Raw genomic sequence first — 57,009 nt, 5'->3', positions numbered from 1 at the left:
CGCAACCCCCCGCGGCAGCCACACCAGCATCAGCACAACCCCCGCGAGCAACACACCCCCACCCGTGCGGAACACCAGCGCATACCCCTCCGTCAGCGCCTCCGGCGAAACCCCACCCCCGGTCCGCGCCGCGGCGATCGTCGACATCACCGAGAGCCCGATCGAACCACCCATCGTGCGGGAGGTGTTGATCAGACCCGACACCAGACCGGCCTCCCCAGGCTCCGCCCCCGACGTGGCCAGCGCGGCGAGCGGCGTCGCGGACAGCCCGGCGCCGAGCATCATCAGGATGCCGGGGAACATGATCGCGGTGAGATACGCGCCGTCGGCGGTCATCGTGGACTGCCAGCCGAACCCGGCGGCGGCCACCAACGCCCCGAGCACGGCGACATTCCGCGCTCCCACAACGGGCATCAACCGCGGCGCGACCTTCGAGCCGAGGATCACCGCGAGCGAGCTGGGCACGAGCGCGAGTCCGGCGTCCAGCGGCGAGTAGCCGAGCACGTTCTGTGCGTACAGCGTCATGAAGAACCACATGCAGAACATCGCCGAGCCGCACAGGAACATCGCCACGTTCGCCGAGGACACCGACCTCAGCCGGAACAGCTTCAGCGGCATCAACGGCACCTTCGTCCGCGCCTCGACGAGCACGAACAGCCCGATCAGGACGGCCCCGGCGGCCAGTGGCACCAGGGTCGAGGCCGAGGCCCACCCCTCGGCCTCGGTCTGCACGATCCCGTACGCGAGGGTCGCGAGTCCGGCCGTCACCAGCAGGGCTCCCGGCAGGTCGATCCGCCGTCCGTCACCGGCCCGGCTCTCGACGAGCCAGAGCAGGGCACCGGCCAGCACCACCGCACCGATGGGCACGTTGATCAGCAGGACCCACCGCCACGACAGCCCGTCGACCAGGACCCCGCCGACGAGCCCGCCCGCCGCGCCGCCGCCCCCGCCGACCGCGGTCCAGGTCGCGATGGCCCGCGCGCGTGCCGCGCCCTCGGGCACGGCCGACGTCAGGATGGTCAGCGTCGAGGGCGCGAGCACCGCCGCCCCGAGGCCCTGCACGGCCCGCGCGGCCAGCAACTGCCAGCCCTCCTGGGCGAGCCCGCCCGCGAGCGAGGCCAGCGTGAACAGCGCGAGCCCGATCAGGAACATCCGCTTGCGGCCGTACAGGTCCCCGGCCCGCCCCCCGAGCAGCATGAACCCGGCGAAGGCGATCGTGTACGCGTTGACGACCCACTGGAGCCCGGGGGCGCTGAGCCCCAGGTCGGCCCGCATCGACGGCAACGCCGTATTGACCACGGACACATCGAGGACGACGAGGAACTGTCCCGCGCAGGCGAGTGCGACCACCAGCCAGGTGGGCGGCGCGGCACGACCGGACACGGGTATCTCTGCGGCGGTTCTGAGCGTGGGCATGGGTGTCATGCTCGCAGCGGTCCCGTGCCCCGTACATCGGAATTTCGCTGCACGATCCGTCCGCCGCAGGACCTAGGACCCCGGGCCGCCCTTTTCCCACCGCCCAGACCCGCTCGGAAGCCCCGCTCAGCCCCGCCCGGAAGCCCCGCTCAGCCCCGCCTCAGCAGGGTCACCACCGCCGCGCCTCCGAGCCCGATGTTGTGCGCGAGGCCCACGCGCGCGCCCGTCACCTGCCGGGCCGCCGCCTCGCCCCTCAACTGCCAGACCAGTTCGGCGACCTGGGCGATTCCGGTGGCTCCCAGGGGGTGCCCTTTCGAGATGAGTCCGCCCGAGGGGTTCACCACCCAACGGCCGCCGTACGTCGTCGCGCCCGACTCCACGAGCTTCCCGGACTCCCCCTCCTCGCACATGCCGAGCGCCTCGTACGTCAGGAGTTCGTTGACGGAGAAGCAGTCGTGGAGTTCCACGACGTCGACGTCCTCGATGCCGAGCCCGGCCCTCTCGTACACCTGCCGGGCGGCGGCCCGTGACATCGGCTGCCCGACGACGTCGATGCACGACCCGGACGCGAACGACTCCTCCGTGTCGGTGGTCATCGCCTGCGCGACGATCTCCACGGCCCGCTCCCCCAGCCCGTGCCGCTCCACGAACCGCTCCGAGACGACGACGGCCGCGGCGGCCCCGTCCGAGGTGGGCGAGCACTGGAGTTTGGTCAGCGGCGCGTGCACGGTACGCGCGGCGAGGATCTCGTCGACCGAGTAGACGTCCTGGAACTGCGCGTAGGGGTTGCTCGCCGAGTGCCGGTGGTTCTTGGCTCCCACGGCCGCGAGCTGCGCCTCGGTCGTGCCGTACTTCTCCATGTGCTCACGTGCCGCATCGCCGAAGATCTGGGCGGTGGGCGGAGTCATCTCGAAGCCGTGCCGCGCCGCCATCACGCCGTAATGACGCGCAACCGGTGACGTCTTGAAGTCACCGCCATCGGCCCCGCCCCCGAGCGCCCCCCGCGCCATCTTCTCGAACCCCACCGCCAGTACGCAGTCGCTCGCGCCGCCCTCCACTAACTGCCGGGCGAGCATCAGCGCGGTCGAGCCGGTCGCGCAGTTGTTGTTCACGTTGTAGACGGGCACTCCGCTCAGGCCGAGTTCGTACACCGCCCGTTGTCCGGCCGTGGAGGCCTGGAAGCAGTAGCCGACGGGCACCTGCTCCACGGCGTCGTACGAGATCCCGGCGTCGGCAAGGGCGCCCGTGCCCGCCTCCCGGACCATGTCCCAGTACTGCCAGTCCCGGGTCTCCGGCTTCTCGAACTTGGTCATGCCCACACCGACGACATACGCCTTCATGACTCTCCCCGGTCTTCCGCTGGCTCTTCCGCTCGCTGGTCCCTCGGCAGGCCGAGGATGCGCTCCGCGACCACGTTCAGCTGCACCTGCGTCGTCCCGCCGGCGATGGTCAGACACCGGCTGAGCAGGAATCCGTGCACGGCCCGCTCCCCGGCGCCCTCGCGCAACGCACCGGCCGGGCCGAGGAGTTCGAGTGCCAGCTCGGCGACCTTCTGCTGGTGCGCGGTCTGGACGAGCTTGCGTACGGAGGCACCGGCGCCCGGGTCGACGCCCGAGACCTGCCGCATGGTCGTACGCAGTCCGATGCAGCCCAGCGCGTGGGCCTCCGCGATCAGGGTGCCGACGCGTTCCCGCACGGCGTCGTCGAGGCCGGCGGAGCGGGCGACGATCGCTTCGAGGCCGGTACCGAAGGTCAACTGGTCGGCCATGTGGACGCGTTCGTTGCCGAGGGTGTTGCGCGCGACCCGCCAGCCGTCGTCGACCGAACCGACCACGGCGTCGGCGGGCAGCACGACGTCGTCGAAGTAGACCTCGTTGAAGAGCGATTCGCCGGTGATCTCCTTCAGGGGACGGATCTCGATGCCGTCCGTCTCCTTCATGTCGACGACGAAGTACGTGAGCCCCTTGTGCCTGGGCGCGTCCGGGTTCGTCCGGGCGAGGAGGATCCCGTAGTCCGCCCACTGGGCCGAACTCGTCCACACCTTCTGCCCGTTGACGCGCCAGCGCCCGTCCGCGGTCCGCTCGGCCCGGGTGCGGAGCGAGGCGAGGTCGGACCCGGCCCCGGGCTCCGAGAAGAGCTGGCACCACAGCACGTCCCCGCACAGCGTCGGCAGCAGATACCGCTCCTGCTGCTCGGAGGTTCCGTAGGCGATGAGCGACGGTACGACCCAGGTGGCGATCCCCAGATCGCCGACGCGCACTCCGGCGGCGGCCAGTTCCTCCTGCACGGCGAGCTGCTGGACGGGTCCTGCACCGAGTCCGTACGGCGGGGGCAGATGGGGTGCGGTGTATCCGGTGGGCGCCAACTCCCTTCGTACGGCTGCTGGTTCGAGGCCACGTACGCGTGCGATCACCGAGCGGGCCGCCACCCGGTGCCGCGCGGCCTCCGCCTCGGGAAGCTCCGTACGGAGCTCGCGTCTCGCCCCGTTCTCCGCCGCTCCGACCGCCCGAAGCAGATGCCCGCCGCCGAGCAACTGCCGTGCCACCAGGGCCCGTCGGAGGTAGAGATGCGCGTCGTGTTCCCAGGTGAAGCCGATGCCGCCCAGCACCTGGACGCAGTCCTTGGCGCAGGTGAGGGCCGCGTCGAGCGCGACACCGGCGGCGAGAGCGGTCACCAACTCCCGTACGTCGTCGGGTTCCTGTACCGCCCGGGCCGCGTCCCACGCCAGCGCAGCGGCCCGCTCTACGCGGACCAGCATGTCGGCGCACAGGTGCTTGATCCCCTGGAACTGCCCGATGGGCCGGCCGAACTGCTCCCGCACCTTCGCGTACTCGGCCGCGGTCTCCAGCGCCCACGCGGCGGTCCCGCACGCGTCGGCGGCGAACACGGCGGCGGCGAGGTCCCGCACCAGCGCCGAGTCGATGTCGAGGACGCGCTCGGGCGGGACGCGTACCGCCGTGGCCACCACCTCCGCGGTCGCGCGCGTCGGGTCGGCGCTCTCGTGGACGCGGACGGAGAGCTGCGAGGCGTCCACGGCCAGCCACAGCGTGCGCCCGCCCGGCGCCGAAGCCGAGACCGACAACGGCACCGACGCCGACGCCGGGACAGACACGGGCACCGACGCCGCCAGGATCAGCACGTCCGCGTCGCCGCCGGACAGTACGGGCGGAGCCGTCCCGTCGAGCACGTACCCGTACCCGTCCGCGTCGGCCACGGCGGTCAGCGTCCCGGTCCCGAGGGCGACCGCCCCGATCCGCTCGCCCCCGGCCATGTCCCGTACCAGCTCCTCGGCCGTGGCGCCCGCCCTCGCGAGCACCAGCGAGGCGAGCGCGTTCGCCACGTACGGCCCAGGGAGCGCCGCACGCGCGGCCTCCTCCAGTACGACGGCGAGGTCGAGCACCGTCCCGCCGCCGCCTCCGCACTCCTCCGGGAGGTGCACCGCGAGGAATCCCTGCGCGGCGAGCGCGTCCCAGTGGGCGGGGCGTCCGCCCTGGCCACCGGGTGCGTCGAGCAGCTTGCGCGTTTCCTCGGGTGGCACCGTCCGGGCGATCCAGCCGCGTACGGCCTCGGCCAGGTCCCGCTGTTCCCGCGTGATCCCGATCCCCATGCGGCGCAGACTAGAACACGTTCCAATCTGACGGAAGGTCAGATACCGACGGATCCACTTCCGGCCCGCTTCCGACTCACTGTCCTGTGCGCGTGAACCTTGCGAAGTCCAGGTCAACCTTGCGAGGGTCATTGCGGCGTCCGAGGTAACTCTGCGAGCCGGCCACCGTTAGGTCGGCATGGCCCAGAAGTTACGTGCCGTCGCTGGTGGGGTGACGGGTCCCCCGTTCGATGGTTTTGAGGTCGCGTACATCGATCCGGGCGGGTCGGAGTTGCGTCGTCCGCTGGCGGATGTGTGGGCGGTCCGGTTCGAGGACGCCGCGCCGGTACGCGAGTTCCACTCGTACAAGGGGCAGCGGCACCTGCCGGGGCTGTGGTGGTCGTCGACGGTCAGCAGGCATGTCGGCTACGAGTCCTGGCTGGAGCGCGATCACGTGATGCTCCTGGACTTCGACCCGTCGGTGGTCGGGGTGTCCTCGCAGCCGTTCTGGCTGTTCTGGACCTCGGAAAAGGGCAAGGGCATCTCCCATGCGCCGGACTACTTCGCTCGCCGGGACGACGGTGCGGCAGTCGTGATCGACTGCCGTCCGGCGGACCGGCGAAAGCCGAGGGACTGGGCGAAGTTCGAGGCAACGAAGGCGGCTTGTGATCTGCTGGGGTGGGAGTTCCGGCTGGTCGGGGCGCCGGATCAGATCGTCGTTGCGAATGTGCGCTGGCTGGCTGGATACCGGCATCCGCGGCACCACGTGGTGCCGGTCGGCTCCGTGCTGCTGGAGGTGTTCGCCGAGCCGCGGCCGTTGCTGGATGGGGCCTTCTCGGCCGGGGATCCCATCGCGGTGCTGCCGGTGCTGTTCCACCTGCTCTGGCGGCACGAACTGGCAATTGATATGTCGATCCCGCTGCATGCCTCGTCCGTCATGTCACCGGGGGTGCGGTGATGGTCCGTGGAAGCTCCTCGGTGCTGCGGCCGGGCGACTGGGTCACCTACGACGACGGTGACCACCAGGTGGTGGCCCTGTCCGGCACATCGGTGCGACTGCGCTCACAGGACGGCGCCGAGATGGTCGTGCTGGCCTCGCATCTGATGGCCGCACCCGACTTCTCGGTCACCGGCACACAGCCTCTGCCGGAACTCGAACCGCTCGGGTTGCTGAGTACGGTGCCAGAAGCGGCACTGGCCGCGGCTCGGGAGTGGGAACGTCACGTGCTGGAGGTCGAGACCGGTCTACCACCGAATGCGGAACCGGGCACTGCACCGCGCCCTGAGTACGACCCTGCTGCCCGTTCCCTGGCCGAGCGGGATGCCTCGAAGGCGGCTGAGCTCGGGGTGGGTGTCCGCACCGTCCAGGGCCGTCGATATGCCTACGCCCGGCAGGGCCTTTGGGGGCTGCTGGATCAGAGGGCAACACGGGCTTCGGAGGCGACGGGGCGGGCGGATGCCCGGCTGATCACGGCAGTCGAGGAAGCCATCGCGGCGGAGACGAACTCGTCGACCGGCACTCGTTCACGGTTGATCCGCCGGGCAGTCAAGGCGGTCGAAGCAGCCCACGGGCCTGGAGTGGTGCCGCTGCCGGGCCGGAGCACTTTCTACAAGCTCATCGACGCGCTATCCACGGGGCGGCACACCTTCGGCTCCGCGGTCACCCGGCGGCAGACCGCCAACCGTCCGCAAGGCCCGTTCACCCCGACGTTCGCGGCCCGGCCTGGAGAGCAAGTACAGATCGACTCCACCCCGCTGGACGTGATGGTGGTGCTGGACTCCGGGCAGACGGTCCGCGCGGATCTGACCATCGCCGTTGATGTTGCCACGCGCACGATCTGCGCGGCTGTGCTGCGGCCGGTGGGCACCAAAGCGGTGGATGCCTCGCTGTTGCTGGCGCGGATGCTGGTGCCCGAGCCGATGCGGCCGGGCTGGTCAGCCGCGCTACGGATGGCCGCCTCCCGAATGCCGCACATGCGACTGCTGAATGTGGACACCCGGATGGAACAGGCCGCCGCGAAGCCGGTGATCGTGCCGGACACCATCGTCATCGACGGCGGGAAAGTGTTCCTCTCGGACACCTTCACCCGGGCCTGCAACCGGCTGGGGGTCTCCGTTCAAAGATCGAGGCCCCGCACGCCGACCGACAAGGCGATCGTGGAGGCCACGTTCTCCGCGATCAACACGCTGTTCTGCCAACACGTCGCCGCCTACACAGGCCCCAATGTCTCCCGCCGCGGCGAGCGAGTGGAAGAACACGCGGTCTGGACAGTCTGCGAGCTCCAAGACCTCCTGGATGAATGGCTGCTGGCCGGGTGGCAGACCAGGCCGCATGACAGCCTCCGTGATCCCTACCGCCCCAAGAAGGCACTGTCACCGAACGACAAGTACGCCTCCCTGGTCACGGCCTGCGGCTATCTTCCGCTTGTGCTGCGGGGCGAGGACTACCTGGAACTGCTCCCGGTGGCTTGGAGAGCGGTCAACGACTACGGCATCCGCATCGGTTACCGCACCTACGACAGCACAGACCTGGGCCCCTGGCGGCGCCAGCACTCCGGAAACACCGCCAAACGCGGGCTCTGGGAGGTGCATTACGACCCCTACGACCTGTCCCAAGTGTTCGTACGCACCCGGCACGGCTGGATCATCGTTCCGTGGGTTCACCTGCCACTCGTCAACGCACCGTTCGCGGACTTCACCTGGCAGCACGCACGCCGCCTGGCCGCCGAGGCCGGACTGGACGACACCCACGAAGCCGCGGTTGCCCGCGTCCTGGACGAGCTCCTGACCCGGGCTGAGCACGGCCCGGACAAGCACACGGCCCGGGTGGCCGGCCGCACCCGGGCGGGAGCCGCCGCCCACCGGCCGCCTGCCCAAGAGACCGAGGCGGATCCGTCCGCACCCAATGACAGCCCGCAGCCAGCCGCGCCGGTCGTCCCGTTCGGCGTCTTCGATGCCCACGCAGAAGCCGAAAGGTGGCTATGAGCAGGTCCACCACGCACCGGAGCCCGGCACCCAACGAAGGCCAGGAGGCACCACCGGACAGCCCGTTGACGACAAAGGAAGGGTGGCGTCGCTTCGTCGAGCACGAGCCCGTGCCGCCGGTGCTCATGTCAGCTGGCGAACGGGCCGCGCTCAGTCCCCGGGAACGGCTGCGGGATGACGAACGGCGGCGGGACTACCACGCCGACCTCCCGCTGGTGAACACTCCGACGATCCGCAAGGTGATCGCCACCTCTCGGCTGCTGGTCCAGCTCAACCGCCGACAGTTCTCCGCCCGTCGGGGCGTCATCATCAGTGGCGCTTCCGGCACCGGGAAGACCACCGCACTGTCGCAGCTCGGACGCGCCCATGAGCTCGCCGCCCGCAGGCGCTTCCCTCGTGAACGCGGTCGGCTTCCGGTCCTCTATGCAACGGTCCCACCGGCAGCCACACCTCGGATGCTCGCGATGGAGTTCGCCCGCTTCTTCGGCCTCGACTTCCCCAGGCGGGCCAACATCACCGACGTCGTCAACTCCGTCTGCACCACCGCCGCACACACCAATGTCGACCTCGTCCTGATCGACGAACTCCACAACCTCAACCTCGCCACCCGCACCGGCGCCGAAGCCTCCGACCAACTGAAGTACTTTGCTGAGCGACTGCCTGCCACGTTCATCTATGCGGGCATCGACGTTGAAGATCAAGGACTGTTCGCGGGGACCCGCGGACGCCAGATCGCCGGGCGGTTCACCGTGATTCCCGCCAGCCCGTTCTCTTACACGCCCGGAGCGGACCGCGATGCCTGGCAGGCTCTCGTCGAGACCCTGGAGTCCATGCTCCGGCTGCGTCATCACCAGCCCGGGACGCTGGCGGGCATGGGCGAGTACCTCTACCACCGCACCGGCGGCATGATCGGCACCTTGTCCCAGCTGATCCGAGGGGCCGCGGTACTGGCTATGGAAGACAGCAGCGAACGCATCACGCAGGAACTCCTCGAAGCCGTCCCCATCGACTACGCCGCCGAACAGTCCGAACGACTCACGGCCCCCACGAAGTCCCGCAAACGCAGGAACCGCGCGGCCTGATGGCCTCGCTCCGACTCCCGTCCTCGGTGCCCCCCGCCCGGCATGAGGTCACCGCCTCCTACGTCGCCAGACTCGCCTGCCTGCACGGCATGGACTTCCATCTGCTCTGGGAACAGCTCACCCGACCCGTCGCACGGCGAACCACGGTCCGCACCATCGTGCCTGACAAGCTCTCGGCCGCCACCGGCCGCCCGCTACAGCACCTCGCCGGCGCACTCCCCGAGCTCCGCACTCCAGCCCCCGACTGGAAATTGTTCCGGCACGAACACCAGCCCGGCTGCCACCACTGCACCGCCCGCCATCCCGGTGGTCCCGTCGTCCAGTTACTGCCGCACCACCGCTACGTCTGCACCCGGCACCGGATCTGGATCGGCCCGCCCGACGTCACCGATCTCACCACCTCCCTCGACGCGCTCCCGGAAGTTGTTCACGCTCAACGGCGGCATCTGCGCATCCTCCAGCGCCACGGCTGGGCCATCACCTACGACGCTGTCCTCACCGCCATCCTCATCTGCGCCCAACTCTGGTCACTCCCAGAGACAGAGAATGGCGACGCATGGCATGACTGGATCCGCAGGGCCAACCTCCTCATCCCGCCGGGCACCTCCGAGTCGACGTTTTCGGTCTCGCGCCTCTGCGCTGCCGTCTATCCCGAAGCCGTCGCCCTGGCCTCGCTCCTCGCCTCCCCCTACTGGAGACAACAGGCCCAGGGCAGCCCCCGAGACCGCAACCACTTCGACGCCGAGGTCGCCCGGCTACTCCGGCACCCCAACTACCGGCGGCACCGCTACCACGACCCCATCAGCCATTGGGCCGACGTCAACTCCCGCAAGCCCCCGCTCGACCCCATCCGCGTCCACGGCGACAAGCGACCACCGCGCGCCCCGCATCTCCACCAACCGTCCCTGCACTCCGCCACCCGACGCGCACAGCAACGTCACGCCCGCACTTTCGATCCCGCCAACCGGGCTGGCGAAGCACTGATCATGCACCGCCATCTCGCCACTGTTTTCCGACGCGCCTGGTCCTCGTTCCGGACACCGTCTCTCCGCTCCCAACCCGTGGGAGGGCACTATGACTTCATCAACCACGGCCCAGTCGGATGACCTCACCCGGCGGCCCGAAGCTCGACGATTTCGCAACCTGAAGTTGGACGACCCGGAGCCAGCACGACCAGACGAAGGCTGCGAACTACAGGTCGCTCGCAGCCCCGCTCGCAACCCGAAGCTGGACGGGACACTCACTTCCGACCCACCCCTCCTCCACTTCTCCGTGTAATGAGAAAGTCAAGAATTCGTTAGCGGCTCGAAGCAACGGAATAGTTGCCTGGGCGCACGGGGTTCACTCTGCACCTACCCCGTTCCCGCCTCTGGAGGCAGCACGTAATGACCCGGACAACGACGGACCCGCGCACGCGAAGGCCCAGCGGCAGCGGAATCGTTCCGGTGCTGGCCTTCGCGGGCATCGTTGTCGCGGTGATGCAGACCCTGCTCGTGCCGGTCATCAAGGACCTGCCGGAGCTGCTGGGCACCTCGCCGAGCAACGCCACCTGGGTGATGACCTCGACCCTGCTCGCGGGCGCCGTGGCCACACCGATCATGGGGCGCCTCGGCGACCTGTTCGGCAAGCGGCGCATGCTGATCGCGAGCCTGGCCGTGATGGTCGTGGGCTCGCTGACAGCCGGCTTCACCAGTGAACTGCTCGTGATGATCGTCGGCCGTGCCCTTCAGGGCTTCGCGATGGGCGCCATCCCGCTCGGCATCGGCCTGATGCGCGACGAGCTGCCGCGCGAGAAGCTCGGCTCGGCGATGGCCCTGATGAGCTCCTCGATCGGCGTCGGCGGCGGTCTGGCCCTGCCGGTCGCCGCCCTGGTCGCACAGCACGCCGACTGGCACGCGCTGTTCTTCGGCTCCGCGGGCCTCGGCACCCTCTCCATCCTGCTCACCCTCGCCTTCGTACCGGAATCCCCGATGCGCGCCGAGGGCACCTTCGACGTCTGGGGCGCGCTCGGCCTCTCCGCCGGTCTCGTCCTCTTCCTCCTGCCGATCACCAAGGGCAGCGACTGGGGCTGGACGTCCGGCACCACGCTCGGCCTGTTCGGCGCGGCGGCCGTCGTCCTCCTCCTCTGGGGCGTGATGGAGCTGCGCGTGAAGGCTCCGCTGGTCGACCTGCGCACCACGGCCCGCCGTGCGGTGCTCTTCACCAACCTCGCCTCGATCATGGTCGGCGTCGCCTTCTACGCGGTCTCGCTCGTCCTGCCCCAGCTCCTCCAGTTGCCCACATCGACCGGTTACGGCCTCGGCCAGTCCATGGTCGTCGCGGGTCTGTGCGTGGCACCGCTCGGCCTGACGATGATGTTCACGGCGCCGGTGTACGCCCGTATCTCCGCCAAGTACGGCCCCAAGGTCACCCTGATGATCGGCATGCTGATCATCGCGGTCGGCTACGGCGCCGGCCTCGGCCTGATGAGCGCCGCCTGGCAGACCATCGTCATCGCCGTCGTCCTGGGCGCGGGCATCGGTCTCGCGTACTCCTCGCTGCCCGCACTGATCATCGGCGCCGTCCCGGCGTCGGAGACCGGCGCGGCGAACGGCCTCAACACGTTGATGCGCTCGATCGGTACGTCCGTGTCGAGTGCCGTGATCGGCATGGTCCTGGCGAACACCGCGAACCAGGTGGGTGGCGTGGCTGTTCCCACGATGCACGGCTTCCGGGTGTCCTTCCTGATCGCCACGGGTGCGGTGCTGCTGGGGCTGGTGTTCGCGGCGTTCCTGCCGGGGCGGCGGGCGGCGGCGAACGCGGAGAAGCCGCATCTCGTCGCGTCCAGCGAGGACGCCGAATACGGCGAGGGCTCGCCCGAACCGGTCCCGGCCGGCCAGACCGCTCCGGCCGGTTTCCGTGGCCGTGTCCTCACCGCCGACGGCCTTCCGGTCGCCCGGGCCAAGGTCACGCTGATCGACCGGCGGGGGCGGCAGGCGGGGGCGACGCTCTCCGCGGAGGACGGCGGCTATGCGCTCGCCGTGCCCACCGAGGGTGCGTATGTGCTGGCCGTCACGGCCGGGGGGCATGGTCCGCTCGCCTCGGGTGCCAGCCATCCCGGTGGGGTGCGGGCGGTCGAGGTGGATCTCGCGCTGCCGAGCGTCGTCCCCGCGTAGCGCTCCGCGGGAGCGCTAGGCGGTGCGGGCCGGATTGAGGCTGCGGGCCGGTGGGGGCCGGTCGCGCCCACGCGGCGGAGCCGCAGATCGACGCAGCCCCGCGCCCCTGAGGTCGGGGCTGCGCCCCTGCCCTCTCAGGGGGCCGGGGTGTGGTGTCACCATGGGGCGCCCGGACACCCGTACGACCTGGAGGAACCCCATGCCCGCCGCGCCCAAGCCGGAGATTCTCGCTGCCTTCGAGGGTGCCAAGGGGTTCATGCCCGTGGGTGAAGGGCTCGCGTTGTACGAGGCTGCCGTCGAGGCGGGGCGGCTGGGGCTGCCCCTGCTGGAGGTCGGCACGTACTGCGGGCGTTCCACGGTCCTGCTGGCCGGCGCGGCGCGTGAGGCCGGTGTCACGGCGGTCACCGTCGACCATCACCGCGGCAGCGAGGAGCAGCAGCCGGGCTGGGAGTACCACGACCCGGCGACGGTCGACCCGGAGCTCGGCGTCATGGACACGCTCCCGACCTTCCGCCGTACGCTCCACCGGGCGGGTCTGGAAGACCACGTGGTCGCCGTCGTCGGCCGCTCGCCGCAGACCGCCGCCTTCTGGAACTCCCCTCTCGGCCTCGTCTTCATCGACGGCGGCCACACCGACGAGCACGCGACGGGTGACTACGAGGGCTGGGCACCCCATGTCGCCGAGGGCGGGCTGCTGCTCATCCACGACGTGTTCCCCGACCCGGTGGACGAGTTCACCGGGCAGGCGCCGTATCGCGTGTACCTGCGGGCGCTGGAGTCGGGCGCGTTCACGGAGGTCTCGGCGACGGATTCGCTGCGGGTGCTGCGGCGGACGGGCACGGGGATCTGAGTGCGGGCACGGCCCGAGCCGGGACCACCGGCCCGAGCCGGGGCCACCCGCCGCCCAGGACCTGAAGTTCACCCACGCGACACCTGACCGCGGTCGCGATGCCCGGTCCGAGTCGGTTTCCATGGCACCCGAATTCACCATATGAAGATTGAAGTACCCTCCGCACGGGCGGAGTCGGGCGGCAGCGCGCCCAACGGCCGGGGAGAGACGGGGCGGGATGATCGGGACGGCGTTCCGGAGCGAGGACGTGCCTGCGGAGCACAGGTTCGACCACTGGCGTGAGCTGGTCCACCGGGCGATCGCACCGAGCGACATCACCAGTGACCACGCCACCGACTTCTGGGCGGAGCAGCGCCTGCTGGAGCTGGGGCCCGTGATGGTGTGGCCGACGTCGTTCCGGCCCTCGCGCTTCCTGCGCACCGAGAAGATGATCCGGCAGTGCGACCCCGAGATGTACCACTTGTCCCTGATACTGGGCGGCGGGATGGGGCTCGACCATGTCGGGCGGACCGACCTGTACGGCCCGCGCGACCTGTGGGTGACCGACACCTCCGAGCCGTACGACGTGCGACCGCCGGACGGCGGGGGCCGCCAACTGATCACGGGTGTGGCCGTGGACTTCCCCAAGTCACTGCTGCCCCTGTCGCCGGACCGGGTCCGGGAGCTGCTGGGCAGGCGGCTGTCGGGGCGGGAGGGGACCGGCTCGCTGCTGACGGAGTTCCTCATCGGCCTGGACCGGCAGTCCGCCTCCCTCCGGCCGTCCGACGCACCGCGCCTGGGAACGGTGCTGCTCGACCTGCTGTCGGCCTGGTTCGCCCACGTGCTCGACGTGGAGGACGCCCTGCCGCCGGAGACCCGCCACCGGGCCATGACCACGCGCATACGGGCGTTCATCCGGCAGAACGTGCGCGACCCGGGGCTCACACCGCCCGTGATCGCCGCCGCGCATCACATCTCCGTCAGCTATCTGCACCGGCTCTTCCAGGAACAGGCGCCGGGCGAGGACGAGGACGTCGACGGCGAGACGGTCGCGGCCTGGATCCGCCGGCTGCGGCTGGAGGGTGCCCGGCGCGACCTGGCGGACCCCGCGCTGCGCGCCGTCCCCATCCACACCATCGCCGCCCGCTGGGGCCTTCCTCGCGCCTCCGACTTCACCCGCGCCTTTCGCACCACGTACGGGCTCACGCCCAAGGAGTTCCGGCTCCAGGCGCTCTCCCCGCCGGAGCAGACGGAGTAGACGCAGAGCGCAGGAACTGTGGACTCATCCCTAACGACAGCCCCAGGAGTGACAGACATTCTGATGCGGGGGAAGGCTGCGCAGCCTCAGGAGGGGCGTCCCACGGGGGAGGGCGCCCCTCCTCTTTTCGAGTACCCGGAAAGAGACGAGAAGAAAGAGATGAGCAGTTGATGCGGAGCAGAGCGTCAGGAACGTCCAGGGTGCGAAGACGAGCCGTCGCCGCGGCGGCCGTCGCCCTGCTGAGCGCGCCTGTGCTGACGGGGTCCTCGCTGACCGGTACTGCGTCGGCGGCTGAGAGCGCCGAGACTGCCGGGACCACCGTGGCGGCCGAGACCGTCTCGGCGGCCGCGGCGGCCGAAGCGCCGGTGTACGCCCGGCTCTACAACCAGAAGACCGGCCAGTGCCTCGCCGTCCCCAGCGGCAGTACGACCAACGGCGTCGAGATGATCCAGTGGACCTGCAGCACCAGCGAGAGCCAGTACTGGGCATTCGAAGCCGTGCCGAACGGCTACCTGGTGCGCAACCTGGCGAGCGACAAGTGCCTGGCCATTCCCAGCGGCAGCCCCACGCCCGGCGTCACGCCCATCCAGTGGCCGTGCAGCGACGAGGGTGACGAGCAGGTCTGGACGCGCGAGAGTCTCGACCGGCTGAAGAACAAGAAGACCGGTCTCTGCCTGGCCATCCCCAACAGCTCCACGACCGACGGAGTCAAGGCCATTCAGTGGGGCTGCTCGGAGGAGAGTGTGGACCAGCAATGGCTCTGGTAGCGGAACAGCAGGCCTCGCGCCGGCCGCGGCCGGCACTCCTGGCGACGCTCCTCGCCCTTGTCGCCGCCGTCCTCGGGGCTCTTCTCATCGCCCCCGACCACGCGTCCGCCGAGGGAGTCTCCGGCGAGGTGACGGTCTACCGGAACGCGGTGACCGAGGGCGACGGCACGCGCACCCCCGACATCATCAGCACCAGTGCGAACAACGCGGTCGTCGCCTGGCGGGAGGGCACCACCGCCGCGGTGATCAGCAAGCCCGGCGCACGTGTCGTGGACCGGGGGTACATCCGGTACTCGTACACCACCGACGGCGGCGCGCACTGGAGCCGCCCGCAGACGCTGGCGCAGGAGACGAGCGAGTACGCCTGGCACTACGTCGTCCTGTACCAGTCGGGCAACGAGATCTTCGCGTACCTCGGCCGGACCTCCGCCGCCGCGAGCAACAACGGCCTGCCGATCAACGCCGTCGTCGCCAAGCGCAGCACCGACGAGGGGCACACCTGGCAGGACTTCACCGTCAATATGCCGCTCGACCTGGACACCACCGACAACACCGGCTCCGGCCTGGGGAACCTCGCCCTCGCCGGACGTCCGGTCCAACTGGCCGACGGAACGCACGTCATGCCGTACTGGGCGTCGGGCAGGCAGAACGGGGCCCTGTACTCCACGGACCTCGTGAACTGGACAGCGGGCACGCCCGCGGCCAACGCGACGGGCTATCTGGCCGGCGAACCGCAGCTCGTCGTCTCGCAGGACGACCCGAACAAGCTGGTCATGGTCGCCCGCAACACCCTCAACGGCGGAACCCAGAAGTACGCGCTGACGGCCACCAGCACCAACGGCGGCCGGTCCTGGACCTCCTTCGCCCTGGACACCAACGTGCCCGGGTACGACTCCAAGGTCTACTTCACCAAGGACAGCACCGGCCGGTACCTGACCATCTACAACACCGCCGACGACAAACTGGCGCTGAACTACAAGGTCAAGACCCCCGGCAACTCCTGGCGAGCGGCAAAGTTCTTCGCCGACGGCGCCGCGGAGACCACCAGCGACGGTGCCGGCTGGGACAGGTACCCGATGGCCGACGAGTACGCGCCCGGCAAGTTCTTCGTCGTCTGGGAGCACGACACCTCGCGCATCAAGGTGAACAAGCTCGACATCTCCGACACGTAGACATCCGCAGGACGGCCGTACGTGACAAGTGCGGGCCGGAGCCCCCGATCAGGGGCGCTCCGGCCCGCACGGCGTGGTCGTCGACACCGTCACGGGTGTGGTCGCCGGCAGCGCCACAGGCCTGGCCGTCGACACCGTCACCGGCGTGGCCCAGGGAAACCTGCGGACCCCGAGGGCGGCCCGTAAGGTGGCAGGCGTGTCGTACGTAGGTCCTGACTTCGAACCTCCCCGTCCCCCGCGCCACCCCCTGCGCGGCCCCCTGACCGTCGCCGTCGCCGCGCTCGTGCCGGGCGCGCTGGTGGGCTGGCTGGTGTGGCAGACGGTGGGTGACTCCGGCGGGGACGCACAGGCGTCGCCCTCGTCCTCCTCGTGGGGCAGGCCCGCCACTCCGGGCGCCTCGGACGACGGCAAGGAGCAGCCCGGCGACTCGGGCCGGACCGGCGACAGTGAGAAGCCCGGCGAGTCGCCCTCCGCGTCGGCCCCCGCCGCCTCCGGCCCGCTCAAGGGCAAGGTCGTCGTCATCGACCCCGGTCACAACCCCGGCAACTTCCAGCACACGTCCGAGATCAACCAGCAGGTGAACATCGGGACGAACTCGAAGGAGTGCGACACAACGGGTACGGCGACCAACGACGGTTACACCGAGGCGAAGTTCACCCTCGACGTCGCCCGCCGGATGCGCACCGTCCTGGAGAAGGAGGGCGCCACCGTGAAGTTCACGCAGGACGGCGACCGCTCCTGGGGCCCGTGCGTCGACGAGCGGGCCGAGATCGGCAACAAGGCCGACGCGGACGCCGTGGTGTCGATCCACGCGGACGGCGCGGGCGCAGGCAACCGCGGCTTCCACGTGATCCTGCCCGGCTCCGTACACTCCGGCGCGGCCGACACCCGGCCGATCGTCGCCTCGTCCCGCGAACTCGGCGAACGCGTCGCGGGCAGCTTCCTGCGCGTCACCGGCAGCGCCCCCTCCAACTACATCGGCGGCGGCACCGGTCTCGACGTCCGCAAGGACCTCGGCGGTCTCAATCTGTCAACGGTTCCGAAGGTCTTCATCGAGTGCGGCAACATGCGCGACAGCAAGGACGCCGCACAGCTGACCAGCAGCGCGTGGAGGCAGAAGGCGGCGCAAGGAATCTCTGAGGGAATCGTGAGTTTCCTGCACGGGTAGTGATCAGCGCACATATCCGTGCGGACACCCCTGTGGGCCTGACGATAGTGTCGTCTCTACGATGAGGGGCCACCCCCGCGCTTCGCACCGCGGCCTTACGGCGACATGGTGACAGCGACGCCTCCACCGATGACGAGACGACTGACGAAGGACCTGAAGTGAATATCCGCTCCCTCACTCGAGGCGACGGCGTGGTGATCGGAGCAGCGGTTCTGCTGTTGATCGCGTCGTTCCTCGACATTTACTCGATCGACGGGGCCGGCGACAGCGCCGACATTCCCAACGCCTGGGGAAGTGGCCCTCTCCTCCTGAGCGTCACCTTCGCCGGCCTCATCGGCGCCGCGCTGATCGTCGTCGCCCGCGGCCTGCCGCAGCTGCCGAAGGTCGCCGGTCTCGACCTCGGCCCATTCGGCATCGCCTTCACGGTGTTCGCCGCCTGGAGCGCGCTCGGCAACATCTTCGACCCGGCCGGCGGCTTCGACAACAACGGCGGTCTCACCAACTTCGGGGCGGGCACCGGTCTCATCCTCAGCCTGGTCGCCACGCTGGCCCTCGCCGGCGCCGCGGTCGCCACTCCCCTCGTGCCGGCCCTCAAGGGCCCCCTCCTCCCCGCCCCCAAGCCGGCCGCCCCGCAGCCGTACGGCGGTCAGCCGCAGGGTGGTTACGGCTACCCGGGCGCCGGTGCCCCGCAGCCCGGCCAGCCCTACGGCGGTCAGCCGCAGCCGGGTCAGCCCGGTCAGCCGTTCGGCACGCAGCCCCAGCCGCAGCAGGCGCAGGCCCCGCAGGCGCAGCCGCCCGCCGGGGACTTCTCGCCGTTCTGGTTCGCCGTGCCGGTGCCGCGTCCGCTGTTCGCGGAGGACGGTTCGCCGACGCCGATCGCCGAACTGGCGCCGGGCACCTGGTACCTGGCCGTCGAGCAGCGCGGCCCGAGCCTGGTGGCGCAGACGCAGGACGGCCGCCGCGGTGTTCTGCAGGACACGTCCGGGATCCAGCGCGGCTGACACACACCGTCGCGGGTTCCACCACGGCCCTCCACCCTCACGAGCTCTTCGGCGCTCTTCCGGGTGGGGGGCCGTTCGGCGTACAGTCGCCGGGACATCCGGCATCTGACGCATCGTCAGAAGTGGAGTGGTGTGCATGCGGCTCGGACTGGCTCTCGGTTACTGGGGACGCGGCCCCTCGGCGGACCATGTGCCTCTCGCCCAGGAGGCGGAGCGGCTCGGTTACGACTCCGTGTGGACCGCCGAGTCCTGGGGCTCCGACGTCTTCACACCGCTCACCTGGATCGCCGCGCAGACCTCAAGGATCAAGCTGGGTACGGCGATTGCGCAGATGGCCGCCCGCTCCCCCACCACGACCGCGATGCACGCGCTCACGCTCGACCATCTCTCGGGCGGGCGCGTGATACTCGGCCTCGGCCTGTCGGGTCCGCAGGTCGTCGAGGGCTGGTACGGGCGTCCGTTCCCCAAGTCGCCGCTCACCGCGACCCGGGAGTACGTCGATGTCGTACGCCAAGTCCTCAGGCGCGAGGCGCCCGTGGAGCTGGACGGGCGGTTCCACTCGCATCCGTACCGGGGCGAGGACGGCACGGGGATCGGCAAGGCGCTCAAGTCGATCACGCATCCCCTCCGCGCCGAACTGCCCATCCTGCTGGGCGCCGAGGGGCCGAAGAACATCGCGCAGACCGCCCGGATCGCGGACGGCTGGCTGCCGCTGTACTGGTCGCCGATGAGGACCGACGTGTACGAGGCCCCCCTCGAAGAGGCTCCCGAGGGCTTCCTCGTCGCGCCCATGGCCCGGGCCAAGGTCTGTGACGACGTCGCCGAGGGGCTGCTGCCCGTGAAGGCGATGCTCGGCTTCTACATCGGCGGCATGGGGCACGCGGCACGCAACTTCCACGCCGACCTGATGGCGCGGATGGGCTTCGAGGAGGAGGCCCGCCGTATCCAGGAGCTGTTCCTGGCGGGCCGTCGAGAGGAGGCCGTACTCGCCGTGCCCGACGCCTTCGCCGACGAGATCTCGCTGGTCGGCCCGCGCGAACGGATCGCGGAGCGGCTGGAGTTGTGGAGGAAGGGTCCGGTGACGGACCTGCTGGTGTTGTCACCAGATCCGCTCACCCTGCGCACACTCGCAGAGCTCAACTCCTAGTGTGTCCATGGGGACCGGCAACTCCCCGCCCGAGGGCCGCCGTCAGCGGAATATGGCGATCGCCTCCAGCGTGACCTCGCGGCTGTCCGACCGCCAGCCGGTCATCTTGCCCAGGCAACGCGCCTGGAAGGTCCCGTCGTTGATCCGCTCGCCCCGCAGACCGCCCGCCGCACAGGTGACGCGCACGTACGCGGGGTGCCCGGGATCCCCGTAGGGGGCGCGCAGCACGATCTCCTCGGCCGACTCCGACTCCACCAGGAAGCGGCCGCGGACCGAGACGAACTCCTCGATGTCGCTGAGCGCGAGGCCGCCGCGGCCGGCCTCGGGGCCGAGGGTCTCGGCGAGGGCGCGGTTCGGGGTGACCTCCCCGGAGCGCAGGTCGGCGTGGACGATGACATCGGCGCGCTCGAAGGCGTCCATGAGCATCCCGATCACGGAGATCGGCTCGCTCTTCTGGACGTAACTGCTGAACTTCTCCTGGCTGATGTCCCGGTTGGCCTTGACCGTCCACGGCAGCAGCCTGCCCCAAAGGCCCAGGCTGGTGTTGACGTTGGTCCGGTGCTCGACCGCCTGCTCCAGCGCCGCGCTGTAGTTGCCGATGCGGTAGAGGTCCATCACCGCCTTCTCATCGAGGTAGAAGCAGATGCTGTACGCGGACCGCTGCCCGAGCGCCCGCCGTCTTCGCTCCCGGACGTGCCGCGCCAGCACGACACCGAGCGTCACCAGACCGGCCGCGGTGACCAGCCACACCGTCATCCAGGGCCACCACACACCCCACCACTGCGCGTCAACGACAGCCACGGATCTCCTTGAACGCCTCGGAAAGGGATGAGCCCTGCGCGTCCACCATGCGCCCGCCCGTCTTCGTGGCCGCGCGCCGCAGTGCCCCGGCGTCGGCCTCCCCGAAGTGCACGGGGTAGGTGTGGACCGCGGCGCGGGTTCCGGCCGACCGCGCTTCGTAGCGGCGTACGAACTCCTCGTACGGGATACCGGAGTTGTTCTCGCCGTCCGTCATCAGGACGATGGAGACGGCCCGTTCGGGGTCATCGGCCACCACGGTCGAGGCCGTGCGGTAGCCGTGGTCGAGGGCGGTCCAGACGGCGGTCGCGTCGCCGTAGCCGCCGCGCGCGACGACGTCGGCGAGTGTCTTCAGGTCCTTCTGCCCGTCGACGGTGACGGTCCTCTCCTCCAGCACACGGCCGCCGAACCGTACGACGGTCAGCCGCTCGCCCTGGTAGAAGCGCGCGAACTTGCCCGTCGCCGAGGAGTCCGCGCCGCTGAGGTCGGCGAACGCCTCGCGCAGGGCCGTCATGCGCTCGCCGCGCATCGACCCGGAGAAGTCGAGCAGGAAGATCACCTGGTCGGGGACCCGCCGCCGGGGATCGCCGTAGTCGTCCAACAGCCGCTCGACGACGGCTGGTTGGTCGGGAAAGTAGAGGGCGTTGCCGATCGGGGCACGGAGTGGTCCGTCCCGGGCGACCGACGAACCGACCGGTCGCCGCAGGGTCGTCCGCATGATCTTCTCCTGTACGGAGTCCCGGTCGAGCCACTCCACGACCTTGTCGTACGCCGCCCGCCGGTCCGGGTCGTCCTGGTCGAGGAGCAGCAGGGGGAAGTCGGCGAGGACCATGCCGTCCTCGGGGCGGACGATCTCCAGCTTCTCCTTCAGCCGGCCACCGGCATTGAGGGCGAGCAGATCGGACTCGTACGTGATGAGAGCGTTGGCCGTGCCGGGGTGGTCGACGAAGTCGTCGAGCAGGTCGCGGGTGGAGTCGGCGGTGAGCTTCTGGCCGGAGCGGAAGCCGCGCAGCCGGTCGCAGGACACGTCCTTCTCGCGCAGCGCGCCACCGGTGCCCGCCGCGGCGGTCGCGACGCCGACGAGCGCGGCCAGGCCGGTGCCCGTCTTACGGGGGTCGGCCATCCCGAAGCGTACGGTTCCGGTGGCGGCGGCATCCGCGATGTCGGCCCAACTCGGCTTGCCACCCGGTGACTTGGCCCGCAGCTCGCGTGCGACGTCCGGCCGCAGGCCGACGACGACCGGCGAGAGCATGGTCGGCGTGCGCAGCAGCCGCTGGGCGGTGTCCTTGTGGCGCAGCCGGAAGGAGCGGTCGGTGGAGAGCCAGGCCAGGTCGTGCCCGCCGCCGCCCTTTCCGGTGCCGGGGACCAGGGCGTCACCGGTCTCCGCGTCGGCCCGGTAGTCCATGTCGAGCTCGACACCGGTCTCGTCCCTCAACTCGTCGAGGAGCGGCTCAAGTACGGCGAGGTCGGGGCCGGCGAGGACGCGGAGGGTGGTCTCCTCGTCGTCGTCTCCGGTGCAGGCGGTGACGGTGACGGTCAGGGTGAGCGTCAGGCACAGGGCCAGGGCCCACCGCCCGCGTCTCACTTGGGGTCCTTCTGGGGCTCCGGGCAGTCTCCGACGATCTGGATCATCCGCTCCAGGACGGACAGGCTGGGGAGAACCGCCTTGGTGTCGTCGGCGGAGGTGACGGGCGCCTGGATCCTGCGGTCGGTCAGGAACTTCGCCAGCTGGTCGCTCATCTCGTCCGCGGTGGCGTCCCGCGGCCGGAAGCCCAACTCCACCGCACGCGCCTGGAGTTCGGAGTTCCTCGTCACCAGTTCGCCGAGCCGCTCGCCGTCCTTGGTGAGGGCGACCAGCTGGGGTTCGGTGACGAAACGAGTGTCCGGATAGAGGAGTACGCGGTCGGTGTCGGGCCTGCCCTTCGCCTTCTGGTAGCGGATCTGGTGGGCCAGGTACTGGTGCTCGTAGAAGACCGCGATCGGCGAGATGCTCTTGCCGTTCGGGGACAGATACGTCTCGGCCATCTCGGAGGCGGGCATGCCCTGTTCGACGAGCAGCGGCTTGATCTCCTCGGCGAGATCCTCCGCCTCGACCATGCCGTTCGGAGCGTCGTTCCCGTGTTCCACGAAGGCGACGAGGCCGAGATACGTTCCGCCGGAGTTGGACTGGCAGATGTTCGAGGTCTGGGCGAGGATCTTGTTGCCGTTCCGCACCCCGTGCTTCCTGATGCCGACCTTGTCCCACCGTTTGTTCTTGTCGGTCAGATCCAGGAACTTCCACATGTTGAGCGTGTAGTAGAGCGGCTTGCCGCCGACGCTCCCGTTCCGCTGGGGCGCTGCGACCTCCGCGTCCTTCAGCGTCTCGGCGTACGCCCGGTAGGTGCCCAGCACGATGGGGCTGACGAAGGGCCGGTAGGTGAGCACCGGGTTGCCCGCCTTCGCCCGCTTGTTGGTGATCAGGTCCGCCGCGGGCTGCCCGGAGGGGAACACCACGTCGTATCCCTCGACGTCCTGGTTGGCGATGTCACGGGAGCCCATGTTCGTGATGTGGACGCGGAACCCGTGCTCCATCAGGATGCGCTGGACCTCGGGATCCTCGAAGAAGTCCCTCTTGGAGGCCATCTTGGCCTCGATCGTGACGACCCGGTCGAGCGGCATCAGCAGATGGCCGGAGGCGAGGAGCAGGACGAGGCCCACGACGGGGACCGGGAGTGTGAGAGCGAGTGTGCGGCGCAGGCGACTGCGCTCGGGTCTGTTGACGACCAGACGGGGTTCCTCTGACACGGATCTGTTCGCGGACACCGGCGTCTCCCCCTAGCGTGGGGCAGGATCGTCGGTGACTGCGCTTACCGCCGAACCACCTCACGACGAACGGCAGTTGGAACCAAGATTAATCGCTGACGAACCATCACGGGGAGGGGCTGTCACCGCCTCCCGGGGGCCACCTTGACCTCGGCGGATTCCGACCCGACCGGCCGCAACGGGTTTCATCCAGGATTCAAGGGCAACTCGCAGAGCATGTCCTCTCGAACTCGCAGTAACGGTGCCAACCAGGCCGGCACGGTCATCGCGGTCGTCGCCGACATCATGGCCCTCATCCTTGGCCTCTGGATCCTGATGTACCTGCTGGACGCCAACCAGGGCAATGACTTCGTCCAGTTCATCCACGACGCGGCACGCTGGCTCGCCGGCTGGTCGCACGACCTGTTCACCTTCGACGAGCAGTGGGCACGGGTCGTCGCAGGGTATGGCCTCGCGGCCGTCGTGTACCTCTTCGTGGGGCATGCGATCGCCAACCGCGCCCACCGTCACTGACGTACGTACCGAGTACTGACGTACGTACCGAGCAGGTGCGAGTACGTACACGTACTGAGCAGGTGCCCGGCCCCTACTGACAGCAGTCCGGGTCCAGGCCCGTCGGCAGGCGGTCGCCGCTGAAGACCGCGCACGTCGCCTCGTCGCCGCCCAGAGCCGCGACGGCGAGGAGAAGGGAACCGGCCGTCCAGGAGGTCAGCTCTTCGGGCCAGACGGCCTGGGCGTCGAAGACGTAGCCCGTCCAGTACAGGCCGGTTCCCGGGTCCCTCAGATGCTGGATCGACTGAAGGATCTCCAGGGCCCGGTCGGACTCGCCCACGGCCCAGAGTGCCAGGGCGAGTTCGGCCGACTCGCCGCCCGTCACCCACGGGTTGGGGACGACGCACCGCACGCCGAGCCCCGGGACCACGAAGCGGTCCCAGCCCTCCTCTATGCGGTCCTTCGCCTCGACGCCCGTCAGCGCGCCGCCGAGCACCGGGTAGTACCAGTCCATCGAGTAGCGGTCCTTGTCGAGGAACCGCTCGGGGTGCCGGCGTATCGCGTGGCGCAGCGCTCCCACCGCCAACTCCCAGTCGGGCTGCGGCTCTTCGCGCTCCTCGGCGATGGCGAGCGCGCAGCGCAGCGCGTGGTGGACGGACGAACTCCCGGTCAGCAGCGCGTCGTTGACGGGAGCCCCGTCGTCCTCGCGCTTCCAGCCGATCTGCCCGCCGGGCTGCTGCAGTTCGAGGACGAACTCCACCGCCGCGAACACGGTCGGCCACAGCCGGTCCAGGAACGTGTCGTCGCCGGTGGCGAGGTAGTGGTGCCACACGCCGACTGCGACGTACGCGCAGAAGTTGGTCTCGCGGCCGCGGTCGGTGACGTCTGCGGCGTCCCCGTCGGCGTAGGCCGCGTACCAGGAACCGTCCTGGTTCTGGTGCCGGGCCAGCCAGTCGTACGCCCGCCCTGCGGCCTCGTGCTCGCCGGCCGCGTCCAGGGCCATGGCGGCCTCGGTGTGGTCCCACGGGTCGAGGTGGTGGCCGCGGAACCACGGTATGGCGCCGTCCGCGCGCTGCACATCCAGGATGCCCCGGACTGTCTGCGCGGCCTGTTCCGCGGTGAGCACTCCGGTCAGGACGAGGTGCTCCGTGCGCGGTGTCGTCACGAAGGGTCCACCGTGGCAGCGTCGGAAGGGGCCACCGCGGCGGCGGCGACGGGCAGGTGGGGCTTGGTCGCGTACGCCACGAAGCTCTTGCCGATCAGCGGGTTCAGCGCCTGCTCGGCGACCCGGGTGGCCAGGGGTTTCTTCATGATGTCCCAGACGAGGAGCTTGTGGTACGCCCGCACCGGCAGCGCCTTGTCGTTGTCGACGCCGAACGCGCACTTCAGCCACCAGTAGGGGCTGTGCAGCGCGTGGGCGTGATGCGTGCCGTACGGCCTGAGGCCGGCCTCGCGGATCCTGGCGAGCAGCTCGTCCGCCTTGTAGATGCGGATGTGGCCGCCCTCGACCTCGTGGTACGCGTCCGAGAGCGTCCAGCAGACCTTCTCCGGCCCGTAGCGCGGGACCGTGACGGCTATCCGCCCGCCGGGCTTGAGCACGCGGACCATCTCGGCGAGCACGCCCTTGTCGTCCGCGATGTGCTCCATCACCTCGGAGATGATGACGACGTCGAACGACTCGTCGGGGAAGGGGAGTTGGAGCGCGTCACCCTCCATGGCGGTGGCGGTCGCACCCTCGGGCGCCTCGCCCGCCTCCTTCATCGCGGCGAACCACTTGGCGACCTCGCGGATCTCCTCGGCGTTCTGGTCCAGCGCGACGACGTGCGCGCCGCGCCGGTAGCACTCGAAGGCGTGGCGTCCCGCCCCGCACCCGAGATCCAGCACACGGTCCCCCGGGGCGAGCGGAAACCGGGAGAAGTCGACGGTCAGCACGTGGTCCTGCTTTCACGGTGAGGGGTGTCCACGGGGGTGGCCCCGGAGGCGGCCATGTTCACGGGGGTGGGGGTGGACGCCGGGTTCGCGGTGGCGGTGGCGGTGGGCCGGTTCGCGGGCGTAGCGGCCAACGCGCCGAGCGAGGTGGCCGGGGCCGCGTCCACGGGCGCGGCGGGCGCCGCTTGTGCGGGCGCGGGGGGCGCCGCTTGTGCGGGCGCGGCGGGCACCGGGCGTGCAGGCGTGGCGGGCACCGCTTGTGCGGGCGCCGGGTCCGCGTCTTGTGAGGCCGCGGAGCGGTCGGGATGCTGGGGCGCGGAGCGGTCGGCGCCTGCCGCGGAGCGGCTCTGTGGCCGGGCCGCGGAGCGGCTTCGGGTGCCGGCCGCGGAGCGGTCACCGCTCGCGATCGCCTCACGGTAGCGGGCTACCGTGCCCTCCGCGGCCTTGGCCCACGTGAACCGCTCCAGCACGCGTGAGCGTCCGGCCGAGCCGAGTCGTTCACGCAGCCGGGGGTCGCCCAACAGCCGGCTCAGCCCAGCGGCCAGCGCCCCCGCGTCGCCGGGCCCGACGGCCAGGCAGGTCTCGCCGTCGGGGCCGGTGACCTCGGGGATGGCCCCGCCGGTCGTGGCCACGAGCGGCGTACCGGTCGCCATCGCCTCGGCGGCGGGCAGCGAGAAGCCCTCGTAGAGGGAGGGCACGCAGGCGACCTCCGCGGACCGTACGAGGTCGACGAGCTCCGCGTCCGAGATGCCCTTCACGAACTCGACGGAGCCTTCGAGGCCGTACCGCTCGATGAGCTGGGCCACCGGCCCGTCCTCGGCGCGCCTGCCGACCACGACGAGGTGGGCGGCGGGATGCTCCGTACGGACCTTGGCCAGCGCCTCCACGAGGTAGACGAGGCCCTTGAGGGGGACGTCCGCGCTGGACGTGGTGACGATCCGCCCCGGCACCTGCGGCACGGACGGATCCGGCGAGAAGAGATCGGTGTCGGCGCCGATGTGGACGACGTGGATGCGGTCGTCGCGTACGCCGAGGTGGTCGACGATCTCCTGGCGGGACGTGCCCGAGACGGTGAGGACGGAGGGGAGGCGGCGCGCGACGCGCTTCTGCATGCGCGTGAACGCGTACCAGCGGCGTACGGACATCCGGCGGCGCCGGCCTCCCGCCGCGTCGAGCTCCAACTGCCGGTCCACGGTGATGGGGTGATGGATGGTGGTGACCAGCGGGGCGCCCACGTCCCCCAACAGCCCGTACCCCAGGGTCTGGTTGTCGTGCACGACGTCGAAGTCGCCGCGGCGGGCGCGGAGATGGCGGCGGGCGCGCAGGGAGAACGTCAGTGGTTCCGGGAAGCCGCCGGTCCACATCGTGCCGACTTCGAGCGCGTCGACCCAGTCACGGAACTCGTCACGCTTCGGGGTCCGAAAGGGATCCGGGTGGCGGTACAGGTCGAGGCTGGGCAGTTCGGTGAGGGAGAGCCCGTCGAGTCCCTCGCCCTCGTCGAGCACGGGGTAGGGCTGGGAGCCGATGACCTCGACCTGGTGACCGAGGCGGGCGAGCTCGCGCGAGAGGTGCCGTACATAGACGCCCTGGCCGCCGCAGAACGGGTTCCCTTTATAGGTGAGGAGCGCGATGCGCAGCGGTCGGTCGGCGTCGGCGGCCGAGCCCGCGTGGAGGCCTGCCTCCATGGCCTCATGGGTCACTCTCGGCCCCCTTCTTCCAGCACGTTCCCGCGAGATTACTTCGGGACGGTAATCTAGAACAAGTTTCAGACTTGATCGTTCAGGGAGCACAGAATCTACCGGCAGGTAGCTCTCCTGTGAGCGGTGGATCAGGTGATTCACGCCACGGCCGGGCTCTACTCTGCTGTCGCCCACTCGTCCCCATCGAGCCCTCTGTTCTACGAATCTTGTACGAACGTCACGGAACGGGATCCATGCCTGCGGAAGCCAAGACTTCGGCGAAGCCCGCGCAGTCGGCGGTACGGGCCGCGCAGCCGGTCACTCCCCCGCTCACCGAGCGCCAGGAGGCGCGGCGGCGGCGCATCCTGCACGCGAGCGCGCAGCTGGCGAGCCGGGGCGGATTCGACGCGGTGCAGATGCGGGAGGTCGCGGAGTCGTCCCAGGTGGCCCTGGGCACGCTCTACCGCTACTTCCCGTCCAAGGTGCATCTGCTGGTCGCGACGATGCAGGACCAGCTCGCCCATATGCACGGGACGCTCCGCAAGAAGCCGCCGGCCGGTGACACGGCGGCGGAGCGGGTGGCGGAGACGCTGATGCGCGCCTTCCGCGCCCTCCAGCGCGAGCCGCACCTCGCCGACGCGATGGTCCGCGCCCTGACCTTCGCCGACCGCAGCGTCAGCCCGGAGGTCGACCAGGTCTCCCGCCAGACCACGGTGATCATCCTCGACGCGATGGGCCTCGACGACCCCACCCCCGCCCAGCTCTCCGCGGTCCGCGTCATCGAACACACCTGGCACTCGGCCCTCATCACCTGGCTCTCGGGCCGCGCCTCCATCGCCCAGGTAAAGATCGACATCGAAACGGTGTGCAGGCTGATCGACCTGACGTCAACGGACGATTGACCGGTGCCATTACCATCGATTTCATCGCTGCTACCATTTCGGCATGCCGATGATCACAGTGGAATTCACCGAGGAAGAGCTCGCTTTCGCCAAGGCGCACGTGGCCTCGCTCGGCAAGTCGATGCGTTCCCACGCGCACGACATAATCCTCGCGGACGCACAACGGACGGCGTTCCTTCAGGGCGTCGACGAGACCGTCGCATGGGCCATGGACGTGTTCAAGGACATGCCGGAGGGCATGCGTTGAGCCCTGTCATCCGCGTCGACGCGGGGTGGATCCTGGAAGTCCAGACTCGCGTCTCGCCCGTCAACACCCCCGTGGCGGACTGGGGCGCCTTGGACGCCATGGCGGAACGCCACCTCTTCGAGCAGCCACACGGCCGGCTCTACTACGAGGAGCCGGCCGCGCGTGCCGCCACGTTGTTCCACACCGCTCTGCTCCTGCGGCCCTTCGCCGACTTCAACGCCGTCATCGGCTGGGCCTGCACCGCGCTCTACATGAACGCCTCCGAGCAGCCGGTCGACCCCAAGCCCGACGACGTTCACCTGCTGGCCGGAGCCATCCGGGCCCAGGAAGCCGACCTCCGGGACGTGGCCCGCACCATCGCCTCCTGGCGGTAGGTCCCGGCGGCCCGGCACCCGGTGCACCCCGCTGCTCACCCGTCCCGCCGACCTCCGCGGAACCCACCCCAGCAACCGATCCGGCCGGGCGCGGGGCTGTATCGATGGGCGGCTCCGCCGCGGGGGCGCGCTCAGCCCCCGCCGGCCGGCAGCCACACACGCCCCCTCCACCGGGGCTCACTCCTCCGGAGGAAACACCGCCTCCCCGCTCCCGATCAGCGTGATCATGATCGCCTCCACCGGACACCCCTCCGCCGCCTCCAGGACCTTCTCGTTGGCGTCGGACTCCGGCTCCGCCGGGTGGGACTGCATGGCGGAGTCGAGGTGGAAGGCGGTGGGGGCGAGGTGGGTGCACTGGGCCGAGCCGATGCAGAGGGAGCGGTCGACCTCGACATGCCAGCGGTCGCCCATCCTCAGGCCTCCCAGCCGGCGGGCAGGTGGATCATCTTGTGCTCCAGGTACTCGCCGTAGCCCTCGGGACCGAACTCGCGCCCCAGGCCGGAGTTCTTGTAGCCGCCGAACGGGCCGAGCATGTCGAGGCTGAAGGTGTTGACGGAGTACGTGCCGGTACGGACCCGGCGGGCCACGTCGATGCCACGGGCCACGTCGGCCGTCCAGACGCTGCCGCTCAGCCCGTAGTCGGAGTCGTTGGCGATCTTGACCGCCTCGGCCTCGTCGCCGTACGGGAGCAGGCAGATCACCGGCCCGAAGATCTCCTCGCGCGCGATCCGCATGGAGTTGTCGACGTCACCGAAGAGCGTCGGCTCGACGTACCAGCCGCGGTCGAGGCCCGCCGGACGCCCGCCGCCCGTGAGGATCTTGGCGCCCTCCTCCTGGCCGATGCGGATGTAGTCGAGGTTGCGCTGCTGCTGCCGTTGCGCGACCAGCGGGCCCACCTGGGTCGCCGGGTCCAGCGGGTCGCCGACCACCAGCGCGCCCGCCGCCGCGGCGAACGCCTCCGCGAACTCGTCGTAGCGCGAACGCGGCAGCAGGATGCGGGTCTGCGCGACACACGCCTGGCCGTTGTTCATCCAGGCCGCCGAGACGATGCCCGGCACGGAGGTCTCGATGTCCGCGTCCGGCAGGACCACCGCCGCCGACTTCCCGCCCAACTCCAGTGTCACGCGCGTGAGATTGCGCGAGGCGACTTCCATGACCCGCCTGCCCGCGGCCACCGAACCCGTGAAGGAGACCTTGTCGATTCCGGGATGCCCGACCAGGTACTCGCTCACCTCGCGGTCCGCCGGCAGGATCGAGAGCACGCCCTCCGGCAACCCGGCCTCCTTCGCGATCTCGCCGAGTATGTACGCGTCGAGCGGCGACTCCGGCGAGGGCTTGAGCACGACCGTGCAGCCGGTCAGCAGCGCGGGCGCGAGCTTGGCCGCCGCCACGAACTGCGGGACGTTCCAGGGGGCGACGGCCGCCACGACCCCGACCGGCTCACGCCGCACGAGGATCTTCCCGAGCACTCCGTCGCGCGTCTCCTCGTACGTGAAGCCCCGCGCGACCGTGATCGCCGCGTCCCACACCATCATCGCGCCGAGGGCCTGCGCGAGGACGCTCCAAGAGTACGGGGAGCCGTTCTCGGAGGAGATGACGCGGGCGATCTCCTCGTGGCGTACGGCGATCGCGTCCTTGATCCGGGTGACGACCTCGATGCGCTCGTCGAGGGACATCCGCGGCCAGGGCCCCTCGTCGAACGCGGTCCGCGCGACCGCGACGGCCCGGTCGACGTCCGCCCGCGAGGCGTGCGGCACCCGGCCGATGACCTCCTCGGTGTGCGGGGAGACCACCTCGATCACGTCCTGGCCCAGGGGAGCGGCCAACTCCCCGCCGATGAACAGCTGTCCGTGTTCCACGAGCTCGGTCATGGCCGACTGCCTCTCCGCGGGACGCTTTCTGACGATGCATCAGAAACAACAACACTGGAACTGATACCAGTTCCGGTTGGAGGAGTCCACGGACCGCACGCCACTTCACCGCTCCCGTGATCCATCGCGATCCATCACGCCGACCCTATGAGTGACTTGGGCTCCCATTGGAACTGGTTCTAGTTATAGTGGCCGGGAGTCGGCGACAGGGGAACCCATGGCACAGGTGACCGATCACGGCGGCGGCGTACGGTCCATCGAGGTTCCCATCCCGGACAATCCCCTCGGAACGACACTCGTGTACGTCGTGGACACCGACCGCGGGCCGGTGCTCATCGACACGGGCTGGGACGATCCGGCGTCCTGGGACGCGCTCACCGAGGGGCTCGTCGCCTGCGGGACGTCCATTGCGGAGATCCACGGAGTGGTGATCACCCATCACCACCCGGACCACCACGGCCTGTCGGGCAAGGTGCGGGAGGCGTCCGGCGCCTGGATCGCGATGCACGCCGCCGACATCTCGATCGTGCGGCGGACGCGCGGGACGAAGCCCGGGCGCTGGTTCACATACATGGCCGACAAGTTGACCGCCTCCGGCGCGCCCGAGGAGCACGTGGCGCCGATGCGCACCGCCCGCTCCCGTATGTTCCCCGGCGCCTCCCCCGCGCTCCCCGACCGCGAGATCGTCCCCGGCGAACTCCTCGACCTCGCCGGCCGCCGCCTGCGCGCGATCTGGACTCCGGGCCACACCCCCGGCCATGTCTGCCTCCACCTGGAGGAGGCCCATCCGGCCCAACTCCCGGGCCACGGACGCCTGTTCTCCGGCGACCACCTCCTGCCGAGGATCACCCCGCACATCGGCCTGTACGAGGACCCGGACGACGAGACCGTCGCCGACCCCCTTGGCGACTACCTCGACTCCCTGGAACGGATCGGCCGCCTCGAACCGGCCGAGGTCCTCCCGGCCCACCTGCACGCGTTCACCGACGCCCCGTCCCGCGTAAGGGAGTTGCTGGACCACCACGAGTCCCGCCTCACGGACCTCCGCTCCCTCCTCGTCACCCCGCTCACCTCGTGGCAGCTCGCCGTCCGCATGGAGTGGAACCGCCCGTGGGACGACATCCCCTACGGATCGAGGAACATCGCGGTCTCGGAGGCGGAGGCCCATCTGCGCCGCCTGGTGAAACTGGGGCACGCGGAGGCGGTACCGGGGAGCGATCCGGTGACGTACGTGGCGGTGTGAACCTGCCCTCCCCGGACGGGACGCCAGGGCATGTCCGACGACTCAAGGCGGTCAGCCCCGGCGCGGAGCTGGTCCAGCAACCTGCGGATCAACTGCCCTGCCTCACCGAGGAGTTCGATCTCGTCGGGGCTCGTCGTCGGATTGACGGCCCGTTGCCCCGTCGCCCGGCCGAGGCCGCCGTTCGGGCCCGTCAGGAGTGCCGGGTCGGGGCAGCCGGCCAGCAGGGCGGACAGCATCTCCCCGGCCAGGGGCGCGGGGGTCGTCGTCGACGGCCACCTGGGCCACGATCACGGCGGACATGCTCCAGTCGCGGCCGGGCGGGCCCTCGTCGGTGTTGCTCCAGTCGATCACCACGAGGCCGGCCGGGGTGAGGAGGACGTTCTCCGGTTGCAGGTCCAGGTGCAGGACGGGTACGGCGGGGTCGGGGGAGCGGCGGGCCGGGATCACGTGCAGGTCGCGCAGGAGCCGGGCGAGCACCGATCCGGCCTCCCCCGCGGTGAGTTCACCGGCGGCCACCGCCTCGACCACGGTCGGCCCGTACAGCCGCTCCATCACGAGGTCGGTGCGCGCGTCCGCCGCCCGCACGCGCGGCACGGGATAGCCGTGACCCCGTACGTACTCCATGACGGCCGCCTCGGCCGGCGCGTCCCCGTAGCCGTCCCGGTACCGGCGCGGCACCCACGCCCCGCCGCCGGAACCATCGCCGAGTCCGTCATGATCGCCCAGGCCGCCTAGGCCGTCCTGGCCGTCGTGATCGTCGAGCGCGTAGACATCCGCCGTGCGCCCCGATCCGAGCAATCGCCCGGCTCCCGCAGGGATCCCCATGGGCAGAAGCCACCCGGAGCCGGTCGGCCTCACAGGCGCCCCCACAGGCGGCCCTCAGGGTCTTGCTACGGGCCGGTACAGTGAGCGGGTCGTCATCACAGTCGTACGGGGGGAAGCCGGTGCAAATCCGGCGCTGACCCGCAACCGTGTGTCGCCCGGTCGATCGGCCGATCAGTCGATCAGGGGCGGCGAGCCGGATTGCCTCGTACGGGCGTGACCGGCTCGCGTCACCGGGTCCGCCGGTGACCGGCACCGTCGAGGCATACGGAGCCGAGCCGCCCGGGTTCTGGGCTGCCTGGCTCCTTGACAGGGAAAGGCATCCGCCGATCATGTTTGTCCGCCGCAGCGCAGCGGTACTGGCCGCCACCGCCGTGATCGGTACGGCGTTCGCGCCCGCCGCCCTCGCCGACGAGTCGCCCGGCGCGACCCCGTCCCAGGCGTTCTCCTCCGCCCTGTACGGCAGCACCGACCCCACCTACGACGGCGTCTGGCGGCAGTCGCTCGCGCTGCTCGCCCAGGACACCGTGGGGGTGAAGCCCGCGAAGCAGGCCGTCGACTGGCTCACCGGCCAGCAGTGCGAGAGCGGGGCCTTCGCGGCGTACCGCCCCGACCCGAGCACGAAGTGCGACGCCAGGACCAAGGTCGACACGAACAGCACCGCCGCCGCGCTGCAGGCCCTGGAGGCCCTCGACGCGAGCGACGCCGTGACCGGCGCGGCCGTGAAGTGGCTCAAGTCCGTGCAGAACAAGGACGGCGGCTGGGGCTACTTCCCGGGCACGCCCAGCGACACCAACTCGACGTCCGTCGTGATCGGGGCGCTCAACGCCGGGGACACCGACCCGGAGGACGTGTCCTCGAAGGACGACCGGACTCCGTACGACGCCCTGCTCGGGCTCTCCGTCCCCTGCGACGAGAACGGCGGCGGCGCCTTCGCCTTCCAGCCGGACAAGAAGGACAAGCTCGCGGCGAACGCGGACGCCACGGCGGCGGGGGTGCTGGGTGCCCTCGGTCAGGGGCTGTCCCCGGAGCCCGAGGACGACGGCGGTTCCTCGAAGAGTGCCAAGTGCGCGGGCGGCGACTCCTTCACGATCGAGGACGCGGCGGCCAACGGTGCCCTGTACCTCGCGGGCGCGGTCGCCAAGAACGGCTACCTGAAGTCCTCCCTCCCCGGCGCCGAGGACCAGCCCGACTACGGCAACACCGCCGACACGGTCGTCGCGCTCGCCGCGGCCGGCCGCACGGCCGACACCGAGAAGCCGCTGGCCTGGCTGGAGAAGAACTCCGGCACCTGGGCGGCGAAGAGCGGCCCGGCGGCGTACGCGCAGCTGATCTTCGCGGCGAACTCCACTGGTACGGACCCGCGTGCCTTCGGCGGCGCCGACCTCGTGAAGCAGCTCGGCGCGACCGGCCCAGCGGCGGCGTCCTCCGACGCCTCAACCGCCCCGGCCGACGGCAAGAACGACAACGACGACAAGGACGACGCCTCGGACGAGGACGACGGCGGGGTCAGCATCTGGTGGATCATCGGGGTCGGCCTGGTGGGCGGCATCGGCATCGGCTTCCTCCTCAGCGGCCGTAACAAGAAGCAGCAGCCGTGACCTGCCGCCGCCTGGTTCTGCCGGTCCTGTGCCTCCTGCTCGCCGTCCTCGGCACGGCGGGGCAGGCCCAGGCGGTCGGCTACCGCTACTGGTCCTTCTGGGACAGGGACTCCACCGCCGGTACGTGGGTGTACGCGACCCAGGGGCCGTCGACCGCGCGGCCCTCGGACGGTGACGTCCAGGGGTTCCGTTTCTCGGTGAGCGAGGACTCCAAGGACTCGGCGAAGCCGCGCGGGGCGGCCGACTTCGCGACGATCTGCGCGAAGACGCCCGCACGGGAGGGGTCCAAGCGGGTCGGCCTGGTCCTCGACTTCGGCACGGCCGCTGACGCCCCGGCCGGCTCGACCCCGCCCCGCCCCCGCACGGCCTGCGCCCGCATCGACGAGGACGCCACGACCGCGGACGCCCTCGCTGCCGTCGCCAAGCCCCTCCGCTACGACACGAACGCCCTGCTCTGCGCCATCGCGGGCTACCCCGGCACGGGCTGCGGCGAGCCGGTCTCGGGCAACCGCCCGAAGGCCTCCTCGTCGCCCGGTGAGCAGGCGAAGAGCAAGTCCGCCGACGGCAACGGGGACGGCGGCCCGTCGGTGGGCTTGCTGGCCGGCATCGCCGCGGTGGCAGCACTGGGCACGGCAGCAATCTGGCAAGCCCGCCGCCGCCGCGACTGACGGGCTCGCGCAATGACCACCAACAACAACGACGCAGCAACTGCTGTGGGCAGGCGTTCCGCAGGGCGATGGGGGTCCCCCCGCTCGAGCGAAGCCGAGAGTGGGGGAGGGTGGGCACAGCCACAAACACCGGGTGCCCGATCCAGAAAAGTCCAACGCCGACTAACCGCCCCACGAGCAACCCGAACCAACGCAATCCACCCAGGCGCATGGTGGCTCTGGGCACTAGGCCTAGGCACAGCCGCTTCCCGCACAACGAACCCCCTCCTCCTGGCCCTCCTCATCGGCGTAGCCGGCTACGTGGTGGCGGCCCGCCGAACAGAGGCCCCCTGGGCCCACTCCTACGCCGCCTTCGTGAAACTCGCCCTCGCCGTCCTGGTCATCCGCCTCGCCTTCGCAGTAGTCCTCGGCTCTCCCATCCCCGGCACCCACACCCTCCTCACACTCCCCGAACTCCCCCTCCCCGACTGGGCAGAAGGCATCCGCATCGGCGGCCGAGTCACCGCGGAAGGCCTCGTCTTCGCCCTCTACGACGGCCTGAAACTCGCCACCCTCCTCATCTGCGTAGGCGCGGCGAACGCCCTCGCGAACCCGGCCCGACTCCTCAAATCCCTCCCAGGAGCCTTGTACGAAGCGGGAGTTGCCGTAGTGGTGGCCCTCACCTTCGCCCCGAACCTGATCGCGGACGTCCAGCGTCTGCGCGCCGCCCGGCGTCTCCGCGGCCGCCCGGACAAGGGTCTGCGCGGCCTGCTCCAGGTCGGACTCCCGGTCCTGGAGGGCGCGTTGGAGCGGTCCGTCTCCCTCGCGGCGGCGATGGACGCACGCGGCTACGGCCGAACGGCGGACGTACCTCCCGCCGTACGCCGCACCACCGCCGTACTCACCCTCGGCGGCCTGGTCGGGGTCTGCGCCGGAACGTACGGCCTGCTCACCGCGGAAGGCGGCAGCTACGGCCTGCCCGTACTGCTCGCCGGACTCGCCGCGGCCCTCGCCGGCCTGTGGCTCGGCGGGCGCCGCTCGCCGCGTACGCGCTACCGGCCGGACGCGTGGGGCGTCCGCGCGTGGCTGGTCGCCGCGTCCGGCGCGGCGGTCGCGACACTGCTGATCCTCTACGCCTCGTACGCCCCGTCCAACTCCGCGGCCCTGCACCCCGGCGTCGTCCCGCTGACCGCGCCGACGCTCCCCCTGTGGCCCGCGGCGGCGATCCTCCTCGGCCTCCTCCCCGCCTTCGTCGCCCCGGCACCCGAGAACACCCGCCCCGAGATCACCCGCAAGGAATCCTCATGATCCGCTTCGAGAATGTCTCCGTGACATACGACGGAGCGGCAGGGCCGACCGTCCGGGGCATCGAACTCACCGTCCCCGAGGGCGAGTTGGTGCTGCTGGTCGGACCGTCCGGGGTCGGCAAGTCGACGGTGCTCGGAGCGGTGAACGGACTGGTCCCGCACTTCACGGGCGGCACCCTGCGCGGCCGCGTGACGGTGGCGGGCCGTGACACCCGGACCCACAAGCCGCGCGAACTCGCGGACGTGGTCGGCACGGTGGGCCAGGATCCGCTGTCGCACTTCGTGACGGACACGGTCGAGGACGAACTCGCCTACGGAATGGAGTCGTTGGGCCTCGCACCCGACGTGATGCGCCGCCGCGTCGAGGAGACGCTCGACCTGCTCGGCCTCGCCGACCTCCGCGACCGCCCCATCTCCACGCTCTCCGGAGGCCAGCAGCAGCGCGTCGCGATCGGCTCGGTCCTCACCCCGCACCCCAAGGTCCTGGTCCTCGACGAACCGACCTCGGCCCTCGACCCGGCCGCCGCGGAGGAGGTCCTCGCCGTCCTCCAGCGCCTCGTCCACGACCTCGGTACGACGGTCCTCATGGCCGAGCACCGGCTGGAACGCGTCATCCAGTACGCCGACCAGGTCGCCCTCCTCCCCACCCCCGGCGCCCCTCTCGTGCTGGGCACCCCGTCCGAGGTCATGGCCGTCTCCCCGGTGTACCCGCCGGTGGTGGCGCTGGGCCGGCTCGCCGATTGGTCGCCCCTGCCGCTGACAGTGCGGGACGCCCGGCGCAGGGCGGGCGCTCTGCGGGATCGACTGAAGAACACCACGTACGAAGCAGCGAACACGGCGAGTACGGCGGGCACGGCGAGTACGGCGAGCCCCTCCGCGAACCCCACAGCACCCCCGCTCCCGACGGAAGCCACCCCGACGCCCACCCGTCACCCCCGCCCCCGCCCCCGTCTCTTCCGCAAACGCACCCCCGACACCACGCTCCGGACCACGCCCCGGCCCACAACCCCAACCACCAACCACTCAGCGGTGATTGAGAACCTCTCCGTCCGCCGCGGCCGTACCGAGGTGCTCCACGCCGTCACGCTCACTGTCGGCCCCGGCGAGACCGTCGCCCTGATGGGCCGCAACGGCGCCGGCAAGTCCACGCTGCTCTCCGCCCTCGTCGGCCTGGTCGCACCGGCGTCGGGATCCGTGCGCGTGGGCGGCATCGAGCCCCACCGCACGGCACCCCGTGAACTCATCCGGCACGTCGGCCTCGTACCGCAGGAGCCCCGCGACCTGCTGTACGCCGACACGGTGGCCGGGGAGTGCACGGCCGCGGACTCCGACGCGGCGGCGGAACCGGGCACCTGCCGGACCCTGGTGTCCGAGCTGCTCCCGGGCATCGAGGACGACACGCATCCGCGGGACCTCTCGGAGGGCCAGCGGCTCGCGCTCGCCCTGGCGGTCGTCCTGACGGCCCGCCCGCCCCTGCTCCTGCTCGACGAGCCGACCCGGGGCCTCGACTACGCGGCGAAGTCCCGTCTGGTCACCGTCCTGCGGGGGCTGGCGGCCGAGGGCCACGCCATCGTGCTGGCCACCCACGACGTCGAACTGGCCGCCGAACTCTCCCACCGGGTCGTCATCCTCGCCGACGGCGAACCCGTCGCGGACGGCCCAACGGCCGAGGTCGTCGTCGCCTCCCCGTCCTTCGCTCCGCAGGTCACCAAGATCCTCGCCCCGCAGAAATGGCTGACGGTCCCGCAGGTACGCGAGGCACTCCGCGCGGCCGAAGGGGAGAAGGAGCCGGGCTCATGAACGAGAAGTCACACCCCCGCCCCGAACCTCTCCCCTTCCCCGAACCTCGCCCCCTCCCCCAGCGCCAGGCCCGCCCCATCCGCCTGGGCCCGCGTTCCCTCGGCGCCCTCCTCCTCGTAAGCCTCGTCGGTCTGGCGGCGCTCACCTGGCCCTTCCTCAGCGGACCCACCTCACAGGTGAGTGCTCACGCCAAGGACGCGCCCTGGCTGTTCGCGGGGCTGCTCGTGCTGCTGGTCGGGGTCGTCGGGGCGACGATCTCCGAGTCGGGGCTCGGCCCCAAGGCCGTGGCCATGCTCGGCGTGCTCGCCGCGACGGGAGCCGCTCTGCGGCCCATCGGAGCCGGAACCGCCGGCATCGAGCCGATGTTCTTCCTGATGGTGCTGAGCGGGAGGGTCCTCGGGCCGGGCTTCGGATTCGTACTCGGGGCGGTCACGATGTTCGCGTCTGCGCTGCTCACGGGCGGGGTCGGGCCGTGGATGCCGTTCCAGATGCTGTCCATGGGCTGGTTCACGATGGGCGCGGGCCTGCTCCCGGGCCCGGACCGGCTGCGCGGCCGGGGCGAGCTGTTGATGCTCGCCCTGTACGGGTTCCTCGCGGCCTTCGCGTACGGCACGTTCATGAACCTGGCCGGCTGGCCCTTCATGGACGCGCTGTCGTCGAACGTCGCCTTCGACCCGCACGACGACGTGGACGCCAACCTGGCCCGCTTCGTCGCGTACTGCCTGGCCACCTCCCTCGGCTGGGACCTGGGCCGGGCCGTGGTCACCGTCGTCCTGACCCTCACACTCGGCGCGACCGTCCTCAAGGCGCTCCGTCGGGCCACGCGGAGGGCGGCTTTCGAGACCTCGGTCACCTTCGAGGAGCCACGTGATGCGGCGCCCGTCACACCGTCCGACCGCACACCGTAGACGCTTCAACCACTGCCGGTTACACCCACCGTGAGGCGGCCCACAGGACCTAAGTCACTTACTAAGCGCGGTCGTAGATCATTCTCCTTGTCATGTGCACGGTCCTATCACCCCTGACCTGCGGATTGAGAGCCACGTCACAGAAGGACCTTTTGCGGCGGATACGACCACAACTAGCAAAAGGGGTCATTGCGGACGCCCTCCGAGCCTGTTTCTCTGGAGGAGTCGCAAGGCGCCGACGAGCCCACCCGGGCCTCGGCGCCGACGCATGCCAAGGCCTTACGGGTCACGGCGTACGAGCGACCGCCACGTCCCCGAAGGAAAAGGTTCTCTGTGTCCATCTCCACCCGCATCCGCCGCATCGCCACTCCGAAGAAGGCCCTCACCGGTGCCGCCGTGGCCGCTGCCACCGCCGGCATGGTGTTCGCGGCGGGCCCCGCTCAGGCCGCGGCCCCCGCGAAGGCCTCCCCCACCTCGGCCAAGGCGATCGCGCAGAAGATGATCCCGAACGACTCGCAGTACAAGGCGTTCAGCAAGATCGTCGAGCACGAGAGCGGCTGGAACGTCACCGCCACCAACTCCTCCTCCGGCGCCTACGGCCTGGTCCAGGCCCTGCCGGCCTCGAAGATGGCCTCCGCCGGTTCCGACTGGAAGACGAACCCGAAGACCCAGATCAAGTGGGGCCTCGACTACATGAACGACCGCTACGGCAGCCCGACCGGCGCCTGGAACTTCTGGCAGGCGAACGGCTGGTACTGACCGGCCCGCAAGACACCCACGCGCACCCAGGCGCACCCCCGTACGCGAAGGCGGCGGCCCCCGATCCCCGGGGCCGCCGCCTTCGCCATGCGCCCGTGGGCGTATCCGGACTCCCGACGGGTCTCCGTGGTGGACTTGACCACACCCCACCGAGCCAGCCCTGCCGACCGGAGGCCTCATGAGTTCCGAAGAGACGGAGAAGTCGGGAGACACAGGGGACAGAGCAAGGACGGACAGGGCGGCGGACACGCGAACGCCCGACCCCGAGGCACGAGGACTGCGGCTCGTGCCCGTGCTGCTGGCCCTGACCGTGGTCAGCGGGCTGATCGACGCGGTGAGCTATCTCGGCCTTGAGCACGTCTTCACGGCGAACATGACCGGCAACGTGGTCGTGCTGGGCTTCGCCGCCGCCGGTGCACCCGGCTTCTCGGTGCCGCACACGCTGACGTCGCTGGCCGCCTTCCTGGTGGGCGCGGTGGCGGGCGGACGCATCGCGGTACGCCTGGGCAGCGGCTCACGCCGGACCTGGGCCCGCCTCACGCTGGCCGCCGAGGCGGTACTGGTCGGCGCGGCCTCCGTGGTCGCCTTCGCCGCACCCGACGCGACCGCAACCGTCTATACCCTCATCGCGGTAACAGCCTTCGCGATGGGCCTGCGCAACGCGACCGTACGCAAACTGGGCGTCCCCGACCTGACGACCACCGTCCTGACGATGACCCTGACCGGCCTCGCGAGCGACTCCCGCGCCGCGGGCGGCAGCGGCCACCACTCCCCACGCCGCACGGCCTCGGTGATCGCGATGCTCGCGGGCGCCCTGCTCGGCGCATGGCTGGTACTCCACCACGGCCTGGCCATTCCGTTGCTGGTCGCGGCGGGGGTGGTGGGGGTGTTGGCAGTGGTGGTGGCGGGGCGGGAGTGAGGGCGGCTCACTTGCAGTCGAACCACACGGCCTTCGGCGGCAGCCTTGCGGAAGGGGCCGCTGTGGACTTGAGTTCACCGGCACGGGGCAGAATCCCTGGGCACTGGATGTCGACTTCCGGAGGCGCGTGTGGGCTTGGCGGTGGACATGTCGGTGAGGAGCTTCCTCCGCAGCCGGTTCCGGACACTGAGCGACGGCGGATACGCCGGCCTGGTGTTCCTGCTGGCACGGTCCGCCGACAACCCGGACCTGCATCGGAGGTTCTTCGAGGAATGGACCGACATGCACGACCTCACCCGTCGGTATCTCGGGGTGATCACACCGGCTCCGTCCTACATCCGAATCGACGAACGTTTCCCGATGAGAAACGAAGACGGACCCATGGTGGGCGGCCTCTCCTGTCTGGGTGATGACAAACGACTGAACACGCCCGCACCGGGTGCGAAGTCCACCTTCCGGATGGAGTCCCGGACAGCGGACGAGCGCGTGACCATCACACCGACCCTGCCCCCATCACTGCGCGAGCATCAGGTCGCGCTCACCGTCGTCGCCACCGAGATGCAGAAGTTCTTCGGGATCTCCGAGGCGCTACTGCCCTGTGCCGTCATCGTCTCCCTCCAGGAGGAGCGAGCGTTTGTCGTGCCGTTGAGCGACATCTTCAGTCTCTACGCTCTTCTGAAACGGATAAAGATCAAACTGGAGCCGGTTACCACCAAGATCGACATGAAGGATGCGGAACTCGCCCGGGCCAAGGAGGCCCGGCTCCACCTTCGCGGCAAGGGCGAACTGGGAACCCTGCGTCAGAAGGCCGACGCGACGCGCCGTGATTGGGATGCCCAGCTGGACTGGCTGGCGGATGACCTCGCCGAGATCGCGAGGGCTGGAACGACAGAGGATGCAGAACTCTGCCGGTGGATGAAAGCACGTCTTCGCAGCGCTGAGCCTCTGACAGCCGAGGAACGGGAATCCGCGCGAACCCTGCTCCACCATCTCGGAGCATCCGGAATCCACGGAAGAGTGCCGAAGAGGCTACGGCGCACTCTTGCAAAACTGAACGCCGGATACCCGGACAGCCACGACGTAATGGTCCGGTTCGCAGCGGTATCCGCGGAGGAACAGTCCATCGAGACGAGGATCGGGCAGCTGAAGGCGCAGACGGACGAACTCGCCCAGGAACTGCGTCTCGGCAAGGCGGTCGTCGATGCCGTGCGAGATTTCGGACTGACACCCGTCGGTCCAAGGGGCCTGCTGGACTGGCGAGAACTCACCTGGCCGATAGAGGTGATGGGACCACTGAGGCCGACGTCGCCCGAGCGCCGATTCCCGTCGGCCCCGGAGTCCGTGGTGAACCGGCTGAACGACACCACCCAGGGAAATGTCGTCCAGGCCGGCGCCATCCACGGAGACGTGCACTTCCACGATCACACCGGAAGCGACGACAACACCTGAGGCGCGGTGTCCAACAGCGGTCCCACACATGATCTTCCAGTCGCAGCGGGAGATGCGCGATCATCTGCAAGCTGCGGCCCGACAGTGCGGCTACAAGCGCTGGATGATCGTCCCGGTAGCCAGCGCCCCGCCCGCGCACATCGTGATGAGGGCGAACTCCTTGTCCCTGCGCTCCAGTTCATGGAGTGCCGTGGTGATGAGCCGCGCACCGGTGGCCCCCACGGGGTGCCCGAGCGCGATCGCGCCGCCGTTGACGTTCACTTTCTCCAGGTCCTGTTCGAAGACCTGTGCCCAGCTCAACACCACTGACGCGAAGGCCTCGTTGACCTCGATGACGTCGATGTCCTTCAGCGACATGCCCGCCTTGCCGAGGACCGCCTTCGTGGCGTCGATCGGGCCGTCCAGGTGGAAGTGCGGGTCGGAGCCGACCAGCGCCTGAGCCACGATCCGCGCCCGCGGACGCAGTTTCAGCGCCCGCGCCATCCGCTTGGACGCCCACATGATCGCCGAAGCGCCGTCGGAGATCTGGGACGAGTTGCCGGCCGTGTGGACGGCCGTCGGCATGACCGGCTTCAGGCCCGCCAGCGCTTCCATCGACGTGTCACGCAGACCCTCGTCGCGGTCGACGAGCCGCCACATGCCCTGCCCTGCCCGCTGCTCGTCCTCGTTCGTGGGCACCTGTACGGCGAACGTCTCCCGCTTGAAGCGCTCCTCCGCCCACGCCGCCGCGGCCCGCTCCTGCGAGATGAGGCCCAGCGAGTCCACGTTCTCGCGGGTCAGCCCCCGATGGCGGGCGATGCGCTCGGCGGCCTCGAACTGGTTCGGCAGGTCGACGTTCCACTCGTCGGGGGTCGGCTTGCCCGGGCCGTGCTTGGAGGCGGCTCCAAGCGGCACTCGGGACATGACCTCGACGCCACAGCTGATGCCGACGTCGATGACGCCCGCCGCGACCATGTTGGCGACCATGTGGGAGGCCTGCTGCGAGGATCCGCACTGCGCGTTCACGGTCGTCGCCGCCGTCTCGTACGGCAGCCCCATCGCGAGCCATGCCGTACGGGCGGGGTTGCCCGACTGCTCGCCGGCGTGGGTGACGGCTCCGCCGACGACCTGCTCGACGCAGTCCGCGTGGATGCCCGTACGGCCGAGGAGTTCTCGGTAGGTCTCGCCCAGCAGGTAGGCGGGGTGCAGGTTGGCGAGTGCGCCGCCGCGCCTGCCGATGGGGGTGCGCACGGCTTCTACGATCACGGGTTCCGCGGCCATGGGGAGTTCCTCTCCTCGGGTCACCCGCGCGGCGCGGGCGTCCCGGCCCACCCGCCACGCCGAACTAGTACGCGTTCTAGTTCTGTCTGCAGTCTGCTGACCCGGCGTCCGTCACCGCAAGGGTCGTGCAGCTCCCGAAGTCGCGATCTGCACGACTTCCGCACGCAATTCGGGTCGTCGCGCCTCTTGCCACTTGTAGAACCCGTTACTACCTTCACGGCAATTCCCGGTACCTGATGGACCGTCAGAACACGACAGAACCCGACCGCCGGAACACGACTGCCAGACCTGACTGCCAGACCCGGCTGCCGGCACTCGACCGACAGAACCCGACCGTCGCACGACCTGGAGTTGCCGATGACCTGTCCAGCGCTGCCCGACGGGTTCGATTTCACCGACCCCGACGTGCTGCACCACCGCGTGCCCTTCCCGGAGTTCGCCGAGCTGCGTCGGACCGAGCCGGTCCGCTGGATCCCCCAGCCGCCCAACCTCGCCGGTTTCGGGGACGAGGGCTACTGGGCCGTCACCCGGCACGCCGACGTCAAGTACGTGTCCACGCACCCCGAGTTGTTCTCGTCCACCCTCAACACCGCGATCATCCGCTTCGGCGAGCACATCGAGCGCGACGCGATCGACGCCCAGCGGCTGATCCTGCTGAACATGGACCCGCCCGAGCACACCCGGGTCCGCCAGATCGTCCAGCGCGGCTTCACCCCGCGCGCCATCCGCGCGCTGGAGGAGAACCTGCGCGGCCGCGCGGGCCGGATCATGGAGACCGCGCTGGCGAACGCGGGCCCCGGCGGCTCCTTCGACTTCGTGACCGAGGTCGCCTGCGAACTGCCCCTCCAGGCGATAGCCGAGCTGATCGGCATCCCGCAGGAGGACCGCGCCAAGATCTTCGACTGGTCCAACAAGATGATCGCGTACGACGACCCGGAGTACGCCATCACCGAGGAGATCGGCGCGGAGTCGGCCACCGAGATCCTCGCCTACGCGATGAACATGGCCGCCGACCGCAAACAGTGCCCGGCCAAGGACATCGTCAGCACCCTGGTCGCCGCCGAGGACGAGGGCAACCTCGGCTCGGACGAGTTCGGCTTCTTCGTACTGATGCTGGCCGTCGCGGGCAACGAGACGACCCGCAACGCCATCACCCACGGCATGCACGCCTTCCTCACCCACGCCGACCAGTGGGACCTCTACAAGCGGGAGCGCCCGGCGACCGCCGCCGAGGAGATCGTCCGCTGGGCGACACCCGTCGTCTCCTTCCAGCGCACGGCGACCCGGGACACCGAACTGGGCGGCAAGCAGATCAGGAAGGGCGACCGCGTCGGCATCTTCTACTCCTCCGCCAACAACGACCCGGAGGTCTTCGAATCGCCGGAGGTCTTCGACATCACCCGCGACCCGAACCCACACCTCGGCTTCGGGGGCGGCGGCCCGCACTTCTGCCTCGGCAAGTCGCTGGCCACCCTGGAGATCGACCTGATCTTCAACGCGATCGCCGACGCGATGCCCGGCCTCCGGCTGGTCGGCGACCCGCGCCGGCTGCGCTCGGCCTGGATCAACGGCGTCAAGGAACTGCAGGTCAGCGCCGGTTGAGCCGCCGGTGACCCGCTACGCGGGAGGCAGGGGCATCCCCCCTACGCCCCGCCCCTGCCTCCCCCGGGCCCCAAAGGGCTGCCCCGCGCCCGAAATCAGGTGAACGTTTCCGGTCCGTTACGCGTCTTCACGGATGGCACAGCCAATTCACACCTTCGAAGACTTCGAACGGAAAAGCCGAGCCGTGGTCCCAGCCGAACTGTCCCTCGTCCGGCCGGAGGGCGCGGCCGCCTCCCGGAAGCGGGACCTCCGCCCGGTTTGGAGGCGGATCCGCGTTCCCCTCCTCGCCACCCTGCCGACCGTGCCCCTGTACATGGTGTGGTGGCTGTTCCTCGCCACCGGCGGCGGTGATCTCGCGGCGCAGGAGGCCTGGGCCGACTTCGCGTCCCGGCACGGCGGTTCGGCGTACAGCCTGTTCTGGTACGGCGGGATGCACACCGCCAACTACAGCCTGATCTCGCCCTATTTGATGGCCGCCTTCGGCGTGCGGACGGTCACCGTAGCGTCGGGGCTCCTCGCCGCCTGGCTGGCCTCGGTCCTCATCGTCCGTACGGGGATCCGCCGGCCGCTCGGCCCGGCACTGCTCGCCTCGCTCGCACTCTGGTGCAACGTCGCCTCAGGGCGGACCACCTTCGCCCTCGGTGTCGCGCTCGGGCTCGCGGCCTGTGTGCTGCTGACCCGGGAGCGCCGCCTGCCGCTCGCGGTGGCGTACGCGGCGCTGGCGGCCATGGCGAGCCCGGTGGCCGGACTGTTCCTGGTCGTGGCGGGCGCCGGCCACGCCCTCGTACGGGACCGGGTGCGGGCCGCCACACTGATCGTCCCGCCGGTCGTGGTGGTGGGCACCACCACCCTGCTGTTCCCGTTCACCGGCGAGCAGTTGATGCCCGCGGCACGGATCTGGCCGCCCGTCGTGATCGGCCTCGTCGTCCTGACCCTCGCGCCACGCGGCTGGCGGGTGCTGCGCTGGGGCGCCGTCGTGTACGCGGCCGGGACGGTCCTCACGTATCTGATCCCCTCGCCGGTCGGCACGAACGTGGAGCGGCTGGCCGAACTGTTCGCGCCCGCCGCCCTGTTGGCCGCGCTGCTGGCGGTACCGGCCACCTCGACACCGGCCGGGGTGCCCCGCAGACGCAGCAAGCAGAGACGTGTGGCGCTCGCCATGGCGCTCGTCTTCTCCGTGGGCTGGGTGGGCAAGAAGACGGTCGACGATCTGCAGGTGTCGACGGCGGTACCGGCCTGGGCCCACGACACCACCAGCGTCGTGGACGCCCTGGACCGGCTCGGCGCCGACCGTACGCGCGTCGAGGTGGTCCCGGCCCGCAACCACCGCGAGGCGACCGCCCTTGCCCCGCATGTGAACCTGGCGCGCGGCTGGAACCGGCAGCTGGACATGGAGCGGGGCAGGCTCTTCTACGACGGGACGTTCTCGGAGAAGACGTACCGCGCCTGGCTGGACCGGTGGGCGGTCGGCTTCGTCGTGCTGCCCTCGGGGAAGCCGGACGGCTTCGCGGAGGACGAGGCACGCCTGGTCGCGCGGGGCACCGAGTGGCTGGAGCCGGTGTGGCGGGACGTCAACTGGCGGGTCTACCGCGTGCGCGGGGCGGTGCCGCTCGTGTCGAAGCCCGCCACCGTAGTGCGGGCCGACAGCGCCGCGGTCCTCGTACACGTCCCGCGGGCCGGCTCGGTGACCGTGCGCGTCGCCTTCTCGCCCTGGCTGTACGCCGAGGGCGGCTGCCTGGAGAAGGCCGGCGAGTTCACGCGGCTGACGGTGACCGAGCCGGGCGAGTACCGGATCAGCTCGGGGTACGGTCCTTCGCCGGGACCGGCTCCGCGATGCTGACCTCCGCCTCCTCCGCCGCATCCGTCTCCTCCGCCGCCGGTTTCGTGAGCGGTCGCGGACGCGGTCCCTGGAGGAGGTAGGTCAGCGCGAAGCCCGCGCCGACGACGGCCGCGCCGCCCGCCGCGTCCAGGACCCAGTGGTTGGCGGTCGCCACGATCGCGGAGACCGTGAACAGCGGGTGCAGCAGGCCGAGGGCCTTCATCCACCACTTCGGGGCGAGGATCGCGATGACGAGCCCGCACCACAGCGACCAGCCGAAGTGCAGCGAGGGCATCGCCGCGTACTGGTTGGTGAGCGCGGTCAGCGTCCCGTAGTCCGGCTGGGAGAAGTCCTGCACGCCGTGCACGGTGTCGATGAAGCCGAGGCCCGGCATCAGCCGCGGCGGGGCCAGCGGGTAGAGCCAGAAGCCGACGAGCGCGAACAGCGTGGCGAAGCCGAGCGCCGCGCGGGCCCAGCGGTACTCGGCGGGGCGCCGGACGTAGAGGACACCGAGGACGCTCAGCGGCACCACGAAGTGGAACGACGTGTAGTAGAAGTCGAAGAAGCCCTGCAGCCACGGGACGTCCACCACCGCGTGGTTGACCCAGCGCTCGACGTCGATGTGCAGGAACTTCTCGATCGCGTGGATCTGCTCGCCGTGCTCCTCGGCGGTGGCCCGGCCCCCCGTGTTGGTGCCGCCGGTCGCCGCGAGTCTGACCTGCTGGTACGCGGAGTAGCCGACGCGGATCAGCAGCAGTTCGAGCAGCAGGTTCGGGCGGGTCAGGACCCGGCGCAGGAACGGCAGCAGGGGCACGCGCTTCCACCGCGTGGGCACCGACTGCGCGTACTCGGTCGGGATGGGCGACCGGTAGTACTCCGACGTACGGGACAGAAACGGAACCACGGTGGCCGCGGCGAGGGCGGCGAGCAGGACGACGTTGTCACGCAGCGGGTAGAGGGCTGCCATGTTCGGCAGCATCATCTTTGCCGGGAGCGTCATCACCAGGATGACGGCGACGGGCCATACGTACCGGTCGCCGGCCTTCTTGCCGACCCGGCCGACCAGCGCGAGCAGCACCCACAGCAGCTGGTGCTGCCAGGTGGTGGGCGACACGGCGACGGCGACACAGCCGGTGATCGCGACCGCGAGCAGCAACTGCCCGTCGCGGGCGTACCGCACGGCGCGGCGCAGGCCCAGTACGGCGACGGCCGCGCCCAGCGACAGGAACAGCGCGATCTCCAGCGGGCCTTCGAGGCCGAGCCGCAGCAGCGCGCCGTGCAGCGACTGGTTGGCGAGGTCGTCGGCGGGCCGCCCGAGCCCGACTCCGGCCAGGTGGTGCACCCAGTACGTGTACGAGTCGTGCGGCATCGCCGCCCACGCGAGCACGGTGAACGCGGCGAAGGTGATCCCGGTGGAGGCGGCTGCCCGGCGGCGGCCGGTGAACCACAGGAGCGGCGCGAAGAGGAGCACGGTCGGCTGGAGGGCCGCCGCGAGCCCGATCAGCACCCCGCTCGCCCGTTCCCCGCGCACGGCGAAGCAGCCGAGGAGCACGAGCAGCACGGGAATGATGCTGGTCTGGCCGAGGTACAGCGTGTTGCGCACGGGCAGCGACAGCATCAGCAGGCTGATCGCGACGGGCGCGGCGAGCAGGGCCGTGCGGCGGCTCACGGGCTGTGGCAGGGCGCGCGCGGCGACCAGGCCGAGGGCTGCGACCAGCAGCAGTGTGCCGAAGGTCCAGCCCCAGCCGAGGGCCTGTTCGGCCGAACGGGTGAGGGGCTTGAGGACGAGCCCGGCGAACGGTGTGCCCGTGAACTGGGTCGAGTCGTACAGCGACCCGTTCACATGGAGTACGCCGTCGGGTCCGACCCAGGTCTCCAGGTCCGTCAGCCGTTCGCCTTTCGGCGTGCTCAGGACGACGGCGACCTGCCGTACCGCCAGGACCGCGGCGATCAGCCAGAGGCCCGCGCGGACCAGTCCCAGCCGTGCCTTCGCCGCTCCGGGCGCCGCCGCCCCGAAGGCATCCCCTGGTCGCCCACCGTGCTCCACATTCGCCACGCGCCGTCGGCCCTCCCGCCCCGTTCGTCCCCGGTGTCCCATGGGGCTGGGTGCGTCTGTTTCCTGTTCGAATCCTAAGAGGCTCGCACTCCCCCCGCCGTGAGACGCAGGCAACCCCCTCTTCACCTGACGTCCTTCAGTCTTTTGTCCGGATGGAGGTGTTGTACGGCCGGTGTGGCTCCCTCGCAAGCCGCCGCGAGCCCTCCGCGAGTCGCCGTGGGTGGAATACAACCACCCAACCTGTCGGTAACCGGCTATATTCAGCGACGGAACTAGTTAGCGCACCTAACTAGATAGACGAAAGGCAAATCCGTATGACCGAGCCGCAGCTCTGGCACGACGTGGACGACTACTTCACCGGCCTCCTCGCCCCGCCGGACGACGCCCTGACCGACGCGCTGAAGGACAGCGACGCCGCCGGACTGCCCCATATCAACGTCGCCCCGCCGCAGGGCAAGCTGCTGCATCTCCTCGCCGTGATCCAGGGCGCGACCCGCATCCTGGAGATCGGCACGCTCGGCGGCTACAGCACCATCTGGCTGGCCCGCGCCCTCCCGCAGGACGGCAGGCTGATCACGCTGGAGTACAGCGAGCGACACGCCGAGGTGGCCCGCCGCAACCTCGCCCGGGCCGGGCTGGACAAGATCACCGACGTCCGGGTGGGCCCGGCGCTCGACTCCCTGGCGAGGCTGGCCGGCGAGGGCGACGGGATCACGGCCCCCTTCGACCTGGTCTTCATCGACGCGGACAAGGTCAACAACCCCCGCTATGTGGAGTGGGCCGTGAAGCTCACCCGCCCCGGCAGCCTGATCATCCTCGACAACGTCGTCCGCGGCGGCGCCGTCACCGACGCCACCAGCGACGACCCGAGCGTGCGGGGCACCCGCGAGGCCCTCGACCTGTTCGCCACACACCCGAAACTGACCGCCACGGCGATCCAGACGGTGGGCTCGAAGGGGTACGACGGCTTCGCGCTGGCGCGCGTACTGCCGTAGCCCCTCCCTGACCGCTGCAAGCTCTCGCCCTTCGGGGGTCAGGCCTCGTGGTAGAAGCCCACGTTGACGCTGCGGGGGCCCGTACGGTCGTAGATGATCAGTTCGCCGGAGCCGCCGAGGGGCAGCTTGGCCGTCCCGCCGTACGGCAGGATCTGCGGGGCGGCCCCGCCGACCAGGGTGAACCGCACCTCGGACGAGGGCTCGTCGTGCGAGCCCCGCAGCCAGGTCACCTGCCAGCTCCCCTCGGGCCCGCACAGGAACTCCAGGTGCACCCGCGAGACGAACAGCCAGTCGTCGGGCGTCGCGAGGCGGCACACGCCCCGGTCCCGCCCCACCCGCAGCACGGCACCCGGCTCGCTCGGCGCGTCGGCCATCTGCATACCGGCCGTCGCACCGGCTTCCGTCCCGGACACCGTGGCCATGGTGAGTTCGAGCACGTGTGCTCCTTCGTTCCCGCGCGTTCCCGCGTTCCAATTGTCCCGCGCCAGGACGCGGTTGACGCCCCGGCGAGGTGTCGCCGCCGAATGATAATTCGCCCGGCCCCACACCGTCCGGCGCACTTCCGCCTCGCTCGGTGCACTCCCGCGCCGCTCGGCACGGTCGCACACCGTTTCGGCACGGTTCGCGCACCGTCCGGCACAATGGACGCATGACCGAGCGCAAGCCTCCTGGTGTCAGCTTCGAGTCCTGGGTCGACAAGCAGATCCGCGATGCGGAGGCCCGTGGGGAGTTCGCCGATCTCCCCGGCATGGGCAAGCCGCTGTCGAGCGGTCCCGACACGTCGTACGACGAACTGTGGTGGATCAAGCAGAAGATGATCCGCGAGGGCCTGACCGTACTGCCGCCGACGCTGGCCCTCCGCAAGGAGGCCGAGGACGCCCTTGAGGCGGCTGCCAAGGCCCCGTCGGAGCAGGCGGTACGGCGGATCATCACGGAGATCAACAAGAAGATCCGCGAGATGATGTTCAAGCCGCCGCCCGGCCCGCCGCTGGGCCTCAAGCCGTACGACGTCGAGGAGATCGTCCGCGAGTGGCACGAGCGGCGCGCCGGCTGACTCCGTCCGCGCCCTCCTCCCCGTCCTCGTCCCCGTTCCCGTTCCCGTACTCGTCGAGACCGCGCCGCCCTCTCGGGGCACGGGTGAGGCCCTGCCCCGACACATGGCCCGGGGCAGGGCCTCGCTGCGCAAGATGCCTATGGTGTGCGGGAGTTCGCGGACGTACAGGGGTTCGCGCGGGCACGTGGGTTCGCCGACGTGTGCGGGTTCAGAGCCGCAGCAGCCGTTCCGCCAGTTCCCGGTAGTCCCGTAGGGCCAGCCGGAGTTGTTCGGTGTCGGCCTTGTCCTCGCCGGTGGTCTGCCAGGACGTGCGGAGCGTGCGGCGGCGCTCGGTCACTGCGTCGGTGAAGCGGGCCGCGACCTCTTGGAGGACCTTGTCGGCCTCCTCGACCGAGCCGCGGGGGCCGTCTATGAAGCCGGCCACCGCGTGTTGTAGCTGGAGGCTCCACTTGTCGCCCGCGTCGGGGGACATCAGGCGTCCGCCGGTACCTCCGGCGGTTCCGGAGGGTGACTTGGCCTGGGTTGCGGCCGGGGCGCCTGGGACGCCTGTGCCTTCGGGAGTCCTTGAACCGGCCGCCGTGTTCTGGTGCAGGTCGGCCTGGGCTGATCGCGCAGTTCCCCGCGCCCCTGACGGGGCGGGTGTGCCTGAGCCGGTGTCGGGAGCGGGGAGCCCTCCGGGAGTGGCGGGCCTTCCGGGAGCCTCGGCCCGGCCAGCAGCCTCGGCCCGGCCAGCAGCCTCGGCCCGGCCAGGCATCTCGGTCCGGTCAGGCATCTCGGTCCGGCCGGGTGTCCCGGTCCGGCCGGCAGCCTCGGTCCGGTCAGGTGCCCCGGCCCGGTCGGGTTCCTCGATCCGGTCGGGTTCCTCGATCCGGCCGATGACCCCGGTCCGGTCGGGTGAACCGGCACGGCCTGCGGCCTCGGCCGGGTCAGGTGCCCCGGCCCGGTCAGGTGTCTCGATCCGGCCGATGACCCCGGTCCGGTCAGGTGCCTCGGCACGGCCTGCGGCCTCGGCCGGGTCGGGTGAGCCGGCCCGGTCGGCTGAGGTCTGCCGGTCGGGAGAGAGGCGCCGGTCGGCGGAAGTCCGTCGGTCGGTCGACGTCCGCCGGTCGGGAGACGGCGGCTGGTCCGCCGACGTCGGGGTGTCGTTGCGCCGGTCCTGTGAGGGTCCGGTCGTCTTGTTGTCGTCCGGCATGACTCTCAACTCCCCTTCGCATGGCGCCTGTTGAGTGCCCACGGCGCGTGCAGGCGGCCGCGGGAGCTGTCGGTGTCGGTGTCCGTTCGGGTGGCCGCGGGGGCTTCCTCGGTCTTCTTCCGGGGCTCGCCCTTCCCCCTGGACAGCGCCTTTTCCTCCCCGCGGACCGGGGCCGTCAGGTCCTGGAAAAGTGCGCGGGCCTCGACCAGTGCTTCGCGCAGTTCCTCCGTACCGGCCGCCGCCTGGCCCGCGCCGGAGCCGGCCGTGGGCGCGTGCGCGGCCCGGTGGACGCGCCGGTAGCCGTGGACGTGGTGCGCGTGGTGCACGGAGAGCGCGTCGAGCTGCTCGTCGTAACGGCCGCCGTCCGGGAACCCGCGGGCGCCGGCCACCTCGGCGATCAGCCGGTCCGCCTCGACGACGGCGTCGCGCGGCGAATCGACGAACTGCTCCTGGACCGCGGTCCAGCGGACCATGTACCGCTCCCGCGCCGCGGGCTCCAGCGGCTGCTCGCGCAGCGATCCGTGCCGCTTCACCCGCTCTTCGAGTTCGTGCTCGGCGGCCTTGGAGTCGCCGTCGTGCCGGGCGACGGCCCGGTCGTACTCGGGCCCGAAGCGCCGCTTCAGACCCCGCCCGCCGCCCGCCCCGCGGGCCGCGACGGACCGGGCGACCACGGCGGCCACGAGAGCCACCGCGACCACGATCAGAAGGATGATCACGCCTGTGGACATGGAATGCCTTCCGGGTTCTGGGCCCAGTGGGCCGCTTCCCCAGCCGGGTTGCCCGGACGACGGTCCCCAAACAGCGCTCGCGACATCCGTGCGGCAGCGCGTCGACTGCGGAGGTAATTCACTTGCGGACCACGTACGGGGCCTCGTGACAATGCCCGCCATGGAGATACGTACTCCCGGTGCGCCGGCGCCCTGGACCGTCGCCCCCGAGCCGTTCGACTCACCGGCCGCGGTCGCCCTCTGGCGGGCGTACTACACGGAGGTCAGCGACCGCTGGTACTGGCTGCACCGCGGGCACGACACCGACCCGGCCGAGCTGGAACGCGAGATCGCCGCCGACACCGGAGCCGAATTCGCCCCGCCCGTCGGGGTGTTGCTCGTCGCGCGGCACGACGGCGAGGCGGCGGGCATGGCGGGCGTACGGCTCCGGGACGCGGCGACGGGCGAGCTCAAGCGTGTCTTCGTACGCCGGGATCTGCGGGGCAGGGGCGGCGGTGCCGTTCTGCTCGGGGCGGCCGAGGCGGCGGCCCGGGAGCTCGGGGCCGGGCGGCTGATCCTCGACACGCGGGGCGACCTGGTGGAGGCGCGGGCGCTGTACGCCCAGCACGGCTACGCGGAAACCGAGGCGTACAACGACGCCGTGTACGCCGAGCACTGGTTCGCCAAGCGGCTCACCGCCTGAGCCGCCCGCCCGTGGTCATGTCCCACCCGTAGCCATGTCCCGCCCGTAGTGATGTCCCGCCCGGCACGTCTCGCTCGTCGACTGCCGGGCCGCCGCCCCGGGTTCACTTGGTGAGCCACACCCGGCCGGTCGGCTTCGGCACGGTTCCGTTGTGGGGGCGTTCCTCGTTGGAGCCGCACATCTCGGCGTTCAGCTCCTTCACGAGCCGGTCCAGGTCGGTGGGGCGGTCCGGGCCCCACCAGTCGCCCAGGAGCTCGGCGAGGGACTCCTCGCGGGCCTTGGACAGCTTCTCGGCGGCCTCGCGGCCCTGGTCGGTCAGGACGAGGTCGAGGCCCTCCCGTACGGCGAGCTGCCGCTCCTCGACCTGGCGGGCGGCCGCGATGACGACGTGCAGGGGCACCGCGCTGCGCTCGGCGAGGACGGCGGGCTCGGCCCAGCCGTAGCGCCTGATCCGCAGCAGGAGCCAGCTCGTGGCGGGCAGCAGGTCGTACCCGGCGCGGGCGGTGATCTTCTGGTAGATCTCGCGCCGCCCCTCTCGGGTGCCGAGCACGGACAGCGCGCGGCACACCTCGTCGTACGAGGAGCGCTCCACCGGGTTGCTGGCCAGCGTCTGGGTGGCGTCGGGTGCCGTCACCGAGGCCCGCAGCCTGTCCTCGCGCAGGAACCAGGCGAGCACGAAACCGACGAGGGCGACCGGGGCCGCGTACAGGAAGACGTCCGTGATGGATGTGGAGTACGCCTCGACGACGGGCGGCCGGAGTGCGATCGGGAGGTCGGCGATGATCTTCGGGTCGGCCTTCAGCGCGTCCGTGCCGAGGCTCGGCGGGAGGTCCTGCCCCCGGAGCGCGGCGGTGAGTTCGCTGCCCAGCCTGCTCGCGAAGACCGTGCCGAAGATCGCGACGCCGAACGAGGCGCCGATGGAGCGGAAGAAGGTGGCGCCGGAGGTGGCGACGCCGAGATCCTCGTACGAGACGGAGTTCTGCACGATCAGCACGAGGACCTGCATGACCAGGCCGAGCCCCAGGCCGAACACGAGGAGGTACGAGCTCATCTCGCCCGCGGAGCTGTTCTCGTCGAGCTGGTGCAGGAGCAGCAGACCGAGCGCGGTGATGCCCGTTCCGGCGATGGGGAACACCTTCCAGCGGCCCGTGCGGCTGACGATCTGCCCGGAGACGGTCGAGGAGACGAGCAGTCCCGCCACCATCGGCAGCATGTGCACGCCCGACATGGTGGGCGAGATGCCGTGGACGACCTGGAGGAACGTCGGGAGGTACGTCATCGCGCCGAACATCGCGAAGCCGACGATGAAGCTGATCACTGCGGCGAGGGTGAAGGTGCGGATCCGGAACAGCTTCAGGGGCAGTACGGGTTCGGCGGCCCGGCGTTCGACGGCCACGAACGCCACGGCGAGGACGGCACCCAGCACGGCGAGGCCGATGATCTGCACCGAGCCCCAGGCCCAGGTGCCGCCGCCGAGCGAGGCGACGAGGACCAGACAGGTGGCGACGGCCGCGATCAGGAACGTACCGAGGTAGTCGATCGTGTGCTTCTGGGCGCGGACCGGGATGCGCAGGACGGTCGCGATGACGGCGAGCGCGACGATCCCGACGGGGAGGTTGATGTAGAAGACCCAGCGCCAGCTCAGGTGCTGGGTGAACAGCCCGCCGAGCAGCGGGCCGAGCACGCTGCTCGCGCCGAAGACCGCACCGAACAGGCCCTGGTACTTGCCCCGTTCGCGGGGCGAGACGATGTCGCCGACGATCGCCATCGACAGCACGATGAGCCCGCCGCCGCCAAGGCCCTGGAGGGCGCGGAAGGCGATCAGCTGGGGCATGTTCTGCGCCATACCGCACAGCGCGGAGCCGATCAGGAAGATCACGATGGCGGTCTGGAACAGCTTCTTGCGTCCGTACTGGTCACCGAGCTTGCCCCAGAGCGGGGTGGCGGCCGTCGAGGCGAGCAGATACGCGGTGACGACCCACGACAGGTGGTCGAGACCGCCCAGGTCGCTGACAATGGTCGGCAGCGCGGTCGACACGATCGTCTGGTCGAGCGCGGCGAGGAGTAGTCCGAGCAGCAGGGCCCCGATCGAGACGAGGACGCCGCCCTTCGGGTGCTCCTGACCGGCGGTGGCACCGCGCGAATGGTCCCGGGTGTGGCGGGCCGCCTTCGGTGTGTTCGTGCCGTTCGTGTCGTTCGCACCGTGCGCATCCTCGGCCATGAAGACCTCCCGGCCACGAGAGTCCCGTTTCCTCTTCCATCCTGGTCGGTGTGACCGGTTATGGCCTGTTGAATCCGCTACGGAGTCCGGGATTCCGGGGGTAACCGGGAGATTGTGTGGAGGGTGTCTGCATAATCGCTGGAGTTCGTACGGGGAGGAACCCACACGTGAACGACCGGAACGGTCACATATGCCCGGAATGCGGGGCGCCCTGGGAGTCGGGGGGCTCCCCCACGTGCGACTGCGGCCGCCGGGCGGCGGACGCCCTGCTGGAGACCCGCTCCGCGGAGGCCGCCGCGGCAGAGGACTTCGATCCCCTGCGCATACGCCCCTACGTGGACCTGGACCCGACGGCACCGGGAGCCACGGACCCGGCAGGCTCAGGCACTCCGGAGCAGCCGGGCGGCACGTCCGGCGCCCCTGCCGCCGACGGCACCGACCACGAGCACGGGCAGGAGCACGAGCACGGGTACGACCACGGCTACGGGTACGGGTACGGCGCGCCGTCCGAGCCGCCGCCCACGAGCGCGATGCACGACGCGACGCACGAAAGGGAGCCCGCGGACGCGGCCGCCACCGCCCGGTTGCCCCGCGCGACGGCACTGCCCCGCTCGCCCGTCCCCGACACGAGCCTCTTCGAGGAGGCCCATCGGCTGGACCCGGCCGAGGGCCCCACGGAGAGCACCGGCCGACGCCGCCGCTTCGCACTCGTCGGGGCAGGCGCCACAGCGGCGGTGGTCGCGGCGGCAGGGTTCGCGAGCGGACTGTTCTCGTACGACGCGCCGTCGCGGGAGAGCGCGGCCCCGGACGACATACGGGCGAGCGTGCCGGACACGACTCTGGACGAGCCGTCGCCGTCGGACTCCGAATCGCCCACGCGGTCGCCGTCGCCCTCACCGTCGGAGTCGAGCAGCGCAAGCACGACACCGTCACCGACGAGGTCGACGACGTCACCCACCCCGCCCCGCCCGACCGCCACGACCCGCGCCCCGTCGACAGGCGCCCCCACGCCCACGACCGGCCCGCCCTCCGCCCCACCGGAGAAGGCCGAGCCCGTGACACTGCGCCGCGGCGACGAGGGCCCCGAGGTCACCGAACTCCAGCAACGCCTCCAGCAGGTGGCCCTGTTCACGGGCACCCCCGACGGCGACTACGACAACAAAACCGAGAACGCCGTCCGCAACTACCAACTCACCCGAGGCATCAACAACGAGGACGCAGGCACCTACGACAAAGAAACCCGCACCCGCCTGGAATCAGAAACAACAGAACCGTAGAAAACGAC

At 70.5% G+C, this 57,009-nt stretch carries 49 protein-coding genes (1 of these 49 running past the window's edge); 31 read left to right on the top strand and 18 right to left on the bottom strand.

All coding sequences use genetic code 11. From position 1 onward, the window contains the following. From ACZ5VQ_RS18140 to ACZ5VQ_RS18130, 3 genes are all read right to left on the bottom strand, one after another. A protein-coding gene (locus ACZ5VQ_RS18140) for a DHA2 family efflux MFS transporter permease subunit (RefSeq protein ID WP_469105752.1) crosses the window boundary here: on the bottom strand, positions 1-1,425 show its 5' portion. The gene continues 12 nt to the left of window position 1, outside the view; the window shows 1,425 of its 1,437 coding nt (coding positions 1-1,425); its start codon is at positions 1,423-1,425; its stop codon lies off the left edge, out of view. A 140-nt stretch (positions 1,426-1,565) separates the two neighbouring features. After that, entirely contained in the window at positions 1,566-2,756 is a 1,191-nt protein-coding gene (locus tag ACZ5VQ_RS18135) for a lipid-transfer protein (protein ID WP_469105751.1), read from the bottom strand. Continuing rightward, positions 2,753-5,023: an acyl-CoA dehydrogenase gene (locus tag ACZ5VQ_RS18130; RefSeq protein ID WP_469105750.1), complete on the bottom strand. Its 2,271-nt coding sequence runs from the start codon at positions 5,021-5,023 to the stop codon at positions 2,753-2,755. The genes ACZ5VQ_RS18135 and ACZ5VQ_RS18130 overlap by 4 nt, the downstream gene beginning before the upstream one ends. Before the next feature lie 178 nt (positions 5,024-5,201). On the opposite strand from ACZ5VQ_RS18130, the gene ACZ5VQ_RS18125 reads away from it, so the two are divergent. The 12 genes from ACZ5VQ_RS18125 (at position 5,202) to ACZ5VQ_RS18070 (ending at position 19,566) form a co-directional block, all read left to right on the top strand. Next, positions 5,202-5,960 carry a TnsA-like heteromeric transposase endonuclease subunit gene (locus ACZ5VQ_RS18125; protein ID WP_469105749.1) on the top strand — a complete coding sequence of 253 codons (759 nt, stop codon included), beginning with the start codon at positions 5,202-5,204 and terminating at the stop codon, positions 5,958-5,960. Further along, complete coding sequence (locus ACZ5VQ_RS18120) at positions 5,960-7,987, top strand: Mu transposase C-terminal domain-containing protein (RefSeq protein WP_469105748.1); 2,028 nt, start codon at positions 5,960-5,962, stop codon at positions 7,985-7,987. The genes ACZ5VQ_RS18125 and ACZ5VQ_RS18120 overlap by 1 nt, the downstream gene beginning before the upstream one ends. After that, positions 7,984-9,069 (top strand): TniB family NTP-binding protein, encoded by a 1,086-nt coding sequence (locus ACZ5VQ_RS18115; protein WP_469105747.1) that lies wholly within the window; start codon positions 7,984-7,986, stop codon positions 9,067-9,069. Before ACZ5VQ_RS18120 ends, ACZ5VQ_RS18115 begins: the two co-directional genes overlap by 4 nt. Continuing rightward, on the top strand, positions 9,069-10,175 hold the full coding sequence (locus tag ACZ5VQ_RS18110; protein WP_469105746.1) for a hypothetical protein: 1,107 nt from the start codon (positions 9,069-9,071) through the stop codon (positions 10,173-10,175). The genes ACZ5VQ_RS18115 and ACZ5VQ_RS18110 overlap by 1 nt, the downstream gene beginning before the upstream one ends. Before the next feature lie 279 nt (positions 10,176-10,454). Further along, positions 10,455-12,224, top strand: a complete 1,770-nt coding sequence (locus ACZ5VQ_RS18105) for an MFS transporter (RefSeq protein ID WP_469105745.1) — start codon at positions 10,455-10,457, stop codon at positions 12,222-12,224. 199 nt (positions 12,225-12,423) lie between these two features. Next, positions 12,424-13,074, top strand: coding sequence for a class I SAM-dependent methyltransferase (locus tag ACZ5VQ_RS18100; protein ID WP_469105744.1), 651 nt, complete (start codon positions 12,424-12,426; stop codon positions 13,072-13,074). Between the two features lie 217 nt (positions 13,075-13,291). Then, entirely contained in the window at positions 13,292-14,311 is a 1,020-nt protein-coding gene (locus tag ACZ5VQ_RS18095) for an AraC-like ligand-binding domain-containing protein (protein WP_469105743.1), read from the top strand. 200 nt (positions 14,312-14,511) lie between these two features. Further along, on the top strand, positions 14,512-15,078 hold the full coding sequence (locus ACZ5VQ_RS18090; RefSeq protein WP_469105742.1) for an RICIN domain-containing protein: 567 nt from the start codon (positions 14,512-14,514) through the stop codon (positions 15,076-15,078). Then, positions 15,066-16,250 carry a sialidase family protein gene (locus ACZ5VQ_RS18085; RefSeq protein WP_469105741.1) on the top strand — a complete coding sequence of 395 codons (1,185 nt, stop codon included), beginning with the start codon at positions 15,066-15,068 and terminating at the stop codon, positions 16,248-16,250. The genes ACZ5VQ_RS18090 and ACZ5VQ_RS18085 overlap by 13 nt, the downstream gene beginning before the upstream one ends. Positions 16,251-16,446: 196 nt before the next feature. Then, entirely contained in the window at positions 16,447-17,418 is a 972-nt protein-coding gene (locus ACZ5VQ_RS18080; protein ID WP_469105808.1) for an N-acetylmuramoyl-L-alanine amidase, read from the top strand. A gap of 158 nt (positions 17,419-17,576) precedes the next feature. Next, a complete protein-coding gene (locus tag ACZ5VQ_RS18075; RefSeq protein WP_469105740.1) occupies positions 17,577-18,419 on the top strand; it encodes a hypothetical protein in 843 nt (280 codons plus the stop codon). 136 nt (positions 18,420-18,555) lie between these two features. Then, positions 18,556-19,566 (top strand): LLM class F420-dependent oxidoreductase, encoded by a 1,011-nt coding sequence (locus ACZ5VQ_RS18070; RefSeq protein WP_469105739.1) that lies wholly within the window; start codon positions 18,556-18,558, stop codon positions 19,564-19,566. A 42-nt stretch (positions 19,567-19,608) separates the two neighbouring features. Here ACZ5VQ_RS18070 and ACZ5VQ_RS18065 read toward each other — a convergent pair whose 3' ends face one another. The 3 genes from ACZ5VQ_RS18065 to ACZ5VQ_RS18055 are packed head-to-tail and all read right to left on the bottom strand — an operon-like array spanning position 19,609 to position 23,166. Beyond that, on the bottom strand, positions 19,609-20,367 hold the full coding sequence (locus tag ACZ5VQ_RS18065; RefSeq protein WP_469105738.1) for a hypothetical protein: 759 nt from the start codon (positions 20,365-20,367) through the stop codon (positions 19,609-19,611). Beyond that, positions 20,354-21,949, bottom strand: coding sequence for a vWA domain-containing protein (locus ACZ5VQ_RS18060; protein WP_469105737.1), 1,596 nt, complete (start codon positions 21,947-21,949; stop codon positions 20,354-20,356). Before ACZ5VQ_RS18060 ends, ACZ5VQ_RS18065 begins: the two co-directional genes overlap by 14 nt. After that, on the bottom strand, positions 21,946-23,166 hold the full coding sequence (locus ACZ5VQ_RS18055) for a hypothetical protein (protein WP_469105736.1): 1,221 nt from the start codon (positions 23,164-23,166) through the stop codon (positions 21,946-21,948). The genes ACZ5VQ_RS18060 and ACZ5VQ_RS18055 overlap by 4 nt, the downstream gene beginning before the upstream one ends. A 216-nt stretch (positions 23,167-23,382) precedes the next feature. Between ACZ5VQ_RS18055 and ACZ5VQ_RS18050 the strand changes: the two genes are divergently transcribed. Then, positions 23,383-23,679, top strand: coding sequence for a hypothetical protein (locus ACZ5VQ_RS18050; RefSeq protein WP_055617873.1), 297 nt, complete (start codon positions 23,383-23,385; stop codon positions 23,677-23,679). A 73-nt stretch (positions 23,680-23,752) separates the two neighbouring features. Here ACZ5VQ_RS18050 and ACZ5VQ_RS18045 read toward each other — a convergent pair whose 3' ends face one another. The 3 genes from ACZ5VQ_RS18045 to ACZ5VQ_RS18035 are packed head-to-tail and all read right to left on the bottom strand — an operon-like array spanning position 23,753 to position 27,287. Next, positions 23,753-24,823 (bottom strand): prenyltransferase/squalene oxidase repeat-containing protein, encoded by a 1,071-nt coding sequence (locus tag ACZ5VQ_RS18045; RefSeq protein WP_469105735.1) that lies wholly within the window; start codon positions 24,821-24,823, stop codon positions 23,753-23,755. Beyond that, a complete protein-coding gene (locus tag ACZ5VQ_RS18040; protein WP_469105734.1) occupies positions 24,820-25,590 on the bottom strand; it encodes a class I SAM-dependent methyltransferase in 771 nt (256 codons plus the stop codon). Before ACZ5VQ_RS18040 ends, ACZ5VQ_RS18045 begins: the two co-directional genes overlap by 4 nt. Next, positions 25,584-27,287 carry a glycosyltransferase family 4 protein gene (locus ACZ5VQ_RS18035; protein WP_469105733.1) on the bottom strand — a complete coding sequence of 568 codons (1,704 nt, stop codon included), beginning with the start codon at positions 27,285-27,287 and terminating at the stop codon, positions 25,584-25,586. Before ACZ5VQ_RS18035 ends, ACZ5VQ_RS18040 begins: the two co-directional genes overlap by 7 nt. A gap of 233 nt (positions 27,288-27,520) precedes the next feature. Here ACZ5VQ_RS18035 and ACZ5VQ_RS18030 point away from each other — a divergent pair, with 233 nt between their 5' ends. From ACZ5VQ_RS18030 to ACZ5VQ_RS18020, 3 genes are read left to right on the top strand one after another with little or no spacing between them, the layout of a single operon-like run. Next, positions 27,521-28,168 carry a TetR family transcriptional regulator gene (locus ACZ5VQ_RS18030; protein WP_362074931.1) on the top strand — a complete coding sequence of 216 codons (648 nt, stop codon included), beginning with the start codon at positions 27,521-27,523 and terminating at the stop codon, positions 28,166-28,168. 43 nt (positions 28,169-28,211) lie between these two features. Continuing rightward, positions 28,212-28,415, top strand: a complete 204-nt coding sequence (locus ACZ5VQ_RS18025) for a hypothetical protein (RefSeq protein ID WP_469105732.1) — start codon at positions 28,212-28,214, stop codon at positions 28,413-28,415. Further along, positions 28,412-28,789 (top strand): hypothetical protein, encoded by a 378-nt coding sequence (locus tag ACZ5VQ_RS18020; RefSeq protein WP_469105731.1) that lies wholly within the window; start codon positions 28,412-28,414, stop codon positions 28,787-28,789. Before ACZ5VQ_RS18025 ends, ACZ5VQ_RS18020 begins: the two co-directional genes overlap by 4 nt. Positions 28,790-28,966: 177 nt before the next feature. Here ACZ5VQ_RS18020 and ACZ5VQ_RS18015 read toward each other — a convergent pair whose 3' ends face one another. Next, positions 28,967-29,200 (bottom strand): ferredoxin, encoded by a 234-nt coding sequence (locus tag ACZ5VQ_RS18015; protein WP_388357969.1) that lies wholly within the window; start codon positions 29,198-29,200, stop codon positions 28,967-28,969. A gap of 2 nt (positions 29,201-29,202) precedes the next feature. Further along, on the bottom strand, positions 29,203-30,660 hold the full coding sequence (locus tag ACZ5VQ_RS18010; RefSeq protein ID WP_469105730.1) for an aldehyde dehydrogenase: 1,458 nt from the start codon (positions 30,658-30,660) through the stop codon (positions 29,203-29,205). A gap of 217 nt (positions 30,661-30,877) precedes the next feature. Between ACZ5VQ_RS18010 and ACZ5VQ_RS18005 the strand changes: the two genes are divergently transcribed. Beyond that, the gene (locus tag ACZ5VQ_RS18005) at positions 30,878-31,903 is read left to right on the top strand and encodes an MBL fold metallo-hydrolase (RefSeq protein WP_469105729.1); all 1,026 of its coding nucleotides are present in this window, start codon (positions 30,878-30,880) and stop codon (positions 31,901-31,903) included. Between the two features lie 102 nt (positions 31,904-32,005). On the opposite strand, the gene ACZ5VQ_RS18000 is transcribed toward ACZ5VQ_RS18005, so the two are convergent. After that, on the bottom strand, positions 32,006-32,701 hold the full coding sequence (locus tag ACZ5VQ_RS18000; protein WP_469105728.1) for a phosphotransferase: 696 nt from the start codon (positions 32,699-32,701) through the stop codon (positions 32,006-32,008). Positions 32,702-33,057: 356 nt separating this feature from the next. Here ACZ5VQ_RS18000 and ACZ5VQ_RS17995 point away from each other — a divergent pair, with 356 nt between their 5' ends. The 8 genes from ACZ5VQ_RS17995 (at position 33,058) to ACZ5VQ_RS17960 (ending at position 42,115) form a co-directional block, all read left to right on the top strand. Next, positions 33,058-34,326, top strand: coding sequence for a prenyltransferase/squalene oxidase repeat-containing protein (locus tag ACZ5VQ_RS17995; RefSeq protein WP_469105727.1), 1,269 nt, complete (start codon positions 33,058-33,060; stop codon positions 34,324-34,326). After that, entirely contained in the window at positions 34,323-34,994 is a 672-nt protein-coding gene (locus ACZ5VQ_RS17990; RefSeq protein WP_469105726.1) for an SCO2322 family protein, read from the top strand. Before ACZ5VQ_RS17995 ends, ACZ5VQ_RS17990 begins: the two co-directional genes overlap by 4 nt. A 12-nt stretch (positions 34,995-35,006) precedes the next feature. Further along, positions 35,007-36,281 (top strand): energy-coupling factor transporter transmembrane component T, encoded by a 1,275-nt coding sequence (locus ACZ5VQ_RS17985; protein WP_469105725.1) that lies wholly within the window; start codon positions 35,007-35,009, stop codon positions 36,279-36,281. Then, positions 36,278-38,080 carry an ABC transporter ATP-binding protein gene (locus ACZ5VQ_RS17980; RefSeq protein WP_469105724.1) on the top strand — a complete coding sequence of 601 codons (1,803 nt, stop codon included), beginning with the start codon at positions 36,278-36,280 and terminating at the stop codon, positions 38,078-38,080. The genes ACZ5VQ_RS17985 and ACZ5VQ_RS17980 overlap by 4 nt, the downstream gene beginning before the upstream one ends. After that, positions 38,077-38,988, top strand: a complete 912-nt coding sequence (locus ACZ5VQ_RS17975; protein ID WP_469105723.1) for an ECF transporter S component — start codon at positions 38,077-38,079, stop codon at positions 38,986-38,988. Before ACZ5VQ_RS17980 ends, ACZ5VQ_RS17975 begins: the two co-directional genes overlap by 4 nt. A 333-nt stretch (positions 38,989-39,321) precedes the next feature. Continuing rightward, on the top strand, positions 39,322-39,747 hold the full coding sequence (locus tag ACZ5VQ_RS17970; RefSeq protein ID WP_055618274.1) for an aggregation-promoting factor C-terminal-like domain-containing protein: 426 nt from the start codon (positions 39,322-39,324) through the stop codon (positions 39,745-39,747). 178 nt (positions 39,748-39,925) lie between these two features. Next, positions 39,926-40,666 (top strand): YoaK family protein, encoded by a 741-nt coding sequence (locus tag ACZ5VQ_RS17965; RefSeq protein ID WP_469105722.1) that lies wholly within the window; start codon positions 39,926-39,928, stop codon positions 40,664-40,666. A 129-nt stretch (positions 40,667-40,795) separates the two neighbouring features. Beyond that, positions 40,796-42,115, top strand: a complete 1,320-nt coding sequence (locus ACZ5VQ_RS17960; RefSeq protein WP_469105721.1) for a hypothetical protein — start codon at positions 40,796-40,798, stop codon at positions 42,113-42,115. 90 nt (positions 42,116-42,205) lie between these two features. Here ACZ5VQ_RS17960 and ACZ5VQ_RS17955 read toward each other — a convergent pair whose 3' ends face one another. Continuing rightward, positions 42,206-43,375: a steroid 3-ketoacyl-CoA thiolase gene (locus tag ACZ5VQ_RS17955; protein ID WP_469105720.1), complete on the bottom strand. Its 1,170-nt coding sequence runs from the start codon at positions 43,373-43,375 to the stop codon at positions 42,206-42,208. A 357-nt stretch (positions 43,376-43,732) separates the two neighbouring features. On the opposite strand from ACZ5VQ_RS17955, the gene ACZ5VQ_RS17950 reads away from it, so the two are divergent. Both ACZ5VQ_RS17950 and ACZ5VQ_RS17945 read left to right on the top strand, forming a co-directional pair. Further along, a complete protein-coding gene (locus tag ACZ5VQ_RS17950) occupies positions 43,733-44,977 on the top strand; it encodes a cytochrome P450 (protein ID WP_362074886.1) in 1,245 nt (414 codons plus the stop codon). Positions 44,978-45,161: 184 nt separating this feature from the next. Then, positions 45,162-46,817, top strand: a complete 1,656-nt coding sequence (locus tag ACZ5VQ_RS17945) for a hypothetical protein (RefSeq protein WP_469105719.1) — start codon at positions 45,162-45,164, stop codon at positions 46,815-46,817. Here ACZ5VQ_RS17945 and ACZ5VQ_RS17940 read toward each other — a convergent pair. Then, on the bottom strand, positions 46,771-48,852 hold the full coding sequence (locus tag ACZ5VQ_RS17940; protein ID WP_469105718.1) for a bifunctional glycosyltransferase 87/phosphatase PAP2 family protein: 2,082 nt from the start codon (positions 48,850-48,852) through the stop codon (positions 46,771-46,773). The genes ACZ5VQ_RS17945 and ACZ5VQ_RS17940 overlap by 47 nt on opposite strands. Before the next feature lie 314 nt (positions 48,853-49,166). Here ACZ5VQ_RS17940 and ACZ5VQ_RS17935 point away from each other — a divergent pair, with 314 nt between their 5' ends. Then, a complete protein-coding gene (locus ACZ5VQ_RS17935; RefSeq protein ID WP_469105717.1) occupies positions 49,167-49,847 on the top strand; it encodes an O-methyltransferase in 681 nt (226 codons plus the stop codon). Between the two features lie 38 nt (positions 49,848-49,885). Here ACZ5VQ_RS17935 and ACZ5VQ_RS17930 read toward each other — a convergent pair whose 3' ends face one another. Then, complete coding sequence (locus tag ACZ5VQ_RS17930; RefSeq protein WP_362074877.1) at positions 49,886-50,284, bottom strand: hypothetical protein; 399 nt, start codon at positions 50,282-50,284, stop codon at positions 49,886-49,888. A 212-nt stretch (positions 50,285-50,496) separates the two neighbouring features. Between ACZ5VQ_RS17930 and ACZ5VQ_RS17925 the strand changes: the two genes are divergently transcribed. Further along, positions 50,497-50,901, top strand: a complete 405-nt coding sequence (locus tag ACZ5VQ_RS17925; protein ID WP_359841476.1) for a DnaJ family domain-containing protein — start codon at positions 50,497-50,499, stop codon at positions 50,899-50,901. A 208-nt stretch (positions 50,902-51,109) separates the two neighbouring features. Here ACZ5VQ_RS17925 and ACZ5VQ_RS17920 read toward each other — a convergent pair whose 3' ends face one another. Both ACZ5VQ_RS17920 and ACZ5VQ_RS17915 read right to left on the bottom strand, forming a co-directional pair. Then, entirely contained in the window at positions 51,110-52,093 is a 984-nt protein-coding gene (locus tag ACZ5VQ_RS17920; RefSeq protein ID WP_469105716.1) for a hypothetical protein, read from the bottom strand. Positions 52,094-52,098: 5 nt separating this feature from the next. Next, positions 52,099-52,821, bottom strand: coding sequence for a hypothetical protein (locus ACZ5VQ_RS17915; RefSeq protein WP_469105715.1), 723 nt, complete (start codon positions 52,819-52,821; stop codon positions 52,099-52,101). 160 nt (positions 52,822-52,981) lie between these two features. Here ACZ5VQ_RS17915 and ACZ5VQ_RS17910 point away from each other — a divergent pair, with 160 nt between their 5' ends. Beyond that, positions 52,982-53,503: a GNAT family N-acetyltransferase gene (locus ACZ5VQ_RS17910; protein ID WP_469105714.1), complete on the top strand. Its 522-nt coding sequence runs from the start codon at positions 52,982-52,984 to the stop codon at positions 53,501-53,503. Between the two features lie 103 nt (positions 53,504-53,606). Here ACZ5VQ_RS17910 and ACZ5VQ_RS17905 read toward each other — a convergent pair whose 3' ends face one another. Continuing rightward, a complete protein-coding gene (locus ACZ5VQ_RS17905; RefSeq protein WP_469105713.1) occupies positions 53,607-55,724 on the bottom strand; it encodes an MDR family MFS transporter in 2,118 nt (705 codons plus the stop codon). 167 nt (positions 55,725-55,891) lie between these two features. Here ACZ5VQ_RS17905 and ACZ5VQ_RS17900 point away from each other — a divergent pair, with 167 nt between their 5' ends. After that, positions 55,892-57,001 carry a peptidoglycan-binding domain-containing protein gene (locus tag ACZ5VQ_RS17900; RefSeq protein WP_469105712.1) on the top strand — a complete coding sequence of 370 codons (1,110 nt, stop codon included), beginning with the start codon at positions 55,892-55,894 and terminating at the stop codon, positions 56,999-57,001. Positions 57,002-57,009: the final 8 nt, after the last annotated feature.

Source organism: Streptomyces sp. NPDC033178 (genome assembly GCF_055577685.1).
This window is presented reverse-complemented; position numbering and strand designations above follow the sequence as displayed.

Excerpts from the sequence above, each read along its gene's own strand:
- ACZ5VQ_RS18135 (WP_469105751.1), bottom strand. The coding sequence starts at position 2,756 with ATGAAGGCGTATGTCGTCGGTGTGGGCATGACCAAGTTCGAGAAGCCG.
- ACZ5VQ_RS18130 (WP_469105750.1), bottom strand. The coding sequence starts at position 5,023 with ATGGGGATCGGGATCACGCGGGAACAGCGGGACCTGGCCGAGGCCGTA.
- ACZ5VQ_RS18125 (WP_469105749.1), top strand. The coding sequence starts at position 5,202 with ATGGCCCAGAAGTTACGTGCCGTCGCTGGTGGGGTGACGGGTCCCCCG.
- ACZ5VQ_RS18120 (WP_469105748.1), top strand. The coding sequence starts at position 5,960 with ATGGTCCGTGGAAGCTCCTCGGTGCTGCGGCCGGGCGACTGGGTCACC.
- ACZ5VQ_RS18115 (WP_469105747.1), top strand. The coding sequence starts at position 7,984 with ATGAGCAGGTCCACCACGCACCGGAGCCCGGCACCCAACGAAGGCCAG.
- ACZ5VQ_RS18110 (WP_469105746.1), top strand. The coding sequence starts at position 9,069 with ATGGCCTCGCTCCGACTCCCGTCCTCGGTGCCCCCCGCCCGGCATGAG.
- ACZ5VQ_RS18105 (WP_469105745.1), top strand. The coding sequence starts at position 10,455 with ATGACCCGGACAACGACGGACCCGCGCACGCGAAGGCCCAGCGGCAGC.
- ACZ5VQ_RS18100 (WP_469105744.1), top strand. The coding sequence starts at position 12,424 with ATGCCCGCCGCGCCCAAGCCGGAGATTCTCGCTGCCTTCGAGGGTGCC.
- ACZ5VQ_RS18095 (WP_469105743.1), top strand. The coding sequence starts at position 13,292 with ATGATCGGGACGGCGTTCCGGAGCGAGGACGTGCCTGCGGAGCACAGG.
- ACZ5VQ_RS18085 (WP_469105741.1), top strand. The coding sequence starts at position 15,066 with ATGGCTCTGGTAGCGGAACAGCAGGCCTCGCGCCGGCCGCGGCCGGCA.
- ACZ5VQ_RS18070 (WP_469105739.1), top strand. The coding sequence starts at position 18,556 with ATGCGGCTCGGACTGGCTCTCGGTTACTGGGGACGCGGCCCCTCGGCG.
- ACZ5VQ_RS18050 (WP_055617873.1), top strand. The coding sequence starts at position 23,383 with ATGTCCTCTCGAACTCGCAGTAACGGTGCCAACCAGGCCGGCACGGTC.
- ACZ5VQ_RS18030 (WP_362074931.1), top strand. The coding sequence starts at position 27,521 with ATGCCTGCGGAAGCCAAGACTTCGGCGAAGCCCGCGCAGTCGGCGGTA.
- ACZ5VQ_RS18025 (WP_469105732.1), top strand. The coding sequence starts at position 28,212 with ATGCCGATGATCACAGTGGAATTCACCGAGGAAGAGCTCGCTTTCGCC.
- ACZ5VQ_RS18015 (WP_388357969.1), bottom strand. The coding sequence starts at position 29,200 with ATGGGCGACCGCTGGCATGTCGAGGTCGACCGCTCCCTCTGCATCGGC.
- ACZ5VQ_RS18010 (WP_469105730.1), bottom strand. The coding sequence starts at position 30,660 with ATGACCGAGCTCGTGGAACACGGACAGCTGTTCATCGGCGGGGAGTTG.
- ACZ5VQ_RS18005 (WP_469105729.1), top strand. The coding sequence starts at position 30,878 with ATGGCACAGGTGACCGATCACGGCGGCGGCGTACGGTCCATCGAGGTT.
- ACZ5VQ_RS17995 (WP_469105727.1), top strand. The coding sequence starts at position 33,058 with ATGTTTGTCCGCCGCAGCGCAGCGGTACTGGCCGCCACCGCCGTGATC.
- ACZ5VQ_RS17985 (WP_469105725.1), top strand. The coding sequence starts at position 35,007 with ATGACCACCAACAACAACGACGCAGCAACTGCTGTGGGCAGGCGTTCC.
- ACZ5VQ_RS17980 (WP_469105724.1), top strand. The coding sequence starts at position 36,278 with ATGATCCGCTTCGAGAATGTCTCCGTGACATACGACGGAGCGGCAGGG.
- ACZ5VQ_RS17975 (WP_469105723.1), top strand. The coding sequence starts at position 38,077 with ATGAACGAGAAGTCACACCCCCGCCCCGAACCTCTCCCCTTCCCCGAA.
- ACZ5VQ_RS17965 (WP_469105722.1), top strand. The coding sequence starts at position 39,926 with ATGAGTTCCGAAGAGACGGAGAAGTCGGGAGACACAGGGGACAGAGCA.
- ACZ5VQ_RS17955 (WP_469105720.1), bottom strand. The coding sequence starts at position 43,375 with ATGGCCGCGGAACCCGTGATCGTAGAAGCCGTGCGCACCCCCATCGGC.
- ACZ5VQ_RS17950 (WP_362074886.1), top strand. The coding sequence starts at position 43,733 with ATGACCTGTCCAGCGCTGCCCGACGGGTTCGATTTCACCGACCCCGAC.
- ACZ5VQ_RS17935 (WP_469105717.1), top strand. The coding sequence starts at position 49,167 with ATGACCGAGCCGCAGCTCTGGCACGACGTGGACGACTACTTCACCGGC.
- ACZ5VQ_RS17925 (WP_359841476.1), top strand. The coding sequence starts at position 50,497 with ATGACCGAGCGCAAGCCTCCTGGTGTCAGCTTCGAGTCCTGGGTCGAC.
- ACZ5VQ_RS17920 (WP_469105716.1), bottom strand. The coding sequence starts at position 52,093 with ATGCCGGACGACAACAAGACGACCGGACCCTCACAGGACCGGCGCAAC.
- ACZ5VQ_RS17915 (WP_469105715.1), bottom strand. The coding sequence starts at position 52,821 with ATGTCCACAGGCGTGATCATCCTTCTGATCGTGGTCGCGGTGGCTCTC.
- ACZ5VQ_RS17910 (WP_469105714.1), top strand. The coding sequence starts at position 52,982 with ATGGAGATACGTACTCCCGGTGCGCCGGCGCCCTGGACCGTCGCCCCC.
- ACZ5VQ_RS17905 (WP_469105713.1), bottom strand. The coding sequence starts at position 55,724 with ATGGCCGAGGATGCGCACGGTGCGAACGACACGAACGGCACGAACACA.